Source organism: Martelella radicis, assembly GCF_014196625.1.
GTDB classification, from domain to species: Bacteria; Pseudomonadota; Alphaproteobacteria; order Rhizobiales; family Rhizobiaceae; genus Martelella; species Martelella radicis.
Genome location: NZ_JACIDZ010000020.1, coordinates 1 through 55,392, shown reverse-complemented (window position 1 = coordinate 55,392; position 55,392 = coordinate 1). Strand labels below are relative to the sequence as shown.

Sequence of the window (55,392 nt, the reverse complement as noted above, 5' to 3'; positions counted from 1 at the left end):
GCCAAGAAGGCCGGCGCGGATGCGCTTATGGTCACGCCGACATTCTATAATGTCCTGGTGCCGGACGCGGCCGGCAACAAGCGCTTTTACGGCGCGATTTCCGAGGCGGTCGGCCTGCCCATCATCATCTACAACGTCGTGCCGCAAAACGAGATCTCGTCCGAACTCTTTTCCGAGCTGCTCGATATCGAACATGTAATCGGCGTCAAGCAGAGCGTCGGCGGCATCATGGCCATGTACGACATGCGGATCGCCTGCGGCGATCGCGGCATGGTTTATGCCGCAACCGACGAAATGCTCCATTCCTGTTTCGCACTCGGCGCCGATGGCGCGATCTCTGCCATTCTGGCTCTTTTCCCCCGGCTTTCGGTTCGCATGTGGGACCTGACGCGGGCCGGAAAATACGACGAGGCGCTCAAGATTCAAAATCGCCTCTATCCCCTCTGGAAGATCGTGCGCGGACCGCAATTTCCCGCCCGCATGAAGGCGGCAGCCGGGCTTCTCGGGCGCGATTGCGGCTTCTCGAAAAGCCCGATGTCCGATGTGCCGGAAGAACTGGTCGACCGGCTGTCGGCAATTCTGAAAGGCGTGAAAGACGAATAGATGCAGGAGATATTACATGAAGCGGTGATGACAGGGGTAACCGCAAATCAACCGACGACTCTGTGACAGCGAGAAATTTGGTTTGGAGGCGGCGGTGCGAGCGAAGTGACTGGCGTGCCGCCCTTGATCTCCGGCTGCGCAGGCTCGCAGGTTGTGCACGCCACATCAGGCCAGATCCACAACCACCGACCGGCCTTTTTCTGCTATTTCCACCTCCTTTTCTCATTTTGGGCAGGTAAATGTCTTCAATTTGTAGGCCGATTCAGGATCACTTTACGGCCCCTTTTGAGCCTGTCCGGAAGGCGCCCCCAAATCGGTCATTCCCTCCACCAAATTGCGCGCCTGAAAGCGGCCAATCGTTCAAAGGCTAGTTGTCACCCGCTGGGTTAGTTAGAGTTCTTATCTCTTATGAAGCCTTGTTGACGGGGTTCAGAACACCTTCGAAACGACCGACGCTTTCGACTTGCCCGGGAGCGTAGTATCGCAAGATCTCGATAGCCTCCTTGCAAGCCGTTTCAATGTCGGCACTTAGAGGGCTCTCTGTCCACATTTTGCCTCCGTGGCTCATGTCTTGGATAAGCACACTTCTCACCTGGAATGCATGCTGGGAGTTTGCCTCGTTCAGGAATGCCTGAAGGTCCGCCTTCTGGGGATAGGCGAAGCGCCAGATGCCCTCCAGCACCGACCTGACGGCGTTCGGTGTAGCTGGGTTCGGCGATGCTCTGGATGTGGCGACATCGATGATGTGCTGCAAGTGAAAGATGTGAGGCGCGACAAAGTTCTTCTGGTTGACTATCTCGTGCTTGTGACCGCGCGACACCAATTGGAAAAGCGCGTTCTTCTGAACTACGTTGTTGTTCAGCACCACGTTGTAGAAGAAGTCGTGGTGGGTAAGAATGAGCAGCTTAGGACGTTCTGAGCCGTTCGTGTTGATTCTAATGTCTCCGCCGTCGATGCGCAGAGTCTTGAGAATCTGGCAGATGCAGTAGACGTAGTCGAACGAGACTGATGATACAGGATCGTCGACGATTAGGTAGAGCTTCCGATAGTCGCCCACCTCATATATTTTCAGGTGCGACTGCGCCACAAAGTAGCAGAATGCCAAAACTGTCTTTTCGCCGTCGCTAAGAGTTCGGTCGCTACCGCGCACCATGTTCTTCTGATCGCGCTTAACACTGAAGTTCTCTCTATCGAAGGAGTAGCGACCGTGGAAGGCGAAGCTGATCAGCTCTTCTAGAGTGTCGGCCACCTTTTCACGGGCTTCCACCTTGTCGCCGCTGGTCTTCTTTAGTGCCTCTATCGCGTCGGAAAGCGCAGCCCGCTGAACCTCCTTGGCGGCCAGCTCATCAATCGCGGCCTTGTTCTCCTCACGGAAGTCGTGGTTGAACGCCGAGCACCCGCGACGCTGCAAAGCCAACCTCTCGCTCGTCGAGTTATCGACAGTCGAATTGAGTTTCTCGATGTGAGTTCGGTTCGTTTCTCGGACCTCGTTGATTCTCGCCTGCAACCCTTCAATGCTGAAATCATCACGGAGCCAGATCGAGCGGGTGATGTCGGCCGCCTTCTCTTCGAGCAGCCCATCGACCTCGTCCAGCAGGCGGAACATCTTCTCTCGAGGCTCAGCATCGTCTTGGAGCGATGTCGAACTCAACGAAGGGAAAGCGACCTTCAACGCGTCGTATCGAATTATAGCCTGGTTAAGGTTTGCCTCACGACGCAAAAGCTCGTCGCGGATCGCAGTCGTCTGGCCCTTCATGCGCCTGATAGATGTGCGTGTCTTTGCCTCGGCGTCGGCGAAGTAAGCCAGGTAGGCGTCAATGACAGATCTGGCGTCGAGGTCGAACTTCTGCGTGCAAAAGGGGCACTCCTCGTCGTTCTTTAGGAGCTGGACGCCCTTTTCGAAGAACTCTCTATCCGCCTCGATCTTGGCCTTCACCTCAGCGGCGATGGTGGACTGGTCGATGCGGCGCTCCAAGAGGGAGCGGATCTCGTCCACGTTCAGTTGGACGCTCATCGCAGCTAATAGGTTGGGCTTCTCCGGATCACTCGGGACGGCCTTCAAAGCGTTGAACTGCTCAAGGATCACCGCACTCGTCGGCAGCTTCTCGGGACGCTTACCAGTTCCTCGGCACTTCTCCAGGTCGAGCCCGCTAAAATCCTGCAGATTGGCTCGTATTGATAGGGCCTTTCGGAGCTTGTCTTTCCCCCTTTGAAAGGCCTCGCTGAGCGCAAGGACGGCTTCATCGAGATCGCCAACTATTTTCTCGAGCTCTGCCTCCTTGTCCTGCAACTCGAGATTCTCCTTCCCGAGAATGATCTGATGGTCGATGTCGCCGTCGAGTTCGTAAGAGCGACTGGCTAACTCGGCGCCGACGTAGTCGGACGAGAAAACGTGAAAGATATATTGGCTGGGGAAGCGGCTGATGAGTCCGGAGGTCTTATCGAATGCGATTCTGGCGATCTCAGCGGTGCCTTCGAGGAGTGACAGCGCGCCGTCCGAGCTCTCCTCGGAGACAACGTCAGCGGGGTCAATGTCCTTCTCACCCTCTCCGAGCGGCCCGTCCAACGCCCGCAAAGCCCGCGAGATGAAGGACTTCCCCGTGCCACTTGTAGCGAAAAGCAGATTCTGCCCTTTCGGAGAGAGCTTGCCTTCAAGTTCCATGACCGGACCGATGTGCTTGACCCGGACGCTCAAACAGGCATCGTTATTCGTATCAGATTTCATCTAGCCCCCCCTCCTGTTCTTTGGGACTAAACTCAAAGCTCCAATATTTTGTACTATGCGATGCGGTTAGTACAGCTTGTTCGATAGTCGTAGATGCCTGCCAATGGTGGAGATTCCGATTTGTCGAGGAGTGGGCCTACAAGCCGACAGTCCGCTCCCGGCCCCGTTTCTGCCGGTCCGGAAGGCGCCCCCTATTCAGTCATTCGGATCCTTGCGAAAATTGCCTAAAAGCTGCCCATCCTGCTGCTATCACAAAAGTGACGAGCCACGAATAATATGGCTCTACCACAGTCATAATTATGCCATCATAGATGATGCCGCATCGGACCTTGAGGGCACCCATGGTATGGAGAGACAATGGGATTAGTTCAGTTTTTGAAGGACAACGCCGACTTGTCAGGCTGGGCTCAATTCGCAGGCGCTATGATAGCCCTCTTCTTAACGTACTGGACGGCGCAGTACCCTTTGCGACACCGGAAAAGGCAATTAGAGTCGTCGGCAAAGAGATTGCTCCTGAACGGTTATGAATCATTCGAGAGTTTCCACCGTACGTCGGAGCATCTGCACCTACAGGCGATTAACCTCAGGGCCGCGGGTCTCACAATGTCGGAAGTCGCTAGCGAGATTGATCGGTTTCCCCTTTTTGAACTGGAGGATCAAGGCTCACGATCGCTTGCCCGAAGTTTGGTCGCTGTTAGTCGACTTCTGAGGCTATCCGAACTTTCTCTTCAAGATATGGCGCAAAATCTTGGGGCAAGCGCGATGACCGAAGACGAGCGCGAGGATCTCCGGATATTCTTGGCTGGTCAGATGAAGCTCGTCGAAGATATATTGAGCGGAGCGCCACTGCAAAGACCGGATCCCCCTGTCACATACTACATATGTGACTAGCAGGCGCGCCAGATGTTCGGTTTCCTCAACGGCAAACTTCGCGTCGAACGTTCCGGAAAGCGACATTCCGTACCCGGCCCCATTTCCGCCAGCCAGCATCTTGGCGATCGGCGATTTGCATGCGCCGGAGAGGTCTATGCCGATAACCATTTGCGCTTTGGCGTTTGATATATTGCCTTCTCTTCATTCGTCCTTTCAAACGCCGTTTTCAATGGTGGCTTTCAGAGAATAACCGAGCCGACGGTGATCAGAAGATTGGCAAATCGCCTCGTTTCGCCCGTTGCGATCACGAGGAGCGCGTCCTTCGCGCGCACTTCAGCGTAAAACGCGTCGCGGCTTGTCAGTGTCATCGGCGTTTCGGCAGGCAGGATCTCAAGGTATTCGCCGTGGATGGTGTTTTCAAAATCGTCCGGCCAGGCGAGCATGGTGGTCGCTTCGATATCGATGAACTGACTGATCCCCTTGAGAACCGTGGTCGCCGGGATCATGCCCGGCGCGAAATTCAGATACACGATTTCCGCATCGGCCGACGAATTCGTGACCACGGAATAATTGGCATCGGCAATGAGGATTTTCGCCTTGTGCCCGCATTTCGCCAGTGCTGACAGCAATTGCGGATGAATGATTTGTGTTTTCAGCATTTCAAACCCCTGGGGGGAAGCCGATGCAGGCCTGCCTGCACCGGTTGCCTGGTTACATGCGGTAAATGCCGCCATTTATGTCGATTGTCGCGCCGGAGATGAAGCCGTCATATTCCGATGCGAGGAAGGTAATCGTGCGCGCCACGTCTTCAGCAGTTCCTGCACGACCGAGCGGGATGCCCTTGACGGTCTCGTCTGAAGACTCCTTGGTCGTGTGGATATTGTGGAAGCGTGTGCCAAGGATCAGTCCCGGCGCCACCGCGTTGACCCGGATGCCGTATTCGCCGAGTTCGGCGGCAAGCGAGCGCGTCCACGTCAAAACGGCCCCCTTGGTCGTGGAATAAGCGAGCGAACCGGAGTGCCCGCCGGAACGACCGGCCAGCGAAGCGAGATTGACAATGCTTGCGCCTTCGGTTGCCGCCTTCAGATGGGGGAGAGCGGCCTGCGTGACATTCAGCATGGTCGTCATGTTGACGTCGATGACCGTCTTCCAGAAATCCTGGTCAATCTCGCCCAGCCATTTGCGCGCTATAATGCCGCCGACATTGTTGATCAGGACATCGATGCCGCCGAGGAAAGCGGCAGCATCCTGCGCACATTTATTGGTTTCCTCGACATCGGTCAGATTGGCATAGCCGAACGCCGCACGTTGCCCCCGCGACGTGGCGAGTGCCACCAGTTCTTCAGGACCTTCCCTACCGCTGAAATAGTGCACGTAGACATCGCATCCGGCTTCGATCAGCGATTTGGCCGTGTGAAAACCAATGCCCTGTTCAGCACCGGTAATGAAAGCCCTCTTGCGTTTTAACTTTTCCATCATTCAAACCTTTTCTGTGTTCCGCTGAAACCGGGGCCGCGCTTACGGCTGCGCGAGGTGCGGGATAAATGTTGAGATCTGCGGGACGAAGACGAGCAGAACCAGATATGCGACCACCAGCAGGATGAAGGGGGCGGCATGGCGCACGGTCTCCATGTAGGGGACTTTCGCAATCGCATTGGTAACGAAGAGAAGGACGGCAACCGGCGGACTGACAGCACCGATCTGGTTGGCCAGAATCATCATGATTCCCAGTTGCAACGGATCGAAACCATAGGTCTGGCCGACATAGGTGGCGATCGGCACGAAGACAATCAGCACCGGCAGCGCTTCCAGGAACATGGTCAGCAACAGCACGATGGACAGCATCAACAGCACGATCACGTATTTGTTGTCCGATACGCTGCTGAGAAAGCCCAGCACCAGTTCATTGAAATTCACATAGGACAGGATCCAGCCGAGCGCGCCGGTGACGGCGATGATGCCGACAACCATGGCCGTTGTCACAGCAGCATCAAGAACGATGCGCGGCAGATCCTTCAATCCGATCTGTCGATAGATCAGCATGCTGACAACTGCGGAATAAAGGCAGGCGACCACGCCGGCCTCGGTGGCCGTGAAGACCCCGGCGAAAATGCCGCCGAGAATGATGAAGGGCGCAAGAAGCGCGACCCAGGCGCTGCCAACGGCCCGGATCATTTCGATGATTGTTGCCCGCTTGGAATGCTTTGCAAGAGCCGGATAACGTCCGGTGCCGGCCAGAAAGCGGATGAACAGCATCAGCAGGACAGCCAGTCCGAGACCGGGCAGAATGCCTGCCAGAAACAGGCCGCCAATCGAAACGCCGGTCATCGCGCCATAGACGATCATGGTCATTGACGGCGGAATGATCGGACCGATAATGGCCGACACGGCGACAATGGCCGAGGCCAGCCCGCCGGGGTAGCCTTCACGTTTCATTTCCGGAATCAGGATCGAGCCGACAGTTGCGGCCTCTGCGGCCGATGAGCCGGAAACATTGGCCATGGCGGTACAGGTGACAACGCTGGTATGCCCCAGACTGCCGCGAAGATGGCCGACAAGCGTCTGCGCAAAGCCAACCAGCGCCCGCGACAGACCACCTTGAGCCATCAAGGCGCCGGCAAGAATGAAGTAGGGCAGGGCGAGCAGGCTGAAACTGTCAATCATGGCGAAGGTGCGCTGGGCAAAAAGCCCGAAATTCACGCCGGGAAGCACCAGAATGCCGGCCGCACTTGTCAGGCCGATGGATAAAAGCACCGGAAACCCCAGAAGAACGAGTGTCAAAAGCCCGCCGAAGAGAAGAATGAGGGTCATCAGGAGAGCCTCCCCAGCATGCGCAGGATCAGCCGCTCGCCCGCACAGATGATTGTGTAGCCGCCACCCAGAACGAAGCCGAAATAGACGTAATTCATGGTGACGCCCAGGCCGGCGCTGATCTGCCGCGAGGTGATTCCGAGCAGCTTTGAAGCCGACCAGATGAGCAGGATGCCAAACGCCAGCCAGGAGACATCGATGGCCAGACGCACGGTCGAGCCGGCCATCCTGGGCAACATCAGTTGCAGGACATCGACGCCAATATGGGCATTGCGGCGATAGGCAATGGAAATGGCCATGAAAACCAGCCAGATATGGCCATAGCGCTGGAATTCTTCCGACCACGACAGAGACTGGCCAAGGAAGAAGCGATTGATCACCTGTGCGATGGCCACAACAACGATCGCAATGAACATTGCGATGACGATGACCTCAATCGCTGCATGAAGATATCTCAACGGTCCCAGCGACGGCGGCTTTGCCGAAGCATCGCCTGTTTCGTCCGGACGCACTTCTGCAACGGCATCATGGTTTTCCATGACCGCCCCCTTTGAAATGTCAGGATTTTGTTGGTCTCCAGAGGGCATCGAATACACCCTCTGGTCTTTGTCTTGCGAAGGTTGCGCCGCTTGGAGCGCCGTGCGTCCATTCGGACGCACAAAGTGTGCTCTAACCTGTTGAATCGACGCATCGTGCTTTACGAAAATCGAGTCCGGCTTTCGGGCCGATGCGCTAGTTCGATCCGCCTTCAGCGCGGATTTTTTCCAGGATTTCCTCAGCGCCCAGCGAGGCGGCAAGTTCATCCTGCACGGGGCGAACCAATTCCCTGAACGGCGTCACATCGACCTGCGTTATGACCATGCCTTCTTCGGCAAGTGCATCCAGAGCATCCTGTTCGCGCAACGGAGCGAGCGCCCGCTCGAAGTCTGCCGCAAAATCCGCCGCGGCCAGGACCTGTTCTCTCTGTTCATCGTTGAGCTTGCCCATGAACGCGCTCGAGCAGACGAAGGCGACCGGACCCAGCAGATGACGCGTCAGCGTATAGTGGTCGGCAACCTCATAGAACTTGTTGGCATAAACCAGCGCCGCGCTGTGCTCGAGGCCATCAAGGACACCGGTCTCCATGGCGGTATAAATCTCGCCGAAAGCCATCGGCGTGGCGTTGGCGCTCATGGCGTTCACCGTCTTCACATAAACGTCGGTGGGAATGGTGCGGATCTTCAGGCCCTTGAGATCTGCGGGACTTTCAATGGGCTTGTTCGTGGCGACATTGCGGTAACCCCAGCTCGCGAGCCAGCCGACGACCTCAAAGCCGGATTGTTTCAGCCCTTCGGCCAGCTCATCGCCGACTTCGCCGTCAAGAACGCGGTTGAGGTGATTGTAGTCGTTCCAGATATAAGGCAGTTCGATAACGCCAAGGCGCGTGTCGAAATTGTTCAGGATCGCCGTGCCGGAAATGGCGCAATCGGCGCCCGAACCCAACTGCATGGCCTCATACACCTCGCGCTCCTGCCCCAATTGATTGTTGGGGTAGATGGTGACGTGAATGTCATTGCCGAAATCATCCAGATAGTTCTGAAAGGCCCATGCGGCTGCGTGCAGCTCAGACGCCAACGAGGCCTGGCTTGAATGCGCGACCTTGATATCAAGCGCGGATGCCGCGCCCGAAAGGGAAACGGAAAAGCCCAGTGTTGCGAGTAGCAGCTTTCTCATCTTGAATCCTCCCGTGATTCATCTTGCTCATACAATACTACTACACTGTACATGATATTAACGCAACTGCCTTGATTATAGGCAAAATTGATAAATTATGGCGAAACGACCGCAAAAATGTGCTAATGGGGCTTTCCTGCATATGACAGGCGACGGAGGCGACACTGAAATGGGATTCGAACAACTGACGGTCAAAGTGCATTTACGCGTGGCCGATGCCCTGGGCCTGGCGATTGTGCGAGGCGACTATCAGCCCGGCCAAGCACTGCCGCCTGAAACGCAGCTTTGCGAACAGCTCGGGGTCAGCCGCACCGCGTTGCGGGAGGCAATCCGCGGCTTGATTGCCAAAGGACTGATCGAAACCGCGCCGAAGCGGGGCACGTTCATTCGTGATCCCTTTTTTTGGAACCACCTCGATACCGATGTGCTGAGTTGGAGGGTGCAGACGAGCGATCTCTCGCGCTATTTGGAGAAAATGTTTCAGCTCCGCCGCTCCACGGAACCGGAAGCAGCAGCGCTCGCGGCCTGCCACGCCCTGCCGGTCGATCGTGAACGCCTGTCGGCGGACTTCCAGGCGATGGTGGATGCCGGCAACGACGACAGGGCGTGGGTCGCAGCTGACCTTTCCTTCCATCGCTCCATCTATCTGGCGACCCGAAACGAGTTTTTCTGGCCGATCGGGCAGATGCTGGCGGTAAGCCTGTCGCAGATGTTTTCGATTGCCGCCAAAGGCTCGCACCGCCAACGCGCCATCATCGAGCACGGCAATCTTTGTTCGGCCATCGTCGACGGCAAGCCGGAAGAAGCCCGCGTTGCCTCTTTGACCCTGTTGGACAACGCTGCTTCGGACATTGAAAGAGTGCGTTCTGTGGGCCGCTGAAGTTTCGTCCCGGTTTCGACGGCAGAAAAGGCGGCATCCCTCGCCGCCGCCATCTGCGTCTTGCCGCCCGCAGATATGGGTTTACTGTCGGATGTCGGCGAAGGACGCTGGCAATGATCTGGCGGCGCGAATGTCTGCATTCGCCATTTGTGACTCCTTAAGCGGCCCGTCTCCTGCCGGCCCCTTTGCCGTCGCTCCGCCTATTCAATGCAACTTCGGCTGGGTTTCAAACATTTCCGCTCGACCAATCAAGCGGATGACGGACCTGAGGCTGAGTGCCTGTTGACTGTCGGCAAGCTGCTGAATGACCTCGATCGATGTTTCCGACAGCTTATGGCGCTGCCCTTCCTGTCTGGCGAAGACGGTAAGAGTAAACGCCCTGACCGGAATCGGCATCATCGCGATTCCGACAGGTGTCCTAGCGCGCGCCTTCTCCGAGGCCCTGCAGAAAGCGCGGAACGATCTCGATGACAATTAAGTGATAGCCGTTGGCTCTACCCTTCAAGCATTTGGCCTCACAGGCTGAGTCGCAATCTTTCAAGGATCACTTGAGGCAATCATTAAAGCTCACCTTAATGGCTGGATCGCCACCGACCGGAACCAAAATTCTCGCACTTAGGAAGAAACCGGAAGCCCCATAACTATTTAAGGCGATTAAGGTATTGCTGCTGGCAATTGCCCAGGCATCAGCTTTTGAGATTGCCAGCGTCGCCAGCAGATTGGAATTGGCATAAAGCCAGAAGCTATTTCTTCCATAATCTCGTGTACCTTCAGGCGAAGAGATGCTGAAGCCATCAATATGTGTTGTTGCAGGGTCTGCTATGTCCGTAGGCAGGCCACGTTCGGGACTGATGGCATAGAAATTAATCATCGGCGTGCCGCGCAGGCAGAACGTGTCCACCTCATAAACTCGCTCACGTGTATCAATATTGCCTAAACTGGTCGCAACGGCTACCGGGAGATCGAATTTCGGTTCGATTCGGAATTTTTTAAAGCTTCCATCATCGACAATACCAAGCCAGAGCAGCTGGGCATTATCTGGAATGAACATGTCATCCGGCCCGGTTTTCATCATAAAATCTGTTAGCTGCGGAGCAGCGCCCATATCGCGCAGATAAGAATTCAAAATAGCGGTCACCGTAAGGGTAGACATCAGATTTGAATTACTTGCTCCATCCGAATTGGAAAACTGATGAAAGCCGATTTTGTTACCGTCAGGCACATCGCGTTTTACCCCTCCCATAAAGGCAAATGCACAGGCAGAATAGCATCCCGCACCAGCATGTTCCTCTCGATAACTAAACTCATCTTCGCCCGGAGCAAGCGGGCCATAGCGAGTGACAACTGTTTCCGCCCCGCGTTCTCTCAGGAAGCTACCGATATCAAGTCCGTCCCAAAGGCTTCCGCCTGGGCTATCCATGGCCACAACATAATTGAAAGTGTCAAACTCACTGGTATCCCAAAAGGCCCTAAACTTTTCGGCATCTCCGGGCTCAATGTCACCAGCCATAACGATGGTTGTCACCGCGTTACGACGGATCGCCGAAAGCTCGATTGCCTCGGCTGGTGTTTCGCTAAAAACTGTCAAAGCTGCCAAAATCGCAACCAGTATGATACGCAAGTCGCCCCCCTCTGACGTGTCTGCCTCATCAACCCGAAGAGAAACGTCTGGTCAAGACATCCGGCTGAGAAACGCGCGAAAGTTGGTGATGCCCGGAGGCGCGTCATATCATGGCGGTGCCCTCCGAACCGGCAGATACGGGGCCAACTGCTTACTGGCAGATTTAGTCTCAGCAACTAGCCAAGCGGACCTTCAGGCTTGAGAGAAACATAATCGCTTTTGGCCCATTGCTACCGTTAAAGTCGGGTACTGCGAACGGCAAATCTTGACGCATTCCAGCTGTCTGCACGGTGCGCAACAAATGTCCGAAACCCGCCCTGTTGGGACCTTCGGGTTGAGTGCCGCGAACGGCTGCTTACCGCCCCATATCTGCCATTCAGACAGCTCTTTGTTTATGTCTGGCAAGTCCCGACCATTCCCACTATTTGCCTGTACGCGACCCGCTACTTTACCCTACCCTAAACTTTAGCCCTGACTTTAGGCTTCGAATTTAGCCTCAGACTGGGCAGACCGCGCGGTGCCAAATACCCGCAGGGCAAGGGGCTGTAGGAAGGACCCGCGGATTGCCTGCCCCCTGCCCTGACGACAAAGAGCGGGTCACCGAAGCAACCCGCTCTCATCAGTCTCATGCGGAGCACCCGTCCCGCTGATACGCTGCGATCGTGCCGAGATCCCGACGGGATCATCTTCGACCGCCAGGCGTATTGGCTCACACCTTGCCGATCACGGCAAGCGGCACGACCATCGGCGTCAGCCGGCCGAACAGATCAACCTCGACCACGACATCACCCTTGCCTTTGCTGTTGGCCGTGACCACCGTGCCGATCTGCCCCTCGAAGATTCCGTCGCCGATTATCACCCGGTCGCCGGCTGCGACCATTACGTCGCTGTGGCGCTCATAGTCGAAGTCGCCATTGTCAGCCTTGCGCATGATCTGAGCCACCTTGTCGTCGGATACAGGGTAAGGCGTCTCCCAGCCCCCGAGAATGGCGATAACATGATCAAGCCTCAGCAGACCTCGAAGCGCCCGCGCCGTGCTGACAAAGCGGACAAGCACATAACCGGTCATCAGCACCTCGTCCCTGACCGGCAGCATTCGCCCGCGCCTGCGCCTCTGTTTGCCCTTGCGCATCGGCACAAGCGCCTCGGCCCCAATGTCCTTCAGCACCGTCTCCACCTGTTGCTCATGGCCCGGATGAACCGCTGCCACATACCATGTCGCCTGGTCATGGGCTTCCGTCAGGGCATGCTGCTCATCAAGGCGCATGCGTCTGAGGGCTGCATCCCGTTCCAGACGCCGAAGGCTGTCCTTGCCGAGTTCGGCCTCAAGGCTCGTCATATCCCGTGTCATTGTGCTGCTGCCCCGCTTGTCCGTCCGATCCGTTCCAGCCTGTCGAAGAAGGCAGCAAGCGCCGCCTTCGGTCCGTCCTCATCAGGGACTGGCGGGAAGTAGACCCACTCCACCCGTCCCGTATCGGGAAGCCATGGATAGCCATGGGCATGATGCTCCGCCTCCCATGCCCGCCAGAGATTGCCATCCACCCTCACCTGTTCGAAGTCTGCCGAAAGCAGCACGGTTTGCGGGGAGACCCGGACACCGCGTCCGGGATAGCGGATGGCCTGTTCATGCATGGCATTGACGGCAGGCCAGCCCATCTTCTGCATGCGCTCGCGCCAGAGTGCCTTGCGGTCTGCCCTGCCACCGGCAATCTGGCTTTCCTGGAAGCGGGTCAGCGGTGGAAGACGGGCGCAGGGATCAGCAAGCCGGATGAAGCGTTCGGCCATCCATGCCTTGCCGAAGGTCGCGGCAATCGACGGGCCTGTTGTTGCCTCCATCCCCTCCGGCACCTCCTGCCAGCGCCGTTCCTTCAGATAGGTGCTCGCGGCAAACTTCACCGCCTGTCCCTTCATCGCCGAGAAGCTGAGAAAGGCTGGCAGCAGGGAAGCAGCGACTTCACGCTCTGCATGAGGCAGTGCCTGCCATTCGGCAAAGGCGCGTTCATCACTGTCGTCGCCGAAGGTCGGCCATTGCCGGTAGAATTTGAGGAAGGCCTTTCTGACGGTCTTCCGGCCCGGTGCATCGCTCTCAGCGCTCATCGACTTCCTCCTTGACCGTGCGGGCTGCGGCAGCCTTTGCCAGCATTGCCCTGACGGCCGCTGCCTTCTTCCGGCGACGTTCGCGTTCCTCCTCGCTCATCTGTCTGGTGAGACGCCTGCGTTCTTCCATGGCCTTCTGTCGTTCCCGCTCCAGCACCAGCATCTCCCGGTCATGCCGGGCGGCCTCGTCGATCATGGCGGAAAGCTCTGCCGGTTTGGGCAGGAAGGAGCGATAGCGCTCATAGCGTCCAAGCCTGAGGTTCTCGAACACACGGCGCATGGCGGCGATCGGTTTGCCGCACAGCACTTCGGCATAGAGCTCCGGCGCCATATCCGGGTCGATGCTGTCTGGAACCACGAAGCCGCGTTCGATCAGCTTGGTCAGCATCAGGTCTGACTGGTAGCTTTCAGCCGGTTCAAGCGCTGCCTTCAACCGTCCAGTCTGATCTGTCGATGTCGATGATGTCTGCAGTTGCGTTGCCATTGTCCTGCCTCATGCGCTTGTGGAGGGCTTCGCTGACCCGCCTGTTGTGGTCCCGGATCTGTTCGGAGCGTGATTGCCTGCCGGAGGGTGATGGCGGCGCTCTGGCTGGTGCTGCTGCCGGCCTGTCGGTCCAGCGGTCCTGATTGAGCCATGTCGAGAGATTGCACCACGGCCTGTCATCGCGTTTGGCGACGTAGCGCTTCAGCCCGTCCATGATCGTGTCGAAGTCGGCGCGCTGGCGTGCCGAGGCCCAGGCCTTTGCCGCTGTCTTGCGGGCGACCTTCTGCGGGTAGAGCGGCCAGACATAGGTGTCGAACTCGGCTGTCAGGCCGGTGATGTCACCGCCATGACGGCGCGAGCGGCGCTTGCGGTCTGTGCCTGCCGAGGCCGAGGACGATCCGGTTTGTTGGTTGGCATCGGTTGCCTCGGCTGCATCGAAGGCTTCGGAAGCTCCTGCCCTCCCTGCCCTGTCCGTTTTGGCGCTGAGATCGGCCTCGGGTTCTGCTTCGAACAGCCCCTTGTCCGCCGGTTCGGGGGGAACTTTCTTTTGGGCCCCTTTAGGGGCCTTTTCTTTAAGGGGAGAATTTTTCTCTTGGGGGGTGTGGGGGGTGTTCTCTTTTTGCCCGTCACCGTAACGCGTTACGTCACCCGTAACGCAGCGTGACGCCGCGTTACGGTCAAAAGCCTCTCCATCAGTCGCCTTGTCGCCGCTCTCGCAAGCAATTCCAGGGCCTGTGGCACCATCGTCTGTTTCTGCCGCACCGTAACACGAAGCGTAACGCGTTACGCCTGCGTTATGCCCAGCATCGCTCCCTGCCGCACGCCGTGCCCGATAGCGCGCCTGCCGGATGGCCGCCGCCGAACGACCGCCATTGCCCTCTGCCGGCAAGCCGGCATCATCGCCGGCCTGCACGAACACAGGCTCGCGCTCGGCCAGTGCCTGAGCCGTGCGGCCGATCAGATCGGCATCCACCCCGGCACGCACCATATCGGCAATGAGTGCGGCAACCTCAGACATCAGCCGAGTTCCCGTTCGACCCGCTTGCCGAGACGATTGATCTCGTCGGCCTTCTTCGAGATGTCCATCGCCATCTTCACCAGCTGATCATGCGCCTCGCAATGGCTCTTGCGGGCGGCCATGAAGCCGGCATGAAGACGCTCGAACGCTTCCTTCTCTGCCGTATAGCGATCCAGCAGCGGATTGCTGCCCTCAGGCCCGAAGAAGGCTTCTCGCACCTCGCTCACCCATGCGCGGGGAACGTTGAGATCACGAGCAACCGTCGTATCCGTCCATGAGCCGCCATAGGCATTGTCGCCATAGACGTCATCCAGCTTCTCCATGATGATCCGGCGATCATCCCGGCCCATCTGCGGCGGGAGCTCTGCCTGGAGAGCCTGTGCCTCGGTCGGGGTTGGCGAGGTGGTGATCGCTGTCGTCCTTGCTACTGCCACCTTTGCCTTTGCCGCATTTGCTGTTGTCTTGCGCGGTCCTGCCGCCATCGTGTCGGCTCCTTTCGTCGTCTGTTTCCTGTCTGAAGAAGATTTGCGGCTACAGGCCGGGCAGCGGTCTTCGGCCGGTGTCGCACCGACCAGCCAGCCATGAGCGCCAAAGGCCGCAATGGTCGCCGCCGGCTCTCCCTGCCGCAGTGCTGCCGTGGCCGGCACATAGCCCGCTGCCTCGCAGCAGCCGCAAACAATGCGCAGTGCCGATACCCGGCCGCTGCTACTGGCAATGCCAGTGCTTTCGAAGTGGCGAATGTGTCGGAGGTCGGGTTGTGCGGGTCGTGAAGAGATGGTCATGTCGCCCTCCCCGGTTTCCGGTACATCAGCTTCAAATGCTGCGGGCAGTAGGCAGAATCCTCTGCCACGGGTCTCCCGCAACACGGCGCATCGGGACCAAGGGCATCCTCGCCAGCGGTGATGATCAGGCGGCACTGGAATTCGCCGCAGTCGATGAAGGGAACTGTCTTGGATCCGGCAATCTGCATGTGCCGGGTGTCATAGGCACGGATGGCTGCCCGCCGGCGTGCCTCGATCCGACGCGCGGCTGCCAGTGCCTCGTCTTCTGCCGTCGGGTATGTAGGTTGCTGATGCGTTGGCGCTTTGCCCCGCCCTCGCCCAGCTTTCCCGTTCTTTGCAGTCTTCCCTGCCTTTGCTGCCTTTGCTTTCTCGCTTGCCGGCTTCTTCGGCGGACCCGGCTTTCGGGGGACCGCCCCCTTGGGAAAGCGTTCGGGATTGCGCGAGACAAGACCGGCAATCACACCACGCGAGACATCAAAGGCGGCAGCAATCACCGCAAGCGTCTCGCCGCCGCGATACATCTTCGCCATCCGATCAAGCGCTTCAGGGTTCCAGCGTGTCATCCAGCCTCTCCGTTCCGTTCGGGATGCCCGCCCCTTTGCCAAGACAGGCGGCGGGACACCGGAGCGGAACAATCAGCTGAACCGTGGCTTTCGCCGCCAGTCGACCGCCGCCTCGACAGCCTCCATGCACAGCGCATCCATCTCGTCTTCGCTCAGTTGATCGGGATCGATGGTCTGGAGGATCCGGATGGTCTGAGAATCACGGACTGGCTGCCAGGCATCCGGCCGCGGTCTGATCTCGCCTGGCATCACCCGGTGTGAGGGTGCTTCGGCAAAGGGAAAGGCGCCCTTCATCGTGCAGCCCTCCCCTTGAGGACATCCAGACCGCCGCCGGCAATCGCATCGATCAGGCAGCGCTTCAGCCGGTCATGACTGATCTCCTTGTCGGAGAGCTTCTCAAGGCAAAGCCGGGCTTCCGTCGGCGTCACATGGCCATCCGACAGCGCCTCCAGAATGGTGCCGGTCAGATCGCTTTCACTGGCCTGATCGCCGGCAAGGCACTGGATCAGCGACAGCGCGCGCTCACGCCGCTCTCCCGAACCTGAAAGCCGGCGCGCGGTCACAGACGCCATTGCCGCTGTCACCAGCGGTGCATCGGTATCCTCTTCCAGGATCCGCACCACCGGGATCGGCATGATGTCGGTTTCGCGCTTGCCGTTCCAGCGGCCGACGGCACTGGTTGAGCGGCTGGTGATCAGAGCCACGCGCTCAATTCCGCCGGCCCGGCGGATCAGGTCACGTTGGGCGCAGCGGATGGCGAGGATGAACGGATCGATTGCAGGTTCTTCGGCCATGTCTCTCCCTTTCGAAGACAAAAAAAGACATTCGCGCCGGGAAAGGCCCGGCGTCGTTTCCCATGGTGGGACGGTTGATCGCGGTTTAGGGTTGGATCAGTTGAACAGAGCCTCTAGGGCGGGCGCAGTCGGGAAGGACAGGATGAAAGAAGGGCCGCAGCCTGCGACCGCACATCACCGCAGCGCCGGAGCAGGCTCCCACAAGCCCTGCCCCGGCGCACCCGGCACAAGCCAGCCCGAAGACTGCCCGTGCGTCCCGCGCTGCAACAGGCCACGGGAGGTGTGGCTCGGCGCGCGCGGCATGGGATGTGAGGGAAAAGAAAGGGCCGTGCCTGACGCAAGGACATTGGCACGGCTTCACCGGAACGAAACCGGCAAGGTGTCCGCGCGGATCTCTGGACACACGCGGATTGGGGGGATGGGGAGAGAGGCGTCGGGGCAACCGACAGACCGCACCCTAGACCTGAATATTTGACGTACGGATCCAGCTTCATGTGCGCAATGTGTCATATGGCGCTATTTTGTCAATAGGCACATTGCCATTTGGCGGTTGAAACTTGTTCCAATTGGCAAAATACCTAACCCATGGCAAACAGAGTTCGCGAACTCCGCAAATCCAAATCTGTAACTTTAGAGGAGCTGTCCGAACGGACAGGTATCTCCCATACCCATCTTTCCCGCATGGAAAGCGGAAAGCGTGGACTTACACTCGAAAATGTAATCAAGATCGCGAGAGGTCTTGAGGTCGAACCAATCGAACTGACAGACGAGTTTGATCATGAAGCCCTGTCTCTCGCTGGCGATATGCCGTCTCTTCTAAAGCCCGCCCGAAAGACGGGAGATGTTGAAAATCTCAACATCGTGTCAGGAGCCGGCGGAGGTGGTCTTTTGAGCGTCGAATACACCGATGACGGGGAATTGCTCGACCCGTCAATGTCTGATGGCTTCTGGTCATTTCCTGAAACAATTAAGGCTGGATGGCCCAACCTCAACCGTATTAAGGCGGTGCCCGTAATCGGTGACAGCATGGAGCCCACTGTTAAAAAAGGCTCCACCGTCTTTGTCGATACAGATCATGTCTTTCCTAGTCCGGAAGACATATATGCCTGCGATTACGGGGACGGTCTCGTCATCAAGCGCTTGAAGCTTGTTCCTAGAACCGACGACATACTCGTCATCTCGGATAACAAGGAGCGGTATGGCGAACCCGACCGCCTCTCTCGCCGGGATGTTCGCGTTTATGGGCGCATTGTTGCCTGGTTCCAATGGCGCGGATAACGGCGCTTGCCGAAAGCCGGGGTGTGAACTGCGGTCTCAGTCCCTGAGAAATCCGTTTTCAGCATAATTCAAGAAGCCTGCTCCAGCGGGCTTTTTTTGTGTCGACAGCACGATTATGCCATTTGGCACATTCCCTCTTGCCAACAATATTGTCATATGGCACATTTTTCATGCCAAACAATCTGCCCGAGGATGCAGCACCGATTATGACGCTCACCTCAGGCACGACGCATGGAGAATGTGATGAGTGTCTATCTGGTTCGGGCCACAGAAACCAAAATGCTGCATGGCATCGTCTGGGGTAATCTCGATCAAATATGGGACGCCCTGGACGAGATGGACCAACCGGATTTCTTCGAATACGCAAAACTCAAGCCAGGCGGCCTGCTTTCGCCCTCCGGGATAGAGCCTGCGAAAACGAACGAAACCGACTGCACCACCCAAACGCCCCTCGCCAACGGCGGTTTCCTCCCCGCAGATATGGAGCCATCCGAGCGAACCTTCGACGCGCTGTTCGACCCAGATAGTCTGCGTTGGAGGCGCTTCGACGATACGCTCGGCAAGCATGGCATGGTTTCTCGGATCTTTGCGGACATGAATGCTGAAAAAGGCGCTGAAGTATGAACACGCGCCTGACAGCTCACCGTCACCCCCTTACGCAAGATGACTGCGACCTGCTACGCCGTATCGCACTTCCAGCGGTCGTCATCGGCAGCGCGCTTCTTCTCATTTTCACAGTGCGGGCAATCATCGTCTTCGAAAGCGCCCTCGCTGCGGTCTCTGGAGTCTGACACCATGACAGGAGCGCGTGCCGCCACGAGCCCAATGGAAGCGAACTCCCTCGCGGCGGCTGGGTTGCCTCGGTGCGAGGTGCACCATGCATGATAGATTGCCCGCAAGGAAGCGTTTGGAAAGTTATCGCGCGCTGATAACGAGCGCCACACCGCCTTCCGACGTCATGGCCGACACGGAGGGCATGCATCTGGAAATATCCGGACCGGGCGAACCGGAGATCATCTGCTCGCTTCCGGTCTCCTGTCCGGCAGACAACCGCGAACTGATCCGAAGGCATATCGAGATTCCAGCCGACCTGATCGGCATGTTGGATGCAGCAGCGCGTCGTGATGCCGAACGACGACGCGAGATCGAGCAACTGCGGCGAGAGCTTGAAGCCAAGGGCGGAAGGCCAGCGAAGGACTATTCTGCCGAATGCGCCATGAAATGCGCCGAGCCGTCATTCATGCGGTTTCTCATCGAACGGCACGACCTTGCGCAACCGGCGACAGAAAAGACGACTGCAACACGGGTACGGTCTGTTCTCGCGATCGCAAGCCGCAGCGCGTTGAACATCGACCCTGCGGCAGCAGCCCACTGGCGGGAAATGGTGAGAGAATTTGAGGCTTGGAGGCGAAGAGTTTGACGGTTCAGCCCTCAGATATATCCGAGAAATGGAGCATCGAACAGATCGAACAGGCACTCAGTCGTCTGGCAGAAGAGATCATAGCACGCGGCGAAAAAGGACAGGTCCTGCTGCCAATGTATTCTTGGCTAGAAGGTCAATTGGAGAAGCGGGAACAAAACCGAGCTGTGATGGCATCAGTGCGCGCCCGGGCTGAAAAAAGAGCACATCAATAAAGCGGCTGGCCCAGAAAATTCGCCAAGTCATGCAAACATGCTCGCTGCCCCCCATTCAGAGACAGCTTTCATCGAAGCTGAGCGTGATCCTCTCAAGCTCCTGACGCCTCCATTCCAGCGACCCACCAGAACCATACTTCGGCCTGTCAATCGCATGCCCCATGACCATCATACGCAGCTCTGTATCCAGCCCCGCTTCCTTCATACGATCCTCAAACGCATGGCGGATTGAATAGATCTTGTGCTTTGATGTCGGAAACAGGGAACGGGCTCGAAAATACTTGTTCAGCGTCTGGGAGAGTGTTTCCTCGCGGTTCTTGTACCTGGGAAAGCCGTCCGGATGAAATCGCATGGCTGCCAGTGCGACACCCGTAAGCGGCACAAGCCGGATCGACGAGGTCGTTTTGATTTCTCGCGGATCGGCCCGATCAGCCCGGGGCGCTATCGCTATGTGGGGAACTTCGTGATCAAGGTGAATCTGTTCAGTCACCAGATTACAGATCTCAGACGGCCTAGCGCCCGTTTCGATCAGAATCTGTACGATATGACGTGCTTCTTCGTTCAAACCTGATAGCGCGCCCGGTGCCAATACACACCTCTCAAGCCATTCAGCAGAGAATGGAGGCCGCTGGGCGCTGTTCTTGTCGCGGAATGATAGGTTAGCAAACGGATTATTGTCCGACGATACACCCTGATAGCGTTGATAGGATCGCCAGATGTTGCGAAGGCAGCCGATATCCTTATTGCCGGACGAAGCGCTTCTTTGGGCGGGGCCGTCAGCCGGTGCAATCTTCTCCCGCCAGTATCGGTAGAGTTTCAGAGCATCCTGGCGATCGATTTCATCGAAATACTTATCTCCGGCAACCGCAATGAAATTTGAAACGGCCCGGCGCCGCACCTTAGTCCAGTTGCGCCTCTGTGTAGCGCTCTTGCCTGCAACTTCCGGTGCAGCAATTTCTGTCAGATATAGCTCGAAGGCTTCGGACAATCGAACGCGCGGCCGAGGTTCAAGCCCCAAAACCGCCGTGGCGTCCATGCTCTTTGGCGGTGAAGACGACAATGCATCCAGTCGGAACATGATCTGATCGCCGGTCTCACTTGCCATCACATCGGCTGCCGGACGATAGGTGAAATCCAGAGCACGCGCTCGCGCCACGGCTGCGCGGTAGCGTGCGTCCGCATTACTGCGATCATCCCCCCCTAAATATGCGCCCCACAATGCGTTGTCAGCCTCTTCGTAGGCGTCACGTTTAATCCGAGCCATCGCAAGATCACGAGTCCCGAGCGAAATTCGAATAGCCGGCGCTCGGGGATCAAGGTCTATCGCAAGTTTCGGCACCCGCCGAACGTACATGTAAATACCTTGTCGCGTGGTCAGAAAGCGGTCAGGATTCTTTCCTTTGGACGTGGTTCGCATAGCGCTCGTTACCCAATTTGCTGCACACTTTGTTGCACGCAAAAGGCATTGAGCGCAATATCCAGGGAAGAGATTTCCTAATTTTCAGTTGAAAAACAAAAGCTTAATGAAGAGCAACGGTAAGAAATTTGGTGCCCCTTGCCGGAATCGAACCAGCACTCCTTTCGGAACCTGATTTTGAGTCAGGCGCGTCTACCAGTTCCGCCAAAGGGGCCCGCCGGTCGAGACCGGGTTGGGGCGAAATATACGGGGATCGGGCGTTGCGTCAACCGGGATTTTGATCCCGATCATGCGAAAAGCCGGCATCACGCCGTAGTGAAGAATGGACAAGCGGCGCGGGATTTACCATCCTCCGGCAATATTCTAAATCCCTGTCGCCAATCATTTCCGGATCATCCCATGTTGCGCCGCCTTTACAACTGGACACTCTCCCTTGCCGCGACGCGCCACGCCGAACGCGCGCTTTTTGCGGTGTCGTTCGCCGAGAGCTCGTTCTTTCCCATTCCGCCGGATGTGCTGATGATCCCGATGGTGATCGCAAAGCCGCTCAAATGGCTGCGTATTGCCCTCATCTGCACGCTTGCCTCGATCCTCGGCGCGATCGGCGGCTACCTGATCGGCATGTTCCTGTTCGAGGCCGTCGGCCAGCCGATCCTCGCCTTCTACGGCAAGGAACACTCCTTCGAGCAGATCGCCGAGTGGTACAACACATGGGGCGGCTGGGGCGTTCTCTTCGCCGCCATCACCCCCTTCCCCTACAAGGTGCTGACGATCTTCTCCGGCGCGACGGGGCTCAATTTCGGCATATTTCTGCTGGTCAGCGTCATCGGCCGCTCGTTCCGCTTCTTCCTGATCGCCTTTCTGCTCAACCGTTACGGTGTGCCGATCCGCGATTTCATCGAGAAATATCTCGGCATTCTCTTCACCGTCTTCGTCGTTCTGCTGTTCGGCGGATTCTACCTCGTCAAATACGTCTTCTAGGTTCATCCCATGCTCCCCCGCTTCATTACAGACAATCGCCTCGTCATCAGCCTCGTTCTGGTGACGCTTGGCATGGCCGTTTCGGTGCTTTCGGCCCTCGGCTTCGAGCATATCGGCGGCTATATCCCCTGCCATCTCTGCCTTCTGGAGCGCAAACCCTATTATATCGGCGTGCCCGTCGGCATTGTCGGCCTGCTCGCCATCCGTTTCGGCTTTCTGCCGCGCCTTGTCGGCAGGCTGGCGCTCCTCGTCATCGCCGGACTGATGATCTGGGGCATGATCATGGGCATCTACCACTCCGGCGTCGAATGGCACTGGTGGGCGGGCCCGACGGATTGCTCCGGCTCCCTTTCCGGCATGACGACGGATGCCAGCTCGCTTCTGGCCGACCTCAACCGGGTCACCGGTCCGAAATGCGACGAGGCGGCGCTGCGCGTGCTGGGCCTCTCCTTCGCCGGCTGGAACGTAGTCGTCAGCATCATCATCGCGGCTATCGCGCTCTGGGGCGTCGGCAAGCCGAAAAAGTAAGATCATGGCAGAACACCGGGCGCATTTTTCGCGCCCGGGCCTCTTGATCCTCACCCCGCTATAGCTTCTACATTCCTCTGCATATCAAACGCGGAGGCGAAGCATGTCGGGGCATCATCACGATCACAGCCATGGCGGACATGGCCATGGCGGCCACGGGCATTCCCACGCGCCCAAGAGCTTCGGCCGCGCCTTTGCCATCGGCATTTCCCTCAACATCATCTATGTGGCGCTGGAGGCGGTTTTCGGCGTCATCACCGGATCGCTGGCGCTTCTGGCCGATGCCGGACACAATCTTTCCGACGTTCTGGGCCTGGTGATCGCCTGGGGCGCGATCTGGCTTGCGGCGAAACCGCCGGGCGGCATCCGCACCTACGGCTTCAAGCGCGCGCCGATCCTGGCGTCGCTCGCCAATGCCATCATCCTGATTGTCGCCGTCGGCGCCATCAGCTGGGAGGCGATCGGCCGGTTCTTCACGCCCGAACCGATCGAGACCGGCACGGTGATCTGGGTCGCGGCTGCCGGTGTGCTGGTCAATGGCTTCACCGCCTTTCTGTTTGCCTCAGGCAGTAAATCGGACATCAATATTCGCGGCGCCTATCTTCACATGGCGGCCGATGCCGGCGTGACCGTCGGCGTCATCATCGCGGCCATCGTCATCAGCTTCACCGGCTGGGACTGGATCGATCCGGCCGTGAGCCTTCTCATCGGCATCGTCATCCTGATCGGCACCTGGGGCCTGCTGCGCGATTCCACCCGGCTCGCCATGGATGCGGTACCCGCCGGCATCGACATCGACGAGGTGCGCAAGCTTCTCGAAGGGGCCGAGGGCGTCGACGAGGTTCACGACCTCCATATCTGGGCGCTCAGCACCACCGAAACGGCGCTGACGGCGCATATCGTGTGTGCCGAGGGTTATCACCGAACCCTGCTCTCCACGCTCCCCGACGAGTTGCATGAGCATTTCGAGATCGGCCACGCCACGCTGCAGATCGAAACGGCCGAAACGGCCGAAAAATGCAGGCTCCGGCCGTCGGAGATCGTCTGAGCCGCGGGGGCATCGTTGGTGCAGTCGCGTCAGAGACTGGCCTCGGCATCCAGATGGTTACGATTGTCCAGCCGCGGTCAACCACGCTTAGGATCGCTTCCGGACGAAAAACCGGTAACCACTTTTTCTGAATGCTCTCATCTAGCCGTCCCGTCGCCGTGCGGGGTATGGCTGCTCCGACGGTTCGCGGCGGTCGAGTGCGGCCGCCGGTCACCATCCAAATTTTCATGCTTTTTTGCGGCCTGATGCCCGACAATAACCCCGGTCGCCATGGATGCCTCTCGGCGGTTGCCACGACGACCGGGAGGGGAGGGCCTCAGAACGAGGCCTTGGAGAAGATGCGCTCATACATCCGCTCGGCGATGGCCTCGGGATCATGATCCAGCTCGTCGGCAATGGCTTCCCATTCCGCAAGCAGGGCCGTGAAATCGTTAACCAGGGCCTCGGCATTTTCCACGCCGCGGGCATTGGCTGCCTGGATGATCTCCGCGCGCTCGGACTGCTGGAAGTCTGACCAGGCCTGGGCATATTCCTCACCGAGATTTACCAGGATGATGCCTTCTTCCTCCGCCGCTGCCATTCCGCGCGCCTCGTCGACGTAATAGCCGTTGGTCACATCCATGATCGCCTTCGGCATCTCCTTACGGAAGGCTTCGCGCTGGGGTTCGCTCAAGGCTCCCCATGTGTCCTGGTTCATGGCCATCAGCACCACCGCAGAGAAAGCGCCGTGCGAGGTGTCATCCACGATCGAAACCACCACGTCCGAGAGGCTGTAGGCCACCAGCCAGTCCTTGGGGGCGAAGACGCAGTCGACCGTGCCGCGCTGCAGGGCCTGCTGGAAATCCGGTGGCGACAGCGACTGGCGCGACATGCCCATGCGCTGGGCCCAGCGGTTGAACATCGGGTTCCCCTCGGCAGAGCGCTTGCCGCGCAGCGCATCAATCCCGGTGACCTCGAAATTGCACATCAGGTAGTAGGGCGTCGAAGCGTAGGAGCCCATGGGGATGGCGTTCTGGGCCGCGTATTCCGAAAGACAGCCGGGACAGTTCATGAGCAGCGTCTCGGTGGCGGCGGCGGCACCCGACAGGCCGTCATTGACCAGCGCCTGGGTTTCGCCGAGTGTGACATGCGTCTTCAGTTCGGCGGAATTATAGGCCGGCACCAGCACGCCGCCATCGACGATGCCGTCACGGATTGCCGGCAGGGTTGTCGCATTGTTGAACAACTGGCCGCCCATGAAATTCTGAAAGGTGATCGCGTCCTCGGTTCCGGCGAGTTCTTCGGTGATCCGCTCGAACATGGGCACGGTGCCCAGCCGGTTGTTCGGCGCCGCCGGCGGCGTCCAGGACGAATAGGTGAAATCGGTGGCGATGGCGGGGCCTCCTCCGATCATCGCAGCGGCGGCAAGCGCCAGGGTCAGTCTCTTGCTCATGCACGTCTCCTCCTTTTGAAGATTCGACCGTCCTCTCCCTGGACGGCCGCTATGATCCGCCGAACATCACATGATGCCGGGCAGGAACAGGGTGATCTGCGGAAACCCGATCAGCAGCGCGATGATGAAGGCCTCGGCGAGGAGGAACCAAAGCGCGCCGCGGAAGATGTCCTGCAGGCGGTAGTCGGGGGCCAGGATCTTCACAGCATAGACGTTCAGCCCTACAGGCGGCGTGATCAGCCCGATCTCGATGAACTTGACCATCAGGATGCCGAACCAGACCAGGTTCATGCCCGCCGTCTCGAACATCGGCAGCATGACGGGCAAAGTCAGCAGCATCATGCCCAGCGGGTCGAGAAACATGCCCAGGACCAGGTAGATCACCATGGTGACCAGGATCATGGTCACGACATTCACCGAATAGTCAGCCACCAGCCCGGCAAGAAAGGCCGGCACGCCGCTGAACGCCATGAATCGGGTCAAGAGCACCGCGCCGATCGCGACGAAGAATATCGATGCCGTGGCGAGAATGCTTTCCCGCGCCGCCTGGCGGAAGTTGATGAAGCTCATCCGGCGCTGCACAATGGCAATCAACAGCGCGAGAAACGCGCCCAGCGCGCCGGCCTCCGTCGGCGTTGCGATGCCCGAATAAATTCCCCCGATCACCGCAAGGATGAGCAGCGGCAGTGGCCAGATGGTGCGCAACGCGCCAAGTCTTTCCGACCAGGTCGGATGATCGGGAACCGGCGGAGCAAGCGCAGGGTTGAGCCAGCAGCGCAGCACGATCTGGGCAAAGTAGATGATCGCGGTCAACAGCCCCGGAACCACGCCGGCCATGAAGAGCGCGGCGATCGAGACCTCGGCGAAGATGCCGTAGATCACCAGGAAGATCGATGGCGGGATCAGCACGCCAAGCGTGCCGCCGCAGGCGACGATACCGGCCGACAACCCCGGATCATAGCCATATTTGCGCATTTCGGGGATGGTGATCCGGCCAATCGCCATGGTTGTCGCCAGCGATGAGCCCGAGGCCGAAGCAAACCCCGCACAGGCAAAATTGGTGGCCACGGCCAGCCCGCCGGGCAGCCGCGAAAACCAAAGTCGCGCGACCTCGAACAGGCTTGCCGTCATGCCCGAGCGGTGGGCGATCGCGCCCATCAGCAGGAACATCGGTACGGCCGAAAGATCCCAGTTGGCAACGAAATCGTAGGGCAGCACGCGCAGCATCGACAGCGCGATGTCGACATTGGTGACCAGAGCCAGCCCGCTGAAGGCTACGATAATCAGCGCCAGGCCGACCTGGAACCGCAGTCCGATGAGGGTGACGATGGCAAAAAAGCCGGCGAACCCGATGACGAGGTTGGACATTAGGCAGTTTCCCCTGATGCATCGGCTGACTTGGCTGGTCGCTCCTGATTTTCTTCGGACGGCACATTTCTCTCCCAGGCCGAAGGCACGGTCTGACGATCAGTCAGCTTGTCGAGGCCCATGAGGAGCGCCGTCAGCGCCATCAGCCCTGTGCCCAGCGGCGGAAACCAGCGCGTCGGCCATTTCGGCAGGTTCATTGTCGCACCCTGGTGAAATTCGCCGACCTGCGTCATCCGCACCGCCTCGACGCCCAGTTGCCAGCAGAGGGCGGCCATCACCCCGGCGAGGATCAGCAGGACGACGCCGGAGAGCAGGCGCTGCGCCCGTTCGGGCAGCATGTCGGTGAACAGCGTGGCCGCCACATGCGCGTCGGCCCGGGTGACATAGGCCAGCGAGAGGAAGACGACCGAGGCCATGTAGTAAAAGGCGACGATCTCGGGCACTGAGTCCAGGCTGACCCGAAAAAGCCGACGCGATATGACCTCGGCCACCACGTGGAACATCATCAGCGCGATGCCGAGTTCGGCCACGGCCATGGCCCAGTCCGTCGCGCGCGCGGTCAGCCGACCTAGCACTTGTCTCATTCAGGGTCTCCGCAGGTATCGTGCGCCCGTGCCGCGTCGCGCAGGGGCGGCGCGGCCGGAACCGGGCTCGCCGGGCGTTTCGGTGAACGGGCTCAGATGTAGAGCTGCTCGTTGATCGGCAGGTTGTTCTCGCGGCAATAGGTCTCGTAGTGGTTCATGAACCACCAGACATCCGCAGTGAAGGCGAAGGTTGCATCCTCGTCGTAGAAGTCGATCGCCCCCTGCATCCAGCCGAAGATCTTGGTGCCCTCGGGATGTTCGGTCACAAGGGTATGCGCCTCGCCCGGAACTTCCTGGATGAAGCCGCCCGGCGTTGCGAGCCAGTCATATTCGAGGTAACGCACGCTGCCTTCGAGTACGAGCATGATGATCTTGCCGCGGTGGTAGTGAGTGCCGATGACGCCCGGCTTCTTGATCCACAGGATGTTGGAATAGATGTTGTTGCGCACATCGAACGCGAGGTGCCGGATCGCGGCGTTCTCGCCGAAGGGGACCCAGGGGCTCTCCTCGTCATTGTAGCCGACAAAGGTGCCCTCTGTGCCTCTTCGGGCCGACAGATCCTTGTATGGGTCCGGCACGTCGACGATGCGGAAGGCGGTCGACGGCGGCGCGTCGCTTGAAATCTTCTTGTTCAGCATGGCTTTCTCCTCCTATCCCCTCGGGCAGAGGACGAGGCACCATGCGCGACCGGGTCTCCGGCCGGGTCATGCTCGGCTGCCATTGCGTTCCTCCTCCCTCAGAAAACGCTTGGTTGCGATCCGGGCCACAAGGGCCCGGTTACCGAACATTAAGAGAGGGCGAAGCCGTCCGCTTGTACTGGAGCGCATGCAACCGGGACAGAAACGAAAAACGCGGCGGGCGCGTGTCAGTTGTCTGTGCGCCATTCGGTTGGCGAACAGCCGAACCGGCGCCGGAACAGCCGGGTGAAATAGGCGCTGTCGTTAAAGCCGAAGTCGAAGGCAATGTCGGTGATCGCGCGGGAGAGGTCGGCGCGCAGGCAGTCGGCGGCGCGCTGCAGGCGGCGTTGTTGGATATATACTGTGGGCGTGGTGCCGATGGCTGCAAAAAGGCCCTGGATCGTCCGCGGCGATACATCGAACTCAGCCGCCAGCGCCGCCGTGCCCAATTCGGGATCGTCGAGATGGGCGTCGATATAGCTGTCGCAGCGCATGCGCAGCGACAACAGCCCGTCCATCGCCTCCGGCGCGGCTTCGGCCCCGGCAACCGCCAGCGCGCAAAGCGTGGAGAAGGCCGAGGAGATGCCGTGTGCATACGCGCCGTCGCAGGCTGCGCCTTCATCCTCGGGCTGACGCCAGAGCGACAGCAGGAACTCGCGGAACATGCGCCCGCCGGGCGTGCCGCTGGTATAGGTGCGGCAATAGCGGTCCTCCAGCCCCGGAAGATGGGGCGCGATGAGAGCCTGCGGCAACTCGGCCACGATCAGTTCATGGTTCGAACTGAGGTCGAACCGGTAGCCATGCTCGGCGGTCGACAGGACGAAGTCGCCGGCCTTCAGCACCGCCTCGTTCCGGCGGTTCCGGGCCCGCGTCCTGAAGTGCGAACTGCCCTTGATCTGTAGATGCATGAGCAGCACGTCGCCCGTTCCGGCCGGCCGCTGCACGACCGAGGTGTCCGATCTTGGCCGCAGCAGTTTCAGGTCTCCCAATGTAAGCTGCCACATTTCGGCGCGGAATCCGTCGACGGGGCTATCCACCATGGTGCCGTCCAGCGCGGCCGTGCAGACGTCGTTCCAATACGTCAGCCGACGTTGCGGCGCCACCAGTTGCGAATTGAAACGTGCGATCCTCGGCATGATGTCACAAGGCCCTCCCCAGCCTAGCGTGAGCATGACGCATACCTTAGCACGAGATTCGTTTCCCGAGACAACCAGAATCTGGGGCCCGGCGCGAATTGCCCGATTGCAGACCAAGCGTATGAAATAGAGAAAAAACTTTGAACCTGCACAGCAAAGCCAAGGGCATGCGGCCGCCGTCCGCCCTCGCGCTCGCCTTCATTTCGGCTACCAGTAGGCGTGACCTGATGGTGTTAACGTCCTGCCTGTCTTGAACAGTTTTTGTAGAAAACCGCCCTACGGTTCGAGTTCGCTGTCCCAGTAGAGATAGTCGAGCCAGCTCTCGTGCAGATAGTTCGGCGGGAACAGGCGGCCGTTGTTGTGCAGGTCCTGGACCGTTGGCTGTAAAGGCTTCTGGTGGGGGATCATGCCGGCCTGCTTGGGCAGGCGAGAGCCCTTCTTCAGATTGCAGGGCGAACAGGCGGCGACCACGTTTTCCCAGGTGGTCTGTCCGCCGCGGCAGCGCGGGATCACATGATCGAAGGTCAGTTCGTCGCGGGTGCCGCAATACTGGCACTGAAACCGGTCGCGCAGGAACACGTTGAAGCGGGTAAAGGCCGGGTTGCGTGAAGGTTTGATATAGGTCTTCAGGCAGACAACGCTCGGCAGCCGCATGGAAAAGCTGGGCGAAGACACAGCCTGATCATATTCGGCAATGATGTTCACGCGGTCAAGAAAGACGGCCTTGATCGCGTCCTGCCAGGACCACAGCGACAAGGGGTAATAGCTCAGGGGCCTGTAGTCGGCGTTCAGAACAAGCGCCGGCAAGGCCTGAGGCGAGACTGCAATCGTCAAGTTGCTCTCCTGATCGATTCGGCATCTTTCTCCTGTATATTAGGCTTGTTGTTACAGCATTGTGAAGCCTGATAAATCGAGGGCTCGAATGCAGTGGGTAAATGACAGGCAATTCTTTATCCCACCGGAAGAACGTCTTTTTTCATGACACGCGCGTAATAGGCCCAGAGGATGCGGGCCGCCACGGCGCGGCAGGGTCGCCAGTCCTCGGCAAGCGTCCTCAGCGCATCGATGTCGGGCCGGCGGCCAAGCGAGAAGGCCTGCGCGGCAGCGGCGCGCAGCGCCAGATCGCCGGCCGGAAAGATGTCGATGTGACCGGCAGAGAACATCAGATAGACCTCCGCCGTCCACGGCCCGATTCCGCGATGAACCGTGAGCGCGGCAATCGCCTCCCCGCTCGGCATTTCGGCGACGCGCGCAAGGTCGAGACGGCCGTCAAGGATGGCCAGCGCAATCGCCTCGAGGCTTGCCTGCTTGGCGCGGGTGAGGCCGAGACCCGCGCGGGTTTCAGGTGAGAGCGCCAGAAAGGCTTCCGGCGTCAGCGGATCACAGGCCGCCTTGATGCGGGCGAAGATGGAGGCCGCCGCCTGTTTGGAAATCAGCTGGCCGGTGATCACCTCCGCAAGCCCCTCGAAACCGCCGGGCCGCAGCCTGAGCGGGATTTCGCCGCTTTGCGCCGCAATGCTTGCCATTGCCGGCGCGCTTTCGCATAACCGGACCACGGCGCGATCAAGATCGGCTCTGTTGCTGATGCGCTGCATCGGTCTTGTCCCTCCCGGCGAACAGTGTAAGCGGATGCCTCATCGCATGAACCAGAACCACGATCGACCCGTTTTCCGCTTCGCGCCGAGCCCGAACGGCCGCCTGCACCTGGGCCACGCGCTTTCCGCTCTCGAGAACGAGCGGCGCGCGAAAGCGGCAGGCGGCAGGCTTCTGCTGAGGATCGAGGATATCGACCGCGCCCGCTGCACGCCGGACCTCGAAAGGGGCGTGATCGAGGACCTTCGCTGGCTCGGCATCGGCTTTGACGGGCCTGTCTTCCGTCAGTCCGAGCATTTCGCCGATTATCAGAACATGCTGCAAGTGCTGATGGACCGCAACCTCGCCTATCCGGCCTTCATGACCCGCGGCGAGGTGAAACGGCTGGTGGGCGAGAGCGAGGCTTCCGGAACGGTCTGGCCGCGCGATCCCGATGGCGCGCCGCTTTATCCCGACCGCGATCGCGGGCGTTCCTTGCAAGAGCGGCAGGAGCGCCTGGCCTCGGGCATGCGCCATGCGTTCCGGCTCGACATGGAAGCCGCCGTCAACGCGCTCGAAGCGCCGCTTTTCTGGATGGAGGAAACGGCGGACGGCATTGTCGAAGTTCCGGCCGAACCTTCTGCCTGGGGCGATATCGTGCTGTCGCGCTCGGATGCGCCGTCGAGCTATCACCTTTCCGTCGTCACCGATGATGCCGCACAGGGCGTCACGCATGTGGTTCGCGGCATGGACCTCTATCACGCCACCGCCGTCCACCGGTTGCTGCAGGCGCTTCTCGGCCTGCCTGCCCCGATCTACCACCATCACCGGCTGATGCTCGATGAGGACGGGCGCAAGCTTTCGAAATCGAACGGCGACACCGCGCTTTGCGAACTGCGCGCAAACGGCGTCTCACCCGCTGATATCCGGGTCATGTGCGGTTTCTGAGTGCTTTGCCTTGCGGGCGTGATGGCGGCTCCAGGGCGCATGCTTGATGACCTTGTATTTCAAGAGCGCCGCATTCACCTCCGCGCCCAGAAGCAGGATCACGCCGATCGAATAGAGGAAAACCAGCAGGATCATCGGCGTCGCGAGGCCAGCATAGGTGGCGCTGTACTGAGCGAAGGTGCCGAGATAATAGGCGAAGCCGGACGCGAAGACCGACCAGACGACCAGCGTCAGGATGACGCCCGGGAGCACATCGACAAGCCGCCGGCGCCCCGCCGCCAGGAAGAGATGCGCGATCACCAGGCCGAACATCAAGAGCAGGAATGTGCCGAGAAGACGGGCGTTGGAAAGAAGGTTGAGCGCGTCCTCGAGCCAGGGGAACCAGCGCTCGGCGAAATGCAGCGCGATCGGCACCACCACGAACATGATGCTCAAGAAGGCGAAGATGATCGACGCCAGAAACACGAAGCCGAGGCTCCGGATGCGAAGCCACCACCAACTGCGCGTCTCCTCCACGCGATAGGCGCGGTTGAGCGACAGGCGGACCGCCTCGACGCCGTTCGAGGCAAAATAGGCCGCCGCAAGGACCGAGACCGTCAGAAGCCCGCCGCGCGGCACGGTCAGCACCTCGCGGATCTGGTTTGACACCGGCTCTGCGATCGCCTCCGGCCAGGCGCCGACAATGAAATTGATCGCCACATTGGCGAATTCGTCCGCCCCGAGAAAACCGGCAAGCGTTGTTCCGAAAATCAGGAAGGGGAACAGCGCCAGCAGCGTTGACAGCGCCACATGGCTTGCCATCGCCCACCCGTCATCCTCGCTGAAGTGGTAGAGCGCATCATAGGCAACCTTCCACGTCATCCGGATCGCTGTCTTCATTCTGGCTCCCAATGGCGGTTCATCTGCATTTGTGGCGCTCTTGGCTTCCTTATATAGGATGATCAACGGCTTCATGTACCGGAGAGTGTCAATTGGCTGAAAAATCCACGATAATCGTCACCGGCTGCTCCAGCGGCATCGGCGCCTATTGCGCCCGCGCACTGGCGAAAGACGGCTGGCGCGTCTTCGCCACCGCACGACGCGCAGAGGATCTGGCGGCGCTTGAGGCCGATGGTCTGGAGGCGCTCTATCTCGATTACACAGACGAAGCCTCGATTGCCGCCCTTGTCGAAACCGTGCTGGAACGCACCGGCGGCAGGCTCGACGCGCTGTTCAACAACGGGGCCTACGGCCAGACCGGCGCGGTGGAGGATGTAGCGACCGATGTGCTGCGCGCCCAGTTCGAGGCAAATGTCTTCGGCTGGCACGAGCTTACGCGCCGGATCGTGCCGGTGATGCGCAGGCAAGGACATGGCCGCATCGTGCAATGCTCCTCCATCCTCGGCCTCCTGCCCTATCGTTATCGCGGACCCTATTCCGCCTCCAAATACGCGCTCGAAGCCCTCTCGCTCACCTTGCGCATGGAGCTTGAGGGCAGCGGCATCTTCGTCAGCCTGATCGAGCCGGGGCCGATCGCCTCGCAATTCACCGCCAACGCGCTGAAGCACATCAGGGCCAGCATCGACATCGAGGGCTCGGTCCATACCGAGGACTATCGCAAGCAGCTGGCCCGGCTCGACGGTTCCGGCCCGCCCAACCGGCACAAGCTGGAACCGGACGCGGTGCATGCCGTTTTGAAGAAGGCGCTGACGGCGAGACGGCCGAAGCCGCATTATCTTGTGACCACGCCGGCCAAACAGGGCGCGTTCCTGAAACGGGTCATGCCGGCCGACTGGTTCTATCGCCTGATGGGCCGCATGAGTTGAGAGAGGCCGACGCAATGGACGCCATTTCCGTCATACGGGCCGACATCACGGCGCTTGAGGTCGACGCCATCGTCAATGCCGCCAACAGCACGCTTCTGGGCGGCGGCGGGGTTGATGGCGCCATTCACCGCGCGGCCGGCCCCGGTCTTCTCGCCGAATGCCGCAGCCTTGGCGGCTGTCCGACGGGCGAGGCGCGCATCACTGGCGGCCACGACCTGCCCGCCCGCCATGTCATCCACACGGTCGGCCCCGTCTGGCGCGGCGGAACGAACGGTGAGGCCGCATTGCTTGAAAGCTGCTACCGAAACGCGCTGCGGCTTGCCGCCGAGAACGCCTGTCGTACGATCGCAATTCCGGCGATCTCGACCGGCATTTACGGCTTTCCGGCAGATAGAGCGGCCACGATCGCCGCGAGCACGATCGCCGAAATGGTCGCCGAACATGCCGTCATCGAGGTGGTTTATCTGGTCGCTTTCGATCAGGGCACCGAAGCTCATCTGAAGAAGGCCGTTGCCGGCCTTTGAACCGTTTGAACGCAGTTTGCCGATTGTCAGGCCCTTGCATGCACGGTGAATTTGTCGTCTGATGCGCCCTCCCCGCCAGGCAGGGAACAATGGAGGAGAACCATGTCCAGCTTTTTCATATTCGTGACAATCATTGTGATGATGCTGGTCGTGTTCTTCCTCGTGCGCGGCCTCATCAACATGATGAAGGGCGGAAGCGGCGAGTTTTCCAACAAGATGATGCAGGGCCGCATCGCCTTCCAGGCGATCGCCATCGTCCTCATCATGTTCACCCTCTGGCTCATCCAGTCCGGACACTGATTTTCAAGACATGGTCAAACTCAACAAGATCTATACCCGTACCGGCGACGGCGGCACGACGGGGCTTGCAAGCGGTCCGCGCCGCAGGAAGTCGGACACGCGGCTTGCCGCCATCGGCGATGTGGACGAAACCAATGCGGCACTCGGCCTTGTGCGGCTCGATGCGGAAGACGGTAGCCCGCTGGCCGAGGCGCTGAAGCGGATCCAGAACGACCTCTTCGATCTCGGCGCCGATCTGGCCACCCCCGAGACCGGCGAAACGCTTCCCTACGAACCGCTCAGGATCGTCGAGGCTCAGGTGGCCTGGCTCGAAGGCGAGATTGACCGGCTGAACGCGCACCTTGCGCCGCTCACCTCATTCGTGCTGCCAGGCGGCAGCCGGCTTGCAAGCGGCCTGCATATGGCCCGCACCATCTGCCGCAGGGCCGAACGCGCCATGGTCGCGCTGGGCGAGCGGGAGGCGGTTGGCGCCCCTGCCCTTTCCTATATCAACCGGCTGTCCGATTACCTCTTCGTTGCCGCCCGCCATGCCAATGACGACGGCGGCGCGGACATCTTGTGGGAGCCCGGGAAAAACCGCTGAATTGCTGAAAAATGCCCGGGATTGGGCAATGATTCTTTGTCAAAGCAGGCAAATGAAATTATTCATGTCGCCCATTGGCAAGCGAGCGCGGTCGAAAGTCCGCAATCTCACCCCACGCCGGAAAGCTGTTTCCGGCTCTTGAAGTCTCGATTGAGGCCATCTGGCCCTGATCCAGGAGGAAGAAGATGAAGGTTCTGGTCCCGGTAAAGCGGGTTGTCGACTACAACGTCAAGATACGCGTGAAGCCCGACGGCTCCGGCGTTGAACTCGCCAATGTGAAGATGTCGATGAACCCGTTCGACGAGATCGCGGTGGAAGAGGCGCTCCGCCTGAAGGAAGCCGGCGTCGCCACGGAAGTGGTTGCCGTCTCCATCGGCCCCGCAAAGGCCGAGGAAACCATCCGCACGGCGCTTGCCATGGGCGCGGATCGCGGCATCCTGATTGCCACCGACGAGACCGTCGAGCCGCTTGCCGTCGCCAAGCTCCTGAAACAGGTGACCGAGGCGGAAGAGCCCGGCCTCGTCATTCTCGGCAAACAGGCGATCGACGACGACAGCAACCAGACCGGTCAGATGCTCTCCGCCCTTCTCGGCTGGAGCCAGGCAACCTACGCCTCCAAGCTCGAAGTCGGCGACAGCGAAGCGACCGTGACCCGCGAGATCGACGGCGGCCTGCAGACCATCACCGTCAAGCTGCCGGCGATCGTCACCACAGATCTGCGCCTCAACGAGCCGCGCTATGCCTCGCTGCCGAACATCATGAAGGCCAAGAAGAAGCCGGTCGACAAGAAGACGCCGGCGGATTTCGGCGTCGACATCGCCCGTCGCCTGGAAGTGCTGAAGACCGAGGAGCCGGAAGCCCGCAAGGCCGGCATCAAGGTGGCGAATGCCGCCGAACTGGTCGACAAGCTGAAGAACGAAGCCGGCGTGCTGTAAGGAGAAACGACCATGACCATTCTTCTCATTGCAGAACATGACGGCGCAACCGTCTCCGAACAGACCGCTAAGGCCGCAACGGCCGCAGCCGCGATCGGCGGCGACATCCATGTGCTGGTCGCCGGCAAGGGCTGCGCTTCAGCCGCCGAAGCGGCCGGGAAGATCGACGGCGTTTCCAAGGTGCTGCTGGCGGAAAGCGATGCGCTGGCAGAGAGCCTGGCCGAACCGCTTTCCGCCACCATCCTGTCGCTTGCCGATGGCTATGACGTGATCATGGCGGCCGCCACTTCCACCGGCAAGAACGTGCTGCCGCGCGTCGCCGCCCTTTTGGACGTGATGCAGGTTTCCGAGATCATCGAAGTGGTTGCGCCGGACACGTTCAAGCGCCCGACCTATGCCGGCAACGCGATCGAAACCGTGAAATCGCTCGACGCCAAGAAGGTGATCTCCGTGCGCACCGCCGGCTTTGCCGCTGCCGGGCTCAACGGCTCGGCGCCGGTGGAGACCGTCGGCGCGGCGGAAGACCCTGGCCTCTCCTCGTTCGTGAAGAACGAGATCGCCAAATCCGAGCGTCCGGAGCTTACCTCGGCGAAGATCATCATTTCCGGCGGCCGTGCGCTCGGCTCGTCGGAGAAATTCCAGGAGGTGATCCTGCCCGTCGCCGACAAGCTGGGCGCCGCCGTCGGCGCCTCGCGCGCAGCGGTTGACGCCGGCTACGCGCCGAACGACTGGCAGGTGGGCCAGACCGGCAAGGTCGTCGCGCCCGAGCTTTACATCGCCTGCGGCATTTCCGGCGCCATCCAGCACCTGGCGGGCATGAAGGATTCCAAGGTGATCGTCGCCATCAACAAGGACGAGGAAGCGCCGATCTTCCAGGTGGCCGATTACGGCCTTGTCGGCGACCTGTTCGAGATCCTGCCCGAGCTCGAAAAGGCGCTCTGATCTGTTTCGCGCCGGTCTTATCAGAAGGCCGGCGCGACAAAGGAAAACTCATGCCCCAGACCCGACTGAGCGTTCAGACCCGCGGACAGGGCCTTTATGAATTCACCGACGAGGCCTGCCGCTTCGTGCGCGCCAATACCGCCGATGACGGCCTGCTGACCGTCTTCGTGCGCCACACCTCCTGCTCGCTGCTGATCCAGGAAAACGCCGATCCCGACGTCAAGCGCGACCTTTCGGCCTATTTCGCAAGGCTCGTGCCGCGCACGGATGACCCGGCAATGGACTATCTCGTCCACCGGCTGGAAGGGCCGGACGACATGCCGGCCCACATCAAGACGGCGCTGACGCAGGTTTCGCTTTCAATCCCCGTTGCAGGCGGGAGCCCGGTGCTCGGCACATGGCAAGGCATTTACCTGTTCGAGCACCGCGATCGTCCGCACCGCCGCGAAATCGTGCTGCACCTGTCGCCGTGAGGGCTATTCCTGCTCGATCGCCAGCGTCATGTTGACGGTAATCGTGTAAGTGTTCTCGCCGGCGGCGATCGGCGGCGCGCCCTCGGCCTTGGCCATCATCATGTCTGAGCGGGCAAACATGACCGGGGACGGCATGGAGCTTTGTTCGGAGATGGAAAGCACGTCGCCGAGCGAGACGCCCGCGGCTTCTGCAAGGGTCTCCGCCTTGGCGAGCGCATTTGCCACCGCCTCGCGCCGCGCCTCGTCCTCGGCGGCGGACGGATCGCTGTTGGAAAGGGAGATGCCACCGCCGGAATTGACTCCGAGCGCGACCGCCCGATCAAGCACGGCGCCGAGCTTGGCGAGATCGCGCACCTTCACGCTCAGCGCGTTTCGGACCTCGTAGCCGGCGATCTCGCTCTGCATCGAGCCGTCGGAGGCCTTGACCTGCTGATATCGCGGATTGACCGAGAAATTGGCGGTCTGGATGTCCTTTTCGGCGATCCCGTCTTCCTTCAGCGCGGCAATCACCTTCTGCATCGCGCTGGCATTCTCGGTCATGGCGGTGGCCGTGTCATCGGCCTGGCTGACGACCGCAAGCGAGACGGTCGCCATGTCGGGCACAAGCGTCGCGTCACCCTCTGCCGAGATCGAGATGGTGCCCGGATTTTCCGAGGACTGGGCAAGCGCAGTGCCGCCTGCAAACGGAAGCGCGATCAAGAGCCCGGCTGTGGCGATGCGAACCGGAAGATTGGCCATGGGAAGTCCCTCCTTGATTATGTCCTGTCCAAGTCTTGTCCGGCAATTGTGAAGCCAATGCGGCAACGCGACCTCTTTCAGGCGGCATGCCCGAAGTCGCAGACCCGGCGATTGACTTGTCTTGACCCGCGACGTCCCTCCGTAGTCCGGAACTCTCACGGCGAGCTGGCTGTCCATACGGCCTTCCCGCAGGTCGCGGAACGGCCTTGCAGCCCGGCACTCAAAGCCTCCAGCCGCCTGCCGCAAGATATCGCCCGGATGTTTCCTCAGCGAACCTGCGGCGAGACTTGCCGTGCTTTTGAATTTGGGGTAGTCGGAATGACCGCGCCAGGAGCCATTGCCAGCGCGGCGCCGGCACAATACCCTGTTGGAAGCAGCCGGTCGGGCCTGTAGCTCAATGGTTAGAGCCGGCGGCTCATAACCGCTTGGTTGGGGGTTCGAGTCCCTCCAGGCCCACCAAAAATTCGAGTTTCGTTGTTGTTGTCGTCCGACACGGAAACGCCGACTTTGCGACAAAAGTCGGTCTTTCGATTCGCCGCTTGCGGCGATGCCTTGGAGGCCTCGTCGCCTTCCAAATCGGGCGCCTGCTGATTTCGCCCCTTACCCATGAATTGAAAAATAGATGCCGCGTAACGCCGCCCAGCCGGCGCTAAGCTTCCCGCGCCAACAGTCCGGCTTTGTCTGTGTCAATCAGACCCCGCAGCAAAACATTCGCTTCCGCACCAGCACTGACGTTTTCCGGATACCCGAAAGAAACGTTCACAATCGGCGTCCTTCCGACTTCTCCGTTCAGGTGGCGGTGCGTATGCCCAAACAGCCACAAGTCGGGGCTATGCTGCAAAATCCACCCATCCAGATCGGAAGCGAAACAAGGCGTCAAATCATCGACAGGTCCCACCACACATGGACTGGGCGCATGATGGCTGACGATGACCGTGCGGCCGTCAAAAGGCTCCCGGACTTTTCGCGTCAACCATTCGAGATGCTCCGCATGAACTCCGATCGTATCATCCGGGCGCACCATTCTCCCGTTGATCCGGATCCGATCATAATCGGTCATGCGATAGCTCGCCTGCCTGATTGCGGCTTCCCGATCTCCACTCAAACAGAAATCAGTCCAAAGCGTGCAACCAAGGAAACGAACCCCACCGAGCTCCAGCGCCTCCTTCTGGATAAAGCGCATGCCGGCATCTTTCACAAATGACTTCAGCCGCTCATCGCCATCCAGCTGCCACTGATAATAGTCGTGGTTACCCGGCAGGATAAATACCTTTGCCGGATCAATCAGGCGTGCCAGCTGCTCCAGGCCCCTTGGCCAGTTCTGCAATGGATTGTTCGCGAGATCCCCCGCCAGCACAAGAGCATCAAGCCCATCGAAAATGGACCTGAACGTCGCAAAAGGATCGCGATAGCTTCGCCACCAGAAGTCCAGGTGCCAATCGGCTGTGACGAGTATTCGCATCATGAGCGCTCTGGTTCGGTATTGCCATTTCGTGTGGTTGTTGCTGCCTGATTAGCATTCGGACGATTGGATCGCTATCGCGTAACACACAAACCGGCCAGTCTGGAAAGCGCCTCCGTCGCAGACCTTCAAACCGACTTTTCATTGAACTGAAAGCAAGCGTTAATCGAGCAAGGCAAACAGGTGAAAGCCCTCTTGTGCTCACACTGCAAACGTTTCCAAACGCAAGACTAAAATTGACATTGGTTCGCCATATGTCACGAGCCAATGCCCAAAGGCCTCTAGCTTCCCAACCATGTGCCCACGAGACCACCCAGGAACGCAAGCAAGGCGGTAGCTAGCGGTATCCACCACATCCTAGCCTTATTCTGCTCAAGTGCTCGCTCGTGCAGGCTGATCGCCACTCCAATTAGAGCTGTAATCTCAGCAGCAGCCAATGGCCTCCTACTGATCCTACTCTCATTCGTTCCATCGATTTCGTGGTCGGGTATGTGCTCACGCTCTTCATCGACATTAAAATTTCTAGGATGCTGACGCCGCCAAACAAGGGAAGCCTTCCTCTCGTCGGAATTGACACGGAAAAATTCCGGATGTTCACGAAAAACTGCTTCCCAATAATCTGCGCTTTTCACCGGCCCACTTATGCGATTTGCCCATCCCGCAAAATCCAACTTGTAGAATTTGTAGGTTCCTAAAGTTGTGATCGCAGCGATTACATCCGGTAGACGATCGCTTCGTAGATAAGGATTCTGTGACAACGCCTTCCCCCATGATACCCATTCTTGCGATGATACGGAAACGGTACCCATGCCTGAACCATCTGGGCCGTAGCTTGATCCTAGCGCCAGCTACCAACGAAGGCAAAAGCCAACCAGTAAATTGGCGGGTGCCGATGTCCGCAATTCAGAGACGACCGTTGCGAGCCGGGCCCGAGGGGATCTCCGATCGCCTGGGAATGCGGATATTAGCCGGAAATTCAGGCCAGCGAGTTCATCATAACGAATGGATTCCAGATCTTCGGATCATCAAATACTTGCGCCTCAGAGAGGAAAACTCAAAAATCGAGGTTACTTCTTCTGAGATACCAAGAAGGCATAACTTAGAAAATAATCGAAATAATTCGATGATTACGCTATCGCTTAGTTCAACCACAGGAATGATTTGAAGACGACCGACGCGATGAGCCCGTCCCCAAAGGAAAGCACAAGTTCGGAACAGACAGGCTCCAGTCCCGTCGGACGCGGTGGTGCCGGCACCTATATTGAGGGCGAACTTGGAGCCTACTATCTCCTGCAGATGTTGGCGGGCAGCGTAGCGCGCGGCCTCCCCGATGCCAGGATCGAGCGGGTTCAACTTCAAGGAGAGAACGAAGGCTATGCCCTCGATGACCTGATCGTCCACGGCGTATCGGACAAGGGCACCGCGATCCTCGAGATCCAGTCGAAACGCACGATCCGCTTTTCACCCAAAGACCTTATCTTCAAAAGCGTCTGTGAACAGATCGTGCGCAGTAATCCAGCTGAGAAACCGACGGACCGCCACCTGCTTGCGGTTGCGACCCAGAGGACGAGCTATTCGATTTCCGGCCCTTATCAAGACGTGCTCGAATGGGCGCGCAGAGCTCAGAGCGGCAGTCAGTTTTTCGCACGGCTCGCCCTAAAGGGCGTCGCCAGTGAAGAGATGCGTAGTTTTGCAGAGTCGTTCCGGAATAATCTTGTGGCTCAAGGGGTGGTAGACGAGGACGAAGTCGTCTGGGCCGTTCTCCGGCGCTTCATGATCCTCGAGTTTGATTTCGAGTCTGCTGCACCCGAGGCAAAGGCCCATGCATTGACATTGTCCGGTCAGGTACTCGCACCCGAGGATGCGAAGCGCGCTGGAGCGCTCTGGAGCAATCTCATTGAGATTGTCATTGAGACTGGTAAAGCTCGCGGCTCAATCTCGCGTCAATCTCTCATGGAAAGGCTGACGAAGCGCGGTTTTTGTCTCGCAGGCGAACAGAATTTCGCGCTCGCGCGAGCCAAATTGGCGGAAATGTCGCGCCACGCACTTATGGAGATCGGGACCACAGTAGCAGGCGTAAATCTTCCCCGACTCGGCGCGCTGGCCGATCTTGAGAAAGCCCGAGAAAAGCATCGCTTCATAGAGATCACCGGCAAGCCGGGCGTGGGCAAGTCTTGGGTCTTGAGACATCTCGCGGAGCGGACAGGACGCGAGGGGCAAGTCATCGTCCTTGATCCTGCAGGAACGCCGGACGGAGGTTGGTCGGCGCTCGCGCAACGTCTCGACCTTCCTGGGACCGCCCAGAATTTTCTGCGGGACCTTGCTGCCAGCGGCGGAGGCGTATTGTTCATCGACGGAATCGAGATGTTCACGTCTGACGAGCGCCGCCGAACAGTGAACGACCTGCTTCGCGAAATTGCTTCAGTCCCAGGCTTCTCTGTGGTCGTGTCGAAACGGCCGGAAGTTGGTGCTGAAGATACCAGTTGGGTCGCCGAGGATGCGCTCGCGGCGCTCGGTGAACCCCATCAAGTGGTTGTGGGCGAACTTAATCAAGACGAAGTCGAAACTCTAAGTGATGCTGCCCCAGAATTGCGCACTCTGCTCTCAAATGACCACCCAGCCGCGAGCATTGCGCGCAATCTCTATCGGTTGTCGCAGTTGCTCAAGGTTCGGAGCTCGGCGGACATCCGCACAGAGGCCGCACTCGCAGACCGTTGGTGGAAAAGTGCAGATGGCGCCAAGGCACATGATATCCGCCCTGCACAACGGCTCTTGGCCGAGCTCGCAGAAGCGGCTCTGGCGGGGCAGGACTTGATCGAGGCGTCGACGGATACGCCGGCACGAACCCATTTGTTGCGTAGCTTGACCCTGTCCGAACCCAAGCGCGACCGTCTCGGCTTCCACCATGACGTGCTGCGCGACTGGGCGATCGGCGTTCGCCTCAATGAAGATATCACATTGCTTAACAGCGTCGATCTTTCCGTGCCGCCATCGCCGCGGGTGGCGCGTGGCATCGAGTTTGCCGGGCGCTTCGCGCTCGAACTGGGACAGGATGGCTCGAGTTGGACGGCCCTCCTTGGTGCGCTCTCGCAACCAGGCGCCCATGATGCTTGGCGCCGCCAAGCGCTCATGGCGATCGTACGATCCGAGCTGACATCGCAGCTTCTCAACCGCTGCCGCGCTGCTTTGCTTGCCGATGGAGGCGAGCTCCTCGTCGAGATCTGTACCGCTATCGTCGCAACTGAAACGATGTCCGCAGCGTCCGCCTTCAAGGAAGTCACCGCAAAGGGCGTTGAGCTTCCATTCGAGGCACCGAGCTCTCTTCGCATCGCTATGACCTTATCGGCACCCACGGTTCTCACGTGGTGCGCTGTGAATGCCAGCGAAATTCCAGTGCACGCGATCGCTGCCATCGTGAAGCTCGCTGAAGTCCAATTCCTCACGATCATGAGCGTACGCGAACTCGGACGGGCAACGGCGAAGATGCTCTTCGGCTGGCTGATGCAGCTCGACTTGCGTGACACCAACATCACGATCCCGGGTGCCGCAGATGCGCCGCTGCTAGAACGCCATTCGCGCACGACGATGATCGAAGATCTTCGAACCATGGCGCTTCTTATGGCGCCACACGCGCCGGAAGACACGAAGGCCTATTTGACCGCGATCGCGAAAGAGAACGATCACTACAAGGTCAAGGCAATGCGGCCGTTCAGCAAGGCCTTGGCCAGCGTCGCGCCGAACGAGCTTGCGGCGCTAATCACGTCCAGTCTTATTGGACAGCCACGTCGAGGCCGATCACGAGGGGATTCCCTGAACGGCGCGTTCGGCTTTGCGGATACCGACTACATGCCGGTGTCACCAGCGCAGCCTCCTTTTCTCGACTTGCTCGATGCAGACCCTGAGATCGGACTCGGCCTAATCCGAACACTGGTTGACGCGGCGGTCGCGCACCGCGCGGATGGCGTGAAGGTGGGAACGGACGGCTTTACGATCGTCTTTGACGGGAAGCCGCGCTTCTTTCCATGGGTACAGACCTATTACTGGTCACGCTCCAGCCAAGCGCAGGGATACGCTGCGTCGTCTGGCCTAATGGCGCTCGAAGCCTGGTCACAAGAGCGCCTAGACAGGGGCGAAGATGTTGACGCGGTTGTCAGGGACATCATTGGATCGGAAGGTAGCTGCGCCGCATATCTGCTGATCGCGCTCGACGTGCTTCTATCTCACTGGCCGGTGACGCGCGATGCGCTCGTGCCGTTTGTGGCTAACCCCGACCTGCTTGCCAATGATCGCAACCGCTTGGCCCTGGAGAGGCTTGGAGCGGCGATGATGTTGCAGGAGGAGCCCAAAGGCCGCGTCTTGCTTGCCGATCTCGCGAAGCGCCGATCACGCTTCATAGCGCTTGAGCAACTCATCCCCTATTACCTCAGCGAGGACGAGCCCGGGCAAAGGGTGCTCTCCTTATTGGCTGAGGCAGTCAATGAGATCGGCGCATATGGCGACGACGCGGACTTCGGGGATCCAGCCTTCATAGGATCCTATGCACTCAACATGCTCGACCAAGCGAACTGGGTCGAGGTAGAAGGAGGCCTCGCTTACAGGTCGCCACGGGCTGAGGCCGAACATCTCGAGCGGCTCGATGCCCGCCGACAGGCGCATGAGCGTTCCAGCACGATTGAGGCGAGAATTCAGTTGGCTATCAGCGATCCAACGAAGGGTTCGCCGGAGCTGGCACGGGAGGCCTTCGAATACGCTGCCGGCGATCTGCCTGACTACAGCGATACAGATTATCTCAAGTCACGATCGACGCGGTTGATTTCGACGGCCATGCTTGTTGCGCGGGACGGTGATGATATACTTCTGGACGAGCACAAGGACTGGGTCCGAACTGTGATCGCTACCAGCCTGGCGGAAGAGGTTGACCGCTACGGCTCGAACAAACAGCTGGACTACAATCGCCCGGCGCAGGGCATATGCACCCTGATCCATTTTTGGCATCGGAGACGGCGGGTCGAGGACCGCGACCAGCTACTGAGGATTGTTGCTCGACAAAACCAGGCCGCCGTAGTTGCGATGACGTCAGCACATAAAAGCATCAGTGACGCCGATCCGCGCCTGATAAAAGCTGCAGTCCGTATAGCTTTCACCTGCTGCCGTTGGCGTTGGAATCCCCATGACGAGGCCGCCTCTACTCGAGAGGCTTACGAGAAGGAGAAAGCGGGGATGGACGCTGACGCGGTTGCAGCCGAGATCGCTTGGCTCGATGGCGGACCTGAGCCGACTTGGCCAGAACTTCCGGAAGAGACACCATCATTTTCTCGTCGGCCACGTGCGATTATCTCACCGAACGGTGAACAAATTGACCTCAAACGTGACGATGTCTCCCTGAGGCGTAGCTCCAGGGAGGCGGTCGTTCACGCCAACGACCAAGAGCTTTCACGGTGGTTGAGTCTGCTCAATGTTGAAGGATGCGCTCGGCCGGGCTGGTACCTTGAGATCATTGAATCTTATGCGCCTTGGTCAGCACGAATGAATGGTCACGGCTATTCCGCTGATGCTGAACTCAGTCAGACGCCAAGCGATTGGAACAATCAGTTCTACGCCCTGGTATCATCTGCCTTGATGGACGCCGCGGAGGATCAGTTCTGGTCGTTTCTTACGCCGATAACTGAGCTACCTGATAGGTCATTTTGCGATGTCGCTGAAACGGTCATACATGCCGCTGATGTTCACTATTTCAATGAGCCGCATCGGCCGTCAGCTCGGGCGTCCGCTTTGCGGCAGAAGATGGTTGCGCGGGCGATTGAGCTGAATCGATGGTCTTGGGATCGTCGCCGGTTAGAACTCGGGATCGACTTACAAACCGGTCCAATGATCAGTACGTTGCTGATGAACCTCCACAACCCATTTTCTGGAGCAAAATCTTATCTCGTTCCGGCTGTCTTCGACCGGGTTGATCCGCTTCTTGAAACGCTACGCCCGATGATTTCAGGCGGTCCTACGGCCTTCATCGCACTCTGCACGATGAACACCCTGAACGTTGCTCCGACAGCACGACATCTCGATTTCCTCTTGAACGCGGTCGAAACTTGGCTCGATGTAACGAACGGCGACCGCTCGATGTGGCATGAGCTCGGTATCGGTCGAAAAGTCGCTGAATGGTTGAAGGCGGCGGCGGTCGATGATCCCTCTCTCTATGGTCAGTCTCACCTGTCACGCAGCCGCATCGATGCCATCCTAGGGTGTCTCGTCAGCTTGGGCGTATCAGAGGCCCACGAGCTGGAAGTTAGGATCCAAACGGAAGCGAACAGTCAAACCCCACGTCGATAGGCTCGTAGTCTGGACACTACGATGGTGGTGGACCAGCCCCACGAGGGGGGCTATTGACCTGCCCCTAACCGCTACCCAAGCTCGTCCTCTCCGTCACGGTACTTCGACGACGAAGCCTTCGGGCGGTTTGTAGAGCAATGAACGCTTGATTCGTGCTTCGTCGATGCTGGTTCGCGCGACGATCTCGTCCTTGAACGTGCAAAATTTATTGTAGGACATACGCGGGTCGATCATGAACTGGTCAAACGCGGCATGCGGGTCGAGTGCGTATTTGTAGACGCCGCCGTCGTGCTTTTTGTTTTGTTCTTCGAAATAGATCAGCCGGACTTCGGCCTCGTGTTCGAAGGGATCCCGTTTTTTAAGCAGGGACCTGGCAACGGCTTCGGCGGTCAGACCGTCCTTGAAGACCGTACGCGCGAATTTCTGGAGCTTGAAATCAGGCGGATAGTCGACCTTGCCGATGAAGCAGCTATCGTTGGTCACACCCTTGTTGGCAGCGCAAAGGCTGTCGATCAGTCTGCCAACCGTTGTTCTGACTCGGACGGCATCCGTTCTCGGCGAGTAGATGCGCCACATCGCATCCGATCTCTTCTTGAGCGTCCAGCACTGGCCGTAGACATCCTCGTGGAAGGCGAATTCTCCGGTCTCGCCAGCGGCAGTGCGGACAGGCGATCTCAGGATGAAATTCTCGAACGGGTCTTCCCACATGGTCGGCCAGACCAAGGCGTTCTTCTTCTCGTCAAAGAGTTCAAAGAAGCGATTGCGCGGGAACACCCTGTAGATGGTGGTGCGCCGTGTGATGTCGCCGATAATTGTGCCATCGGTTTTCATTTATGCACCTTTCACGCTTATACCGCCGCGCTTTTTGGAGTTGTGGCAGCTTGATCGCGAGTATCAGACGCCGCCTCGGCTGCACCAGTCCAGCTTGGCCTATATCGAGCCGACTGTCGCCAAAGTCATAGGTCGCTATATTTAGGAGTGCTTGCAAGAAGAGGTCAAAAAACGCAATGTTGGCCTTACTCCGAGCAATGCGTTGAAAGTGGACTTGCAATGAGTGAGGTGGGGGCGAAACTCTGGAAGTGTCTGGCAGTTTTATTCGCTGGCGCGGTGATCTGGTTCGCGCCGATAGCTAAAGCAGAAGAACTTTCTATTCGAGAACTTCAGAGTTTCCTGACCGAAAATGGGTACAGGCCGGGGACGGTGGACGGGATCGATGGTCCCAAGACACGTGCGGCACTGAAAGCGTTCCAAGCAGATCACGGCCTGGCGGAAACCGGCATGCAAGATGCGGCCACGCAGGCGGCAATCGGGAAAGAGTCAGAGCCAGATCCGCCCGCCATAGCGACGGTCCCGGCTGTCAGTGAGGAACCGGCCCCATTAAACCAAGAAGAGACGGCGCCGGTCGATGCCTTTGGAAATTCCGAGTCGGAAAGCAAAGAGGAATTCCCTGCCGAGGACACAAGCGCCCTGTCGCCTCCCCTTGAGAGCCCGGCTCCTTCATCTGCGCCGGAGCTTGCGGAGGAAGGGCGAAACGGTGATAGCGCCGAGACTCTTCCGCCTCCGCCGTCAGCCCCGACGGAGGTGCCGAAGGCGGTCGTCGGAGAGAGGGGGACGTCTTCGTCAGATGACCCGCTTGAGACCGCTCTTCTAATCGCAATTCCCGCTCTGTTGATTTTCATCTGGCTCCGGCGCAGACGTATCAAGAGAAAGATCGCGCAAGCTGATGCGAAAAACGACGCGGTCGAGGGCAATTTCGCGTCCGCAAATCGTTCGGCATCGGCGTATTCAACTGCGCCGCTCGGACGCCAGGCAGTATCTTCGTCGAGCAAGGGAGTCCCCACTGGAATGAACCGTGTCGGTGGCGGAGCCACATCGGCGTCAACCTCTGCGAAGCGCAAAGCAGATGACAGTCACTTCAGACTAGCGAATGCCAATCCTGCAGCAGGTCTCTTTGCTTCAAAAAGCCATCCTGTTTCGGCCTCTTCTACGGTCGCTGACCGGCGAAGCGCTGGTGGGCTGCATGCCGAGACCGGATCCGATCGCCTGACCAGCAAGCGCGAGACCTCCGATCGTGGGTGGTTTGCAAAGCAGGGCGCCTGGCTTCCGCCCGGAGAGACCGTCAAGATTGCCGGGCGCACGATCGCGGGGATGGTCTATGTCGGCACACCGCCAAGGGCTGGTCGCTATCAGGAAAAATGCCGGGCATATATCGATCCCGGTTTGAAAGCTTCATCGGGCAGCAGCGACATCGCTGGGACGAGCATGCCGTATTGGCCGAGTTATTCGGAGATGTCCCCGATCGCCCGCGGGACATATCTCGATTGGCTCGCGTCGGGTCGTAACGATGCCCGATATGACGCCGGTTACATGTTTCTCTATTTTTACGGTCTCGAACGCCGGTTCTTCGTCGACAAGCCCGGTATGCCTGAAAAGCTGGAGATAGTCCGCGAGGTCGAACGTCTTCAGGCGCTCTATTCCGAGAACCATTCGGCGCGGCGCTATCTTGGCCTTTTTCTGGAAGCCGCGGCTCCATTTGTGGAGGATGAGCGTCCGCTTGAGCTGGCGTTCGGGTCGGAAAGCGGCGAGCTGCCGCTTCCGGTCAAAATCCTGCTGGGCACGACAATCGCTGAAGGAGGGCGACTATCGTCCGAACAGCTGCTGAGCTTTTGGTATTGCCACCCGGAATGTTACGGACGTACCCCGGCACAGCGTTGTGCGGAGGAGTTCCGTGCACTGTTCGGCCTGAAGTTCAACGAAAAACATCCGGACGGGCTTAAGCTCCGCAAGCCCAAACGCGACCTCAAGGTTACCTACCGGGCGGCGTCTTCGGAGTTTGAGGTTGAGCTCCTTCCGAAAGCAAACGGTCAGCCGATCCCTGATATATCCAGCCTTGGAACGCCTGTTACCGCGGCAAAGTCAATCGCGGACGACGCCATCGATGAACTCGACAAGCTGAGCCGCTATCTCGGTCGAAATCCTGAAGGGCGCGGGAGCGTCGAAGCGCATGCCTTGCTTCCGCCAGCCCTGTGGCCGCTGTTCCCCTCCGCCGATCTCGAGGAGATCAGGCGTTGGGCACACGGTATCATCGACGGTGGCGGGCTGGTACCACTGGTCGATCTCATCGCCAAACTGGAAGGCTCGGTTCCTGACAAGATCGGAAAGAAACAGCTTGTGAGCGCGGCCGATGCCCTTGCACAGCTCGGCATCGGCTTTTCTCCCGATCCGCGCTTTGCCCCGCGCGGTCCGAAGATCGGCGATCCGGTGATGCTTTTTGAGCAAGCTGACGGCGATCTTGAGAGTGTCAGCGACGGATATAAAAAGGCGCTGACCGAACTGACGGTCGGCGCTTTCATCGCGCATGCCGACAACGAGATTGCGCCAGCCGAACGCATGGCCCTGCAACGCCTGATCGACGACAAACCGTTGAACGAGGCCGAGCGAAATCGCCTGACAGCCAATCTTGCCTGGCAACTTTCCGTGCCGCCTGACGCAAGGGGGCTGCGCAAGAGCCTGCAGAACGTCTCTCCGGCCGAGAGCGGCGCGATCAGAAGGGCCATTGTGGCAATGGTTCACGCCGACAATGTGGTCGCAGCCGATGAGGTCTCCGCGATCGAGAAGATCTACAAGTTTCTCGGTATTTCCGAAGCGGAGGTCTACTCCGACATTCACGCGCTTTCGGCGTCAGATGAACCGGTTACTCTGTTGCGCGCGCAGCCGGCCGAGCCGGGCGAGACTATACCTGCCGAGGCCCGGCCCGATTTTCTCGACAGCGGCAGAATTGCATCGATCCGCCAGGATACCGAACGCGTCTCCTCTGTTCTGGGCGCCATCTTTGCTTCCGATATCGACGATGATCTCGATGATGAGCCGCATGATGACGTGCAGCAGCACGTTCTGCCTGGCCTCGATCCGGTTCACGCGGGTTTCGTGATCGAGCTTGTCACTCGCGATCAGTGGTCGGAGGTGGAATTCAACATGCTGGCCAGTCAGCATGGCCTGATGGCGGCCGGTGGACTGGAAACGATCAATGAATGGTCATTCTCGCGCTACGACGATGCGCTTATTGAGGAATACGAAGGTTTCGAGTTGAATACCGATATCGTCCGGCAATTGCAGTTGCCGGCTTAAGGGGGAACAGATGGCTGCCATAAAGCGACGGGAACGCGACACGATCATCCAGGCATTGCGGGCGGGCGTTGTCCCGCGACTGGGGCTGCAACACATCCAGGTCGGTCGTGCCCGCGAAATCGAGGAACTTGTCAGGGATATGGAGCGGATCGCGGAAGGCGGTTCGGCGATCCGTTTCGTGATCGGCGAATACGGCTCCGGCAAGACCTTCTTTCTGAACCTCATCCGCCTCGTTGCCCTCGAAAAGGGGCTGATCGTGATGTCGGCCGATCTTGCGCCTGATCGGCGGCTGCACGCGACCGGTGGTCAGGCACGTAGCCTTTACAGCGAAATGGCGCGGAACCTGTCCTCGCGCACCAAGCCGGATGGTGGTGCAATGGCGAGCGTCGTTGAGCGCTTCGTCAGCCAATTGCAGCGGGATGCGGAAAAACAGGACAAGGCGACAGGCGAACTGATCCGGGAGCGGCTGGCGCATTTTGAGGAAATGACCAACGGCTTCGAATTCGCCGAAGTGATCCGCAAATACTGGGAGGGACACGAGACCGGTGACGAGGAACTCAAGTCGGCAGCGCTTCGCTGGCTGCGTGGTGAGTTCGCGACACGAACAGACGCCCGAAATGCGCTTGGCGTGCGCACCATCATCGATGATGCCAATGTCTATGATCACCTGAAACTGATGTCCGCATTCGTCTGCGAGGCGGGATATAGCGGCCTGCTGGTTTCTCTCGACGAAATGGTGAACCTGTTCAAACTGACATCCTCTCAGGCGCGCAATGCCAACTACGAGCAGATTTTGCGAATATTGAATGATGTTCTGCAGGGCAGCGCCAGCCATCTCGGCTTCATCATGGGCGGCACGCCGGAATTCCTGATGAACACGCGGCGCGGGCTTTACAGTTACGAGGCGCTGCAATCCCGGCTCGCCGAAAACAGCTTTGCCCGCGATGGCCTGGTCGACCTCTCAGGGCCTGTGGTCCGGCTTTCCAGCCTGACGCCTGAAGACCTGTTCGTGTTGCTGAGCAAGGTCAACCTGATTGCCCATGACGAGGGGCAGCAGTTGCCGGATGCCGCGCTCGAAGCCTTCATGCGCCATTGTTCCGAAAGGATCGGCGAGGCCTATTTCCGGACACCGCGCAACACGGTGACGGCCTTCGTCAATCTTGTCGCAGTGCTGCAGCAGAATCCGGGCACGGAGTGGAGCGACCTGATCGAGGAGATCGAGATCGCCAATGACACCGGCGATGACATGAGCGACATTGAAGATGGTGCAGGTGTGGCGCCCCAATCGGATGACGAACTGAGCAGCTTCAAACTCGGATGAATGCTTTCGACCGACTTGCACCCCCGCTTCAAAAATGGATACGGCAGCAGGGCTGGCCCTCGCTGCGACCGGTTCAGACCGCAGGCATTAACGCCATTCTCGGCACGAATAACGATGTTATCATCACCGCGGCAACGGCAGGAGGGAAGACTGAAGCCGCTTTTCTGCCGTTGATTTCAGACGTCTTGCTTGAAGAACCAGCTCAGGACCACGGCTTCGACCTTGTCTATATCGGCCCGCTGAAAGCCCTGATCAACGACCAAACCCGGCGCCTTGAGGATATGTGCAGGGAGGCCGAGCTTGCGGTTGTTCCCTGGCATGGCGATATCGGCTCCGGTGTAAAATCGCGCGCGCTCAAAGCGCCCCGTGGGGTTCTGCTGATCACACCGGAATCACTCGAAGCGCTGTTCGTTCGCCGCGGTAGCTCGATCGCGACCTTGTTTGGCGCAACGCGGGCAATCGTGCTTGACGAACTGCACACGCTCCTCGATTCGGAACGCGGCATTCAACTCCGCTCCCTGATGAACCGTATGGAAATCGCCACGGGGCGGCAAATCCGGCGGGTCGGCCTCTCCGCCACGCTCGGCGACACCGGTCTTGCTCGTCACTTTCTGCGTAGAGAAGCACCCGATGATGTGGTTCTGTGTGAGGCAGCGGGCGGTGGCGCGGAATTTCAGGTGCAGCTGAGAGGCTACCTCACGGGTGGAAAAGTGCCTGAGGATGAGGTTGCGGCGAAAGATGATCGTTCCGCCGAGGCGGCGATCGCCATGCATCTGTTCGAGAAGTTGCGCGGCTCCAACAATCTGGTGTTCGCCGGCTCCAGAGGAAAAGTTGAACTCTATGCCGATCGGTTGCGCCTGCTCGGCGAGGCTCAGGGACTTCCGCAGGAGTTCTATCCCCACCATGCATCTCTTTCCAAGGAACACCGTGAATTCGTCGAAAAACGTCTGAAGGATGCGAGCCTGCCGACGACGGCGGTTTGTACATCCACGCTCGAACTCGGAATCGATATCGGTTCGGTGACTTGCGTCGCGCAGATCGGCGCCCCGTTCACGGTTGCATCGCTGGCGCAGCGGCTGGGGCGGTCTGGCCGCCGTGCCGGCCAACCTTCGATCCTGCGCCAGTATCAGATTGAAGCAAGGCTTGAAAAAAGCAGTCACCTTGCTGACCGGTTTCGGCTCGGACTGGTGCGGGCCATCGCCATGATCGAACTCTATCTTCAGAAATGGTATGAGCCCCCGCGCTCGTCAGCGCTTCATCTTTCGACATTGGTTCATCAAATCCTTGCGGTGATTGCCGAGCGTGGTGGCGCGAGCGCGGAACGTCTTTACGTTACGCTATGCAGCAAGGGGCCGTTTTATGCGGTCGACACCACCTTGTTCCTCGCCGTGTTGCGACAGATTGGAAGTTCAGACATTGCGCTGATCGAGCAGTCCGACAACGGCCTGCTTTTCCTTGGCCGACAGGGCGAGAAACTGGTCGAGCATTACAGCTTTTACGCCGTGTTCAAGACGCCGGAGGAGTTTCGCCTTGTCGAGCAGGGCAAGGATCTCGGCACCTTGCCTGTCGACAACATCCTGGCGCCTGGCATGACCATCATCTTTTCGGGACGGCGATGGGAAATTGTCGAGATCCACGAGAGGGAAAAGGTCATTCTTGTAACAAGATCGAAGGCAGGTGCGCCGCCATTGTTCGGAGGCGATCCCGGCGAGATCCATAACCAGGTGGTGGAGAAGATGTTCGAGGTTCTGGAAGGCAAAGCCGTGCCGATCTACCTCTGCAAGCAGGCGGCAGCACTCCTTGCCGAAGCGCGAGGGAATTTCGCGCTGACAGAAGCAGGTTTCCACCGCATTATTGCCACTGGGGAAGATAGCCATCTCATCGCGACCCGCAAGGGCAGTGTCGTGACCAACACACTGGCGCTCGCGCTGGGAGGCTTCGGATTTGAAACATCGATCTATGACGGGTTTATCGAGGTTCGCACGAAAGAAGCTAAACTCAGGCTTGAGGACGCGCTTGCTTTGATTGCAGAAAGCAAGAGGCTTTCCTTGTTCTACCGACAGGCAGAACCACAGTCTGAAAAATTTCACCCGTTTCTGAGCGCAGACCTGCTACAACAGGATGCGCTTTCCTGCCGGCTGGATGAGACTGGCGCGATCCGCCTTGCATCTGAAATTCTGGCGTCGACGCAGCAACAGACCGCACGAAATCGATGATCGGCAAAAATATCGAAACACTCATGGCCCTGGATTTCGAAGCCTCGTCTCTCTCGGCAGAGAGCTGGCCGATCGAAGTCGGCATATCATGGATTGAAGGTAACCAGGTGCAGACATGGTCGTCGCTGATACGACCAGCATCGGTCTGGAATCGTGCGGATTGGTCGAAGCAAAGCGAAGCTGTGCATGGGATTTCGATGTCGGATCTGGAGACCGCCCCGACCGTTGAAAACGTTGCTCAACAGCTGATGCCCAAAATCGAGGGCTTTATTCTGGTTTCCGATGCTCCAAGGCTCGAAACCGACTGGCTGAGCCGTCTTCTTGGCGCCGCACGCTGGGCACCTTCAGCGATCACCGTCGAAGACTACGATGCTGTGAGCTTCACTCATTTCGATGGCCTTGCCCTGGATTTTCTATACGAAAAGCTCGAGCGCATGCGTGTGCCTCATCGGGCCGGCGCCGACAGTGCTCGCCTGGCTTCGGGCTGGCTCAAGGCCTTGCAGGTACGCGAGCAACAGCAATCTGGATAATCCCTCGAATCGCGGCGGTTGCCAATTTGCAGGGTGAAATCGCAAGGTCTGCCGAAGGCAGCCATTCTGAGCAACAGTATGCGGATGTTGGCCGGCGTTTCGTGCGGGGAGGATGCACCTCAATCGTTCTCAGTGCCGTGTCATGGGTTGAACGAGGTCGTCCGTCTCGAGTTTCAGGCCTGAGCACCACAGGGCTGTTTTCGTTACGATGTATTCCAGCTTGTTATCCTGGTCGCGAAGTTCTTGCGCGGTGATCAAGCCGCTCCATTCCAGAGGCTTGAGCACGCAAGCACCGAATGCATGAACTTCACGCCAGCGCCGGTCATTGCCGGTCTCTGCCTCGCCATAAAAGCAGCTGAACAGGTTGTCTTCGCTCGTCCCGTCTTCGATCTCGACATTCATGACATTGAGCCAGACATCCCAATTGCCGAAGACGCCTTCACCGAGGCGGGAATAGGCCGCGTGATCAATATTGAGCACGAAAAAGGATATGAGCCGTTTGAACAGCAGGCCGGGATGTGCCGCGAGATCTTTGCCTTCGGATGTTACGCGGAACATGCCCTTGTAATGGCGGCCCAGACGGAGGCGGATCAGCAGGAAGTGCAACATATCGACGGGCGGGAAATCAGCTTCATTGATGACCGACTGATAGCGGAACATCTCTTCGGCTGATTTGCCTGGCCATTCAAAATTCTCCACCGCCCACCTTACGAAGTCTCGCTTGAACGCCTTGGTCGCAGTCAAGCCGATCCCGCCATGTTCCGCGGCATAGTTTAGTATCAGGCAAGCACCGCGTAACAGGGGCGACAGAGCCAGATCAGGATGGTCGTCTGGCAGGGTTTGAAACGCGATCATGGGGTTTGCTCTGTATCGGAGGTCGGTGCCAAACTAAACGTTCTGATCGCTGCGGCAAGACCGGCAAACAATCACCAATCCTCTGCCGAATCCACCGAATGATCAGTCGTTCGCTTCAAACCGTCGCTCTTCGCCCTGCCGGCGAGATCAGACATCGATCATGCCCCGCATCAAGAGTTCAGCCTCCTGCCCGGCCTCCACCTCCGAGGGATAGCCAAGCGAAACATTGCGAACGATCGTGTCGCCTTCAACGGCTTCACGCTGACGATGCGTATGCCCGAACAACCAGGCATCAGGATTGTGCTTCGTGATCAGCGTCCGAAGATCCGAGCCGTAGATCGGATCAAACTCACTTGGCATATCTGACAGCAGCTCCGGATGTGGACAGTGATGCGTGACCACAACTGTCTTGCCCGCAAACGGCTTTGTAAGTTGGTCCTCCAGCCAGCGCCGATGATCTCCGTGAACGAGCACCGTGTCTGATGGCTGGATCTTGCCGTACCGGGGTGGTTTGCGGATATAGCGATAATCATTCATCCGTGTTCTGGCGAACGCCATGGCCGCAGCAGGCGCGCCATGAAGCGCGAAGTCTGTTGATTGCCACTGAGAACTGACCCGGCGTTTCCACCTAGAATTGACCCGCCTGCTAGGTATGTTTCGGATCTGCGGTTGTGGTCAAGTTCCT

The 55,392-nt window shown here is 59.1% G+C and carries 53 protein-coding genes and 2 tRNA genes; 23 read left to right on the top strand and 32 right to left on the bottom strand.

The features are described 5' to 3' along the window. The coding region (locus GGR30_RS21240; protein WP_183490917.1) for a dihydrodipicolinate synthase family protein at positions 1-603 on the top strand (603 nt) is incomplete at its 5' end. Between the two features lie 406 nt (positions 604-1,009). Here the strand turns inward: GGR30_RS21240 and GGR30_RS21235 are convergent. The 7 genes from GGR30_RS21235 to GGR30_RS21205 all read right to left on the bottom strand — a co-directional run bounded on the left by GGR30_RS21235 (position 1,010) and on the right by GGR30_RS21205 (position 8,725). Further along, positions 1,010-3,328, bottom strand: a complete 2,319-nt coding sequence (locus GGR30_RS21235) for an AAA family ATPase (RefSeq protein ID WP_183490915.1) — start codon at positions 3,326-3,328, stop codon at positions 1,010-1,012. A 711-nt stretch (positions 3,329-4,039) separates the two neighbouring features. Then, positions 4,040-4,369: a hypothetical protein gene (locus tag GGR30_RS21230; protein WP_183490913.1), complete on the bottom strand. Its 330-nt coding sequence runs from the start codon at positions 4,367-4,369 to the stop codon at positions 4,040-4,042. Positions 4,370-4,440: 71 nt separating this feature from the next. Continuing rightward, positions 4,441-4,860 (bottom strand): RbsD/FucU family protein, encoded by a 420-nt coding sequence (locus GGR30_RS21225; RefSeq protein ID WP_183490912.1) that lies wholly within the window; start codon positions 4,858-4,860, stop codon positions 4,441-4,443. Positions 4,861-4,912: 52 nt separating this feature from the next. Further along, entirely contained in the window at positions 4,913-5,680 is a 768-nt protein-coding gene (locus tag GGR30_RS21220) for an SDR family NAD(P)-dependent oxidoreductase (RefSeq protein WP_210288136.1), read from the bottom strand. Between the two features lie 39 nt (positions 5,681-5,719). Beyond that, complete coding sequence (locus GGR30_RS21215; RefSeq protein WP_183490910.1) at positions 5,720-7,012, bottom strand: TRAP transporter large permease; 1,293 nt, start codon at positions 7,010-7,012, stop codon at positions 5,720-5,722. After that, positions 7,012-7,551: a TRAP transporter small permease gene (locus GGR30_RS21210; RefSeq protein ID WP_183490908.1), complete on the bottom strand. Its 540-nt coding sequence runs from the start codon at positions 7,549-7,551 to the stop codon at positions 7,012-7,014. The genes GGR30_RS21215 and GGR30_RS21210 overlap by 1 nt, the downstream gene beginning before the upstream one ends. A 193-nt stretch (positions 7,552-7,744) precedes the next feature. Then, positions 7,745-8,725, bottom strand: coding sequence for a TRAP transporter substrate-binding protein (locus GGR30_RS21205; protein ID WP_183490906.1), 981 nt, complete (start codon positions 8,723-8,725; stop codon positions 7,745-7,747). Positions 8,726-8,894: 169 nt separating this feature from the next. Here GGR30_RS21205 and GGR30_RS21200 point away from each other — a divergent pair, with 169 nt between their 5' ends. After that, positions 8,895-9,605, top strand: coding sequence for a FadR/GntR family transcriptional regulator (locus GGR30_RS21200; RefSeq protein ID WP_183490904.1), 711 nt, complete (start codon positions 8,895-8,897; stop codon positions 9,603-9,605). A 204-nt stretch (positions 9,606-9,809) separates the two neighbouring features. On the opposite strand, the gene GGR30_RS21195 is transcribed toward GGR30_RS21200, so the two are convergent. The 10 genes from GGR30_RS21195 to GGR30_RS21150 form a co-directional block, all read right to left on the bottom strand. Further along, positions 9,810-10,004, bottom strand: coding sequence for a hypothetical protein (locus tag GGR30_RS21195; protein ID WP_183490902.1), 195 nt, complete (start codon positions 10,002-10,004; stop codon positions 9,810-9,812). Between the two features lie 145 nt (positions 10,005-10,149). Next, positions 10,150-11,226 carry a COG3904 family protein gene (locus GGR30_RS21190; protein WP_183490900.1) on the bottom strand — a complete coding sequence of 359 codons (1,077 nt, stop codon included), beginning with the start codon at positions 11,224-11,226 and terminating at the stop codon, positions 10,150-10,152. A gap of 709 nt (positions 11,227-11,935) precedes the next feature. After that, positions 11,936-12,577 carry a transcription termination/antitermination protein NusG gene (gene nusG / locus GGR30_RS21185; RefSeq protein WP_183490898.1) on the bottom strand — a complete coding sequence of 214 codons (642 nt, stop codon included), beginning with the start codon at positions 12,575-12,577 and terminating at the stop codon, positions 11,936-11,938. Beyond that, a complete protein-coding gene (locus GGR30_RS21180; protein ID WP_183490896.1) occupies positions 12,574-13,323 on the bottom strand; it encodes a hypothetical protein in 750 nt (249 codons plus the stop codon). The genes nusG and GGR30_RS21180 overlap by 4 nt, the downstream gene beginning before the upstream one ends. Further along, positions 13,313-13,807, bottom strand: a complete 495-nt coding sequence (locus GGR30_RS21175; RefSeq protein WP_183490894.1) for a hypothetical protein — start codon at positions 13,805-13,807, stop codon at positions 13,313-13,315. Before GGR30_RS21175 ends, GGR30_RS21180 begins: the two co-directional genes overlap by 11 nt. Then, positions 13,740-14,825 carry a hypothetical protein gene (locus tag GGR30_RS21170; RefSeq protein WP_183490892.1) on the bottom strand — a complete coding sequence of 362 codons (1,086 nt, stop codon included), beginning with the start codon at positions 14,823-14,825 and terminating at the stop codon, positions 13,740-13,742. The genes GGR30_RS21175 and GGR30_RS21170 overlap by 68 nt, the downstream gene beginning before the upstream one ends. Further along, positions 14,825-15,607 carry a hypothetical protein gene (locus GGR30_RS21165; RefSeq protein WP_183490890.1) on the bottom strand — a complete coding sequence of 261 codons (783 nt, stop codon included), beginning with the start codon at positions 15,605-15,607 and terminating at the stop codon, positions 14,825-14,827. Before GGR30_RS21165 ends, GGR30_RS21170 begins: the two co-directional genes overlap by 1 nt. After that, positions 15,604-16,170, bottom strand: a complete 567-nt coding sequence (locus GGR30_RS21160) for a GcrA family cell cycle regulator (RefSeq protein ID WP_183490888.1) — start codon at positions 16,168-16,170, stop codon at positions 15,604-15,606. The genes GGR30_RS21165 and GGR30_RS21160 overlap by 4 nt, the downstream gene beginning before the upstream one ends. 72 nt (positions 16,171-16,242) lie before the next feature. Continuing rightward, the gene (locus GGR30_RS21155) at positions 16,243-16,464 is read right to left on the bottom strand and encodes a hypothetical protein (protein ID WP_183490886.1); all 222 of its coding nucleotides are present in this window, start codon (positions 16,462-16,464) and stop codon (positions 16,243-16,245) included. After that, entirely contained in the window at positions 16,461-16,964 is a 504-nt protein-coding gene (locus GGR30_RS21150) for a hypothetical protein (protein WP_183490884.1), read from the bottom strand. Before GGR30_RS21150 ends, GGR30_RS21155 begins: the two co-directional genes overlap by 4 nt. A 585-nt stretch (positions 16,965-17,549) precedes the next feature. Between GGR30_RS21150 and GGR30_RS21145 the strand changes: the two genes are divergently transcribed. From GGR30_RS21145 to GGR30_RS21130, 4 genes are all read left to right on the top strand, one after another. Next, positions 17,550-18,242, top strand: a complete 693-nt coding sequence (locus GGR30_RS21145) for an XRE family transcriptional regulator (RefSeq protein ID WP_024710193.1) — start codon at positions 17,550-17,552, stop codon at positions 18,240-18,242. 243 nt (positions 18,243-18,485) lie between these two features. Further along, a complete protein-coding gene (locus tag GGR30_RS21140) occupies positions 18,486-18,866 on the top strand; it encodes a hypothetical protein (protein ID WP_183490882.1) in 381 nt (126 codons plus the stop codon). 283 nt (positions 18,867-19,149) lie between these two features. Then, entirely contained in the window at positions 19,150-19,662 is a 513-nt protein-coding gene (locus GGR30_RS21135) for a hypothetical protein (protein ID WP_183490880.1), read from the top strand. After that, the gene (locus GGR30_RS21130; RefSeq protein WP_144409500.1) at positions 19,659-19,877 is read left to right on the top strand and encodes a hypothetical protein; all 219 of its coding nucleotides are present in this window, start codon (positions 19,659-19,661) and stop codon (positions 19,875-19,877) included. The genes GGR30_RS21135 and GGR30_RS21130 overlap by 4 nt, the downstream gene beginning before the upstream one ends. Positions 19,878-19,932: 55 nt before the next feature. On the opposite strand, the gene GGR30_RS21125 is transcribed toward GGR30_RS21130, so the two are convergent. Both GGR30_RS21125 and GGR30_RS21120 read right to left on the bottom strand, forming a co-directional pair. Continuing rightward, complete coding sequence (locus tag GGR30_RS21125; protein WP_183490878.1) at positions 19,933-21,294, bottom strand: tyrosine-type recombinase/integrase; 1,362 nt, start codon at positions 21,292-21,294, stop codon at positions 19,933-19,935. Between the two features lie 129 nt (positions 21,295-21,423). After that, a tRNA-Leu gene (locus tag GGR30_RS21120) sits at positions 21,424-21,508 on the bottom strand. Positions 21,509-21,693: 185 nt separating this feature from the next. Here GGR30_RS21120 and GGR30_RS21115 point away from each other — a divergent pair. The 3 genes from GGR30_RS21115 (at position 21,694) to GGR30_RS21105 (ending at position 23,851) form a co-directional block, all read left to right on the top strand. Then, positions 21,694-22,275, top strand: a complete 582-nt coding sequence (locus GGR30_RS21115) for a YqaA family protein (RefSeq protein ID WP_183490876.1) — start codon at positions 21,694-21,696, stop codon at positions 22,273-22,275. Positions 22,276-22,284: 9 nt separating this feature from the next. After that, a complete protein-coding gene (locus tag GGR30_RS21110) occupies positions 22,285-22,803 on the top strand; it encodes a disulfide bond formation protein B (protein WP_183490874.1) in 519 nt (172 codons plus the stop codon). 103 nt (positions 22,804-22,906) lie between these two features. Next, positions 22,907-23,851, top strand: coding sequence for a cation diffusion facilitator family transporter (locus GGR30_RS21105; RefSeq protein ID WP_183490872.1), 945 nt, complete (start codon positions 22,907-22,909; stop codon positions 23,849-23,851). A 316-nt stretch (positions 23,852-24,167) separates the two neighbouring features. On the opposite strand, the gene GGR30_RS21100 is transcribed toward GGR30_RS21105, so the two are convergent. The 7 genes from GGR30_RS21100 to GGR30_RS21070 form a co-directional block, all read right to left on the bottom strand. After that, positions 24,168-25,283: a C4-dicarboxylate TRAP transporter substrate-binding protein gene (locus GGR30_RS21100; RefSeq protein ID WP_183490870.1), complete on the bottom strand. Its 1,116-nt coding sequence runs from the start codon at positions 25,281-25,283 to the stop codon at positions 24,168-24,170. Positions 25,284-25,349: 66 nt separating this feature from the next. Continuing rightward, a complete protein-coding gene (locus tag GGR30_RS21095; protein WP_183490868.1) occupies positions 25,350-26,651 on the bottom strand; it encodes a TRAP transporter large permease in 1,302 nt (433 codons plus the stop codon). Then, entirely contained in the window at positions 26,651-27,235 is a 585-nt protein-coding gene (locus GGR30_RS21090; RefSeq protein ID WP_183490866.1) for a TRAP transporter small permease, read from the bottom strand. Before GGR30_RS21090 ends, GGR30_RS21095 begins: the two co-directional genes overlap by 1 nt. Before the next feature lie 92 nt (positions 27,236-27,327). After that, entirely contained in the window at positions 27,328-27,873 is a 546-nt protein-coding gene (locus GGR30_RS21085) for a 2,4'-dihydroxyacetophenone dioxygenase family protein (RefSeq protein ID WP_183490864.1), read from the bottom strand. A 227-nt stretch (positions 27,874-28,100) separates the two neighbouring features. Beyond that, entirely contained in the window at positions 28,101-29,048 is a 948-nt protein-coding gene (locus tag GGR30_RS21080; RefSeq protein WP_183490863.1) for a helix-turn-helix domain-containing protein, read from the bottom strand. A gap of 276 nt (positions 29,049-29,324) precedes the next feature. Continuing rightward, a complete protein-coding gene (locus GGR30_RS21075) occupies positions 29,325-29,882 on the bottom strand; it encodes an HNH endonuclease (protein ID WP_183490861.1) in 558 nt (185 codons plus the stop codon). A 116-nt stretch (positions 29,883-29,998) separates the two neighbouring features. After that, positions 29,999-30,643 (bottom strand): DNA-3-methyladenine glycosylase family protein, encoded by a 645-nt coding sequence (locus GGR30_RS21070; RefSeq protein WP_183490858.1) that lies wholly within the window; start codon positions 30,641-30,643, stop codon positions 29,999-30,001. Positions 30,644-30,689: 46 nt separating this feature from the next. Here GGR30_RS21070 and gluQRS point away from each other — a divergent pair, with 46 nt between their 5' ends. Next, on the top strand, positions 30,690-31,568 hold the full coding sequence (gluQRS, locus tag GGR30_RS21065) for a tRNA glutamyl-Q(34) synthetase GluQRS (protein WP_246414087.1): 879 nt from the start codon (positions 30,690-30,692) through the stop codon (positions 31,566-31,568). Here gluQRS and GGR30_RS21060 read toward each other — a convergent pair. Further along, positions 31,533-32,447, bottom strand: a complete 915-nt coding sequence (locus GGR30_RS21060; protein ID WP_183490854.1) for a YihY/virulence factor BrkB family protein — start codon at positions 32,445-32,447, stop codon at positions 31,533-31,535. The two genes, gluQRS and GGR30_RS21060, sit on opposite strands and share 36 nt — an antisense overlap. Positions 32,448-32,539: 92 nt before the next feature. Between GGR30_RS21060 and GGR30_RS21055 the strand changes: the two genes are divergently transcribed. The 7 genes from GGR30_RS21055 to GGR30_RS21025 all read left to right on the top strand — a co-directional run bounded on the left by GGR30_RS21055 (position 32,540) and on the right by GGR30_RS21025 (position 37,130). Continuing rightward, positions 32,540-33,373 carry an SDR family oxidoreductase gene (locus tag GGR30_RS21055; RefSeq protein WP_183490852.1) on the top strand — a complete coding sequence of 278 codons (834 nt, stop codon included), beginning with the start codon at positions 32,540-32,542 and terminating at the stop codon, positions 33,371-33,373. Positions 33,374-33,387: 14 nt separating this feature from the next. Next, complete coding sequence (locus GGR30_RS21050) at positions 33,388-33,897, top strand: O-acetyl-ADP-ribose deacetylase (protein WP_183490850.1); 510 nt, start codon at positions 33,388-33,390, stop codon at positions 33,895-33,897. A 102-nt stretch (positions 33,898-33,999) separates the two neighbouring features. Next, complete coding sequence (locus GGR30_RS21045) at positions 34,000-34,197, top strand: twin transmembrane helix small protein (RefSeq protein ID WP_183490848.1); 198 nt, start codon at positions 34,000-34,002, stop codon at positions 34,195-34,197. Between the two features lie 10 nt (positions 34,198-34,207). Then, positions 34,208-34,780: a cob(I)yrinic acid a,c-diamide adenosyltransferase gene (locus tag GGR30_RS21040; protein ID WP_183490846.1), complete on the top strand. Its 573-nt coding sequence runs from the start codon at positions 34,208-34,210 to the stop codon at positions 34,778-34,780. Positions 34,781-34,965: 185 nt separating this feature from the next. Further along, positions 34,966-35,715: an electron transfer flavoprotein subunit beta/FixA family protein gene (locus tag GGR30_RS21035; RefSeq protein ID WP_183490844.1), complete on the top strand. Its 750-nt coding sequence runs from the start codon at positions 34,966-34,968 to the stop codon at positions 35,713-35,715. 12 nt (positions 35,716-35,727) lie between these two features. After that, complete coding sequence (locus GGR30_RS21030; RefSeq protein WP_183490842.1) at positions 35,728-36,657, top strand: electron transfer flavoprotein subunit alpha/FixB family protein; 930 nt, start codon at positions 35,728-35,730, stop codon at positions 36,655-36,657. Positions 36,658-36,707: 50 nt separating this feature from the next. Beyond that, positions 36,708-37,130, top strand: a complete 423-nt coding sequence (locus tag GGR30_RS21025; protein WP_183490840.1) for a secondary thiamine-phosphate synthase enzyme YjbQ — start codon at positions 36,708-36,710, stop codon at positions 37,128-37,130. Positions 37,131-37,133: 3 nt separating this feature from the next. Here the strand turns inward: GGR30_RS21025 and GGR30_RS21020 are convergent, their stop codons facing one another. Next, positions 37,134-37,868 (bottom strand): SIMPL domain-containing protein, encoded by a 735-nt coding sequence (locus GGR30_RS21020; RefSeq protein ID WP_183490838.1) that lies wholly within the window; start codon positions 37,866-37,868, stop codon positions 37,134-37,136. 383 nt (positions 37,869-38,251) lie between these two features. On the opposite strand from GGR30_RS21020, the gene GGR30_RS21015 reads away from it, so the two are divergent. Beyond that, positions 38,252-38,327, top strand: a tRNA-Ile gene (locus tag GGR30_RS21015). A gap of 190 nt (positions 38,328-38,517) precedes the next feature. Here GGR30_RS21015 and GGR30_RS21010 read toward each other — a convergent pair. Continuing rightward, entirely contained in the window at positions 38,518-39,333 is an 816-nt protein-coding gene (locus tag GGR30_RS21010) for a metallophosphoesterase family protein (protein ID WP_210288135.1), read from the bottom strand. Positions 39,334-40,491: 1,158 nt separating this feature from the next. Here GGR30_RS21010 and GGR30_RS21005 point away from each other — a divergent pair. Beyond that, positions 40,492-45,657, top strand: coding sequence for an AAA family ATPase (locus GGR30_RS21005; protein ID WP_183490836.1), 5,166 nt, complete (start codon positions 40,492-40,494; stop codon positions 45,655-45,657). 93 nt (positions 45,658-45,750) lie between these two features. Here GGR30_RS21005 and GGR30_RS21000 read toward each other — a convergent pair whose 3' ends face one another. Continuing rightward, the gene (locus GGR30_RS21000; protein WP_183490834.1) at positions 45,751-46,488 is read right to left on the bottom strand and encodes a DUF2971 domain-containing protein; all 738 of its coding nucleotides are present in this window, start codon (positions 46,486-46,488) and stop codon (positions 45,751-45,753) included. A 219-nt stretch (positions 46,489-46,707) separates the two neighbouring features. Here GGR30_RS21000 and GGR30_RS20995 point away from each other — a divergent pair, with 219 nt between their 5' ends. The 4 genes from GGR30_RS20995 to GGR30_RS20980 are packed head-to-tail and all read left to right on the top strand — an operon-like array spanning position 46,708 to position 53,852. Further along, complete coding sequence (locus GGR30_RS20995; RefSeq protein ID WP_183490832.1) at positions 46,708-49,785, top strand: TerB N-terminal domain-containing protein; 3,078 nt, start codon at positions 46,708-46,710, stop codon at positions 49,783-49,785. Positions 49,786-49,795: 10 nt separating this feature from the next. Continuing rightward, the gene (locus tag GGR30_RS20990; protein WP_183490830.1) at positions 49,796-51,106 is read left to right on the top strand and encodes an ATP-binding protein; all 1,311 of its coding nucleotides are present in this window, start codon (positions 49,796-49,798) and stop codon (positions 51,104-51,106) included. Continuing rightward, positions 51,103-53,322: a DEAD/DEAH box helicase gene (locus tag GGR30_RS20985; protein ID WP_183490828.1), complete on the top strand. Its 2,220-nt coding sequence runs from the start codon at positions 51,103-51,105 to the stop codon at positions 53,320-53,322. Before GGR30_RS20990 ends, GGR30_RS20985 begins: the two co-directional genes overlap by 4 nt. Further along, positions 53,319-53,852: a 3'-5' exonuclease gene (locus GGR30_RS20980; RefSeq protein WP_183490826.1), complete on the top strand. Its 534-nt coding sequence runs from the start codon at positions 53,319-53,321 to the stop codon at positions 53,850-53,852. The genes GGR30_RS20985 and GGR30_RS20980 overlap by 4 nt, the downstream gene beginning before the upstream one ends. A gap of 129 nt (positions 53,853-53,981) precedes the next feature. On the opposite strand, the gene GGR30_RS20975 is transcribed toward GGR30_RS20980, so the two are convergent. Both GGR30_RS20975 and GGR30_RS20970 read right to left on the bottom strand, forming a co-directional pair. After that, entirely contained in the window at positions 53,982-54,707 is a 726-nt protein-coding gene (locus GGR30_RS20975; RefSeq protein ID WP_183490824.1) for a hypothetical protein, read from the bottom strand. A 147-nt stretch (positions 54,708-54,854) separates the two neighbouring features. Further along, a complete protein-coding gene (locus tag GGR30_RS20970) occupies positions 54,855-55,244 on the bottom strand; it encodes a metallophosphoesterase family protein (protein WP_246414086.1) in 390 nt (129 codons plus the stop codon). Between the last annotated feature and the right edge of the window lie 148 nt (positions 55,245-55,392).

Excerpts from the sequence above, each read along its gene's own strand:
- GGR30_RS21235 (WP_183490915.1), bottom strand. The coding sequence starts at position 3,328 with ATGAAATCTGATACGAATAACGATGCCTGTTTGAGCGTCCGGGTCAAG.
- GGR30_RS21230 (WP_183490913.1), bottom strand. The coding sequence starts at position 4,369 with ATGGTTATCGGCATAGACCTCTCCGGCGCATGCAAATCGCCGATCGCC.
- GGR30_RS21225 (WP_183490912.1), bottom strand. The coding sequence starts at position 4,860 with ATGCTGAAAACACAAATCATTCATCCGCAATTGCTGTCAGCACTGGCG.
- GGR30_RS21220 (WP_210288136.1), bottom strand. The coding sequence starts at position 5,680 with ATGATGGAAAAGTTAAAACGCAAGAGGGCTTTCATTACCGGTGCTGAA.
- GGR30_RS21215 (WP_183490910.1), bottom strand. The coding sequence starts at position 7,012 with ATGACCCTCATTCTTCTCTTCGGCGGGCTTTTGACACTCGTTCTTCTG.
- GGR30_RS21210 (WP_183490908.1), bottom strand. The coding sequence starts at position 7,551 with ATGGAAAACCATGATGCCGTTGCAGAAGTGCGTCCGGACGAAACAGGC.
- GGR30_RS21205 (WP_183490906.1), bottom strand. The coding sequence starts at position 8,725 with ATGAGAAAGCTGCTACTCGCAACACTGGGCTTTTCCGTTTCCCTTTCG.
- GGR30_RS21200 (WP_183490904.1), top strand. The coding sequence starts at position 8,895 with ATGGGATTCGAACAACTGACGGTCAAAGTGCATTTACGCGTGGCCGAT.
- GGR30_RS21195 (WP_183490902.1), bottom strand. The coding sequence starts at position 10,004 with ATGATGCCGATTCCGGTCAGGGCGTTTACTCTTACCGTCTTCGCCAGA.
- nusG (WP_183490898.1), bottom strand. The coding sequence starts at position 12,577 with ATGACACGGGATATGACGAGCCTTGAGGCCGAACTCGGCAAGGACAGC.
- GGR30_RS21180 (WP_183490896.1), bottom strand. The coding sequence starts at position 13,323 with ATGAGCGCTGAGAGCGATGCACCGGGCCGGAAGACCGTCAGAAAGGCC.
- GGR30_RS21175 (WP_183490894.1), bottom strand. The coding sequence starts at position 13,807 with ATGGCAACGCAACTGCAGACATCATCGACATCGACAGATCAGACTGGA.
- GGR30_RS21170 (WP_183490892.1), bottom strand. The coding sequence starts at position 14,825 with ATGTCTGAGGTTGCCGCACTCATTGCCGATATGGTGCGTGCCGGGGTG.
- GGR30_RS21165 (WP_183490890.1), bottom strand. The coding sequence starts at position 15,607 with ATGACCATCTCTTCACGACCCGCACAACCCGACCTCCGACACATTCGC.
- GGR30_RS21160 (WP_183490888.1), bottom strand. The coding sequence starts at position 16,170 with ATGACACGCTGGAACCCTGAAGCGCTTGATCGGATGGCGAAGATGTAT.
- GGR30_RS21155 (WP_183490886.1), bottom strand. The coding sequence starts at position 16,464 with ATGAAGGGCGCCTTTCCCTTTGCCGAAGCACCCTCACACCGGGTGATG.
- GGR30_RS21150 (WP_183490884.1), bottom strand. The coding sequence starts at position 16,964 with ATGGCCGAAGAACCTGCAATCGATCCGTTCATCCTCGCCATCCGCTGC.
- GGR30_RS21145 (WP_024710193.1), top strand. The coding sequence starts at position 17,550 with ATGGCAAACAGAGTTCGCGAACTCCGCAAATCCAAATCTGTAACTTTA.
- GGR30_RS21140 (WP_183490882.1), top strand. The coding sequence starts at position 18,486 with ATGAGTGTCTATCTGGTTCGGGCCACAGAAACCAAAATGCTGCATGGC.
- GGR30_RS21125 (WP_183490878.1), bottom strand. The coding sequence starts at position 21,294 with ATGCGAACCACGTCCAAAGGAAAGAATCCTGACCGCTTTCTGACCACG.
- GGR30_RS21115 (WP_183490876.1), top strand. The coding sequence starts at position 21,694 with ATGTTGCGCCGCCTTTACAACTGGACACTCTCCCTTGCCGCGACGCGC.
- GGR30_RS21110 (WP_183490874.1), top strand. The coding sequence starts at position 22,285 with ATGCTCCCCCGCTTCATTACAGACAATCGCCTCGTCATCAGCCTCGTT.
- GGR30_RS21105 (WP_183490872.1), top strand. The coding sequence starts at position 22,907 with ATGTCGGGGCATCATCACGATCACAGCCATGGCGGACATGGCCATGGC.
- GGR30_RS21100 (WP_183490870.1), bottom strand. The coding sequence starts at position 25,283 with ATGAGCAAGAGACTGACCCTGGCGCTTGCCGCCGCTGCGATGATCGGA.
- GGR30_RS21095 (WP_183490868.1), bottom strand. The coding sequence starts at position 26,651 with ATGTCCAACCTCGTCATCGGGTTCGCCGGCTTTTTTGCCATCGTCACC.
- GGR30_RS21090 (WP_183490866.1), bottom strand. The coding sequence starts at position 27,235 with ATGAGACAAGTGCTAGGTCGGCTGACCGCGCGCGCGACGGACTGGGCC.
- GGR30_RS21085 (WP_183490864.1), bottom strand. The coding sequence starts at position 27,873 with ATGCTGAACAAGAAGATTTCAAGCGACGCGCCGCCGTCGACCGCCTTC.
- GGR30_RS21080 (WP_183490863.1), bottom strand. The coding sequence starts at position 29,048 with ATGCCGAGGATCGCACGTTTCAATTCGCAACTGGTGGCGCCGCAACGT.
- GGR30_RS21070 (WP_183490858.1), bottom strand. The coding sequence starts at position 30,643 with ATGCAGCGCATCAGCAACAGAGCCGATCTTGATCGCGCCGTGGTCCGG.
- gluQRS (WP_246414087.1), top strand. The coding sequence starts at position 30,690 with ATGAACCAGAACCACGATCGACCCGTTTTCCGCTTCGCGCCGAGCCCG.
- GGR30_RS21060 (WP_183490854.1), bottom strand. The coding sequence starts at position 32,447 with ATGAAGACAGCGATCCGGATGACGTGGAAGGTTGCCTATGATGCGCTC.
- GGR30_RS21050 (WP_183490850.1), top strand. The coding sequence starts at position 33,388 with ATGGACGCCATTTCCGTCATACGGGCCGACATCACGGCGCTTGAGGTC.
- GGR30_RS21045 (WP_183490848.1), top strand. The coding sequence starts at position 34,000 with ATGTCCAGCTTTTTCATATTCGTGACAATCATTGTGATGATGCTGGTC.
- GGR30_RS21040 (WP_183490846.1), top strand. The coding sequence starts at position 34,208 with ATGGTCAAACTCAACAAGATCTATACCCGTACCGGCGACGGCGGCACG.
- GGR30_RS21035 (WP_183490844.1), top strand. The coding sequence starts at position 34,966 with ATGAAGGTTCTGGTCCCGGTAAAGCGGGTTGTCGACTACAACGTCAAG.
- GGR30_RS21030 (WP_183490842.1), top strand. The coding sequence starts at position 35,728 with ATGACCATTCTTCTCATTGCAGAACATGACGGCGCAACCGTCTCCGAA.
- GGR30_RS21025 (WP_183490840.1), top strand. The coding sequence starts at position 36,708 with ATGCCCCAGACCCGACTGAGCGTTCAGACCCGCGGACAGGGCCTTTAT.
- GGR30_RS21020 (WP_183490838.1), bottom strand. The coding sequence starts at position 37,868 with ATGGCCAATCTTCCGGTTCGCATCGCCACAGCCGGGCTCTTGATCGCG.
- GGR30_RS21010 (WP_210288135.1), bottom strand. The coding sequence starts at position 39,333 with ATGATGCGAATACTCGTCACAGCCGATTGGCACCTGGACTTCTGGTGG.
- GGR30_RS21000 (WP_183490834.1), bottom strand. The coding sequence starts at position 46,488 with ATGAAAACCGATGGCACAATTATCGGCGACATCACACGGCGCACCACC.
- GGR30_RS20995 (WP_183490832.1), top strand. The coding sequence starts at position 46,708 with ATGAGTGAGGTGGGGGCGAAACTCTGGAAGTGTCTGGCAGTTTTATTC.
- GGR30_RS20990 (WP_183490830.1), top strand. The coding sequence starts at position 49,796 with ATGGCTGCCATAAAGCGACGGGAACGCGACACGATCATCCAGGCATTG.
- GGR30_RS20985 (WP_183490828.1), top strand. The coding sequence starts at position 51,103 with ATGAATGCTTTCGACCGACTTGCACCCCCGCTTCAAAAATGGATACGG.
- GGR30_RS20980 (WP_183490826.1), top strand. The coding sequence starts at position 53,319 with ATGATCGGCAAAAATATCGAAACACTCATGGCCCTGGATTTCGAAGCC.
- GGR30_RS20975 (WP_183490824.1), bottom strand. The coding sequence starts at position 54,707 with ATGATCGCGTTTCAAACCCTGCCAGACGACCATCCTGATCTGGCTCTG.
- GGR30_RS20970 (WP_246414086.1), bottom strand. The coding sequence starts at position 55,244 with ATGAATGATTATCGCTATATCCGCAAACCACCCCGGTACGGCAAGATC.